This is a genomic window from Kitasatospora sp. NPDC058115, from assembly GCF_042884635.1.
Lineage (GTDB): Bacteria > Actinomycetota > Actinomycetes > Streptomycetales > Streptomycetaceae > Kitasatospora.
The window spans coordinates 1-55,473 of the sequence record NZ_JBHVTL010000010.1 but is presented as its reverse complement, the minus strand read 5'-3'; the positions used below and the strand labels follow the sequence as shown (position 1 = coordinate 55,473).

Below are 55,473 nucleotides of genomic sequence, written 5' to 3'. Positions count from 1 at the left end.
CCCCGCCTCGGCCCCGCCGACCTGCCGACCACCGGCACGGTCGGCCGCGAGCTGATCGGCTACCACCGCACCGGTGGCCTCGCCGAGGACAAGTTCCTCGCCACCTACCACAGCCCCACCGCCAACAACGGCAGCCCGGGCTGGATCTACCCGCCCGCCAACGGCTACGTCACCCTGCCCGACGGCACCCCGGTCGAGTTCGAGATCACCCTCTACCCGAACCAGCGGATCGACCGCTACGGCAGCGAGTACGGCTCCTTCCTCGCCCCCGAGGGCCTGCCCTACGCCAGCCGCTCGATCCCGCCGCAGAGCCTGGACAGCAACCCGGCCGCGACCTGCAACTACCACGACTACAAGGTGCTGAAGCCCCTCCGGGTGCACGCGGGCCCGATCGCGCCCTGGTTCGGCCAGCCCGGCTACGGCCTGCAGTACCAGCTGGACGCCGCCCTCGTCCCCAACGGCCCGGACCGGCTGAACGTGCTCTGGCTCGTGGACAACGGCTACCTCGCCCGGATCTGACGCCCCCGGTGCGGCGGCGGCCCCGGGCCCCGGCCACCCGGTGCCGCCGTCGCGCCGGGCCCGCGGCCGCACCGGTCCTCCGGCGACGACAAATCCGTTGCCGGTGAGGACAGCGGGAGGTAGGAAGATCGTATGAGCACCGCACCTGCCACCACCCCGGTCACCGCACCTGCCACCACCCCGGTCACTGCACCGGTCACCACACCGGTCACCGCCCCGGTCACCGAACCGCCCGCCGACAGCCGCGCCTTCGTCCCGGCCACGCTCGACCTGGGCGACTTCGTGCTGCGTCCGTGGGGGCCCGGACTGGAGGTGCGGGGCGGCGCGGTGGCACGGCTCACCGAGGCGGCCGCCGATCCGGAGATCGCCCTCTGGAACCCGCTGCGCGCCTCGGACCTGGTCCAGGCGCAGGCGTCCATCGACCGCTGGGCCGCGGGCTGGGAGAACGGCAGCCTCGGCTACTTCGCGATCCTGGACGCCGCCGACGCCGAACTGCTCGGCACCATCGCCCTGCGGTGGACCGACCGCGCCGACGGCCTCGCCATGGTCGGCTACTGGCTGCTCCCGTCCGCCCGCGGCCGCGGCATCGTCACCCGGGCCACCCGGGCGATCACCCGCTGGGGCTTCGACACCGCCGGTGCCCGCCGGATCGAACTCGCGCACGCGGTCGACAACCCCGCCTCCTGCCGCGTCGCCGAACGCTGCGGCTTCCCCCTCGAAGGCACCCTCCGGGCCTCCTTCCGCTTCGGTGACGGCCTCCACCACGACGAACACCTCCACGCCCGCCTCGCCACCGACCCCTGGCCCACCGGGCCCGACGCCTGAGCACACCGGTCCCGGCGGGCAGTTCCGGTGGCTGGGGCCGCGCGGTCCCGGCGTGTCCGCGCCCCCGCCCCGGGTGGGCAGGGGGCGGGGTGAGGGGTGCGGGCCTAACCTGGAAGGGCGCGCCCGGTGCGTGGTGCGGAACGGGAACGGTGGGCCATGACGGTCATCTCGGCGGCACTCTTCGGGGCCGATTGGCGTGGAACGTCACACGGTTCCGCCGAGTTGCCGCGCGAGTGCGCCGCCCGCGGGTGGACCGTGGTGCTGACCGCCCCCGGGCCGGCCGAGGCGCCCGCGCTCGTTGTGACCGATCCCGGCCACGACCCGGTCCGGGCCGCGCTCGACCTGGTGGACGGCGAGCCCGCGCACGCGGTGTTCGTCGCCGGGAGCGCGTCCGAGGTCCGGGCCGCGTGCCGGGCCGGGGTGGCCTGCGTCGCCGTGCTCGGCGCCGGTGCCACCGCACCCGAGCTGCGGGCGGCGGGCGCCGTCGAGGTGCACCGCGACGCCGCGGCCCTGTTGCGCGCGTTGGACGACAGCCTGCTCGCCCGGCCCCGGGCGTTCGGTGACCGCCGTCCGACCGCTTCGACCGCCTCCGCGGGCCGGAGCGGCTAGCCCGCACCCCGCCGGGCACTCGCCCGGACGGGAGGACGTCGTCACCGGAAGTGCCGGAGGTGACCGAGATGGACGGACCCGCGCTGAGCGGACGGGAGCGTCGGCTCCTGGCCGAGATCGAGGGTGAACTGCGTCGGGACACCCGGCTCGACCGGCGATTGAGCACCATGGGTGCGAAACGCCCGAGCCGGTTGGGGAGCGCGTTGTGCGGCCTCGGCCGCCGGGTGCCGGTCGGGGTGCTGATGACCGCACTGGTGATGTCGGCGATCTGCCTCAGCGTCGCGGTGCGCAAGCCCACCGCGACCATGGCGATCGCGGCCGCCGTGGTCTGGGTCGGCAGCGTCGCGCTGGCGGCCGGACTCTCGGCCCTGCTGCACCACCGTCGGCGCGGCGGCGCGGAGACGGCGGACGACCTGCTGGACGGCGGGTACCGGGAGCCGCGGAGCCGTGGGTGGCCGGGGGAGCCCGCGGACGGCGACGGCCGCCGGGACGAGCGCCGGGACCGTCCGGACCGCCGCGAGCGACGGCCGTGGGACCACCCGGAGATGTGACCACCCGGAGTTGTGATGACCACCGATCTGTGGGAGTACCGCCCGGGCTCCCACCATGCCGCCGACCTGACCCTGGTCGGCTACGACGTCGAGGCGACCGACGGCCCGCTGGGCCACGTCGACCAGGACGCCGGCGACCACCTGCTGGTGGACACCCGGCCGTGGGTGCCGGGCGCCCCGGTCCTGGTGCCGGTCGGGCTGGTCTCCCGGATCGACCACCTGGAGCTGGTCGTCCACCTCGACTGCCCGCGGGCCCGGGTGCGCTCGGCGCCGCCGCCCGCCGCCATCGACCGGGCGGGCCGCGAGCCGGCCGTCCACGGCCTGTCGCGGGAGGGCCGGGCCGTGCTGGACGCGCACTACGCGCGGGTGGCGGAGGCCGGACGGGGAGGACGGCGGCGGGGGTGAGCCGGGTGGAGTTCGTCGCCCTCACCGGCCGCACGGTCGCCTTCCTGGTCGCGCCCGAGGGCGTCGAGCAGGCCGAACTGACCTCCTCGTGGCAGGCCGTCGCCGAGGCGGGCGGCACGCCGCGGCTGGTGTCCACCCGGCCCGGACGCGTCCAGGCGTTCCGGCACCTGGACCGGGCGGACACCTTCCCGGTCGACGACGTGGTCGGCGTGGCGGAGCCGGCCGGCTACGACGCGCTGGTCCTGCCGGGCGGTGTGGCCAATCCCGACGCGCTGCGGCTGCACCGGGCGGCCGTCGCCTTCGTGCACGAGCTTGCCGCCACCGGCCGGCCGGTCGCGGTGATCTGCCACGGTGCGTGGACGCTCATCGAGGCGGACGCGGTGCGCGGCCGCACCCTCACCTCCTGGCCGAGCATCCGCACCGACCTGGTCAACGCCGGCGCCTTCTGGGTCGACGAACCGGTCCACGTCTGCCGGGACGGGCCAGGGGCGCTCGTCTCCGGCCGGAGGCCGGCCGACCTCCCGGCGTTCAACGAGGCACTGGTGACGGAGTTGGCCCACACCCACCCGCTCGGCGGCCCGCACCCGCCCTGGCCGGTCGCGCATGAGGCGGCCCCCTCCCGCCACGTGGCGGCGCCGGACGAGGCCGGCCGGGGAGGTGGTGGACCGGCAGCGTGACGCTCAGGCCGGTGGTGCGGCGGGGTCGAGGGGTCGATGGGGTCGGGGGAGGTCAAGTGGGGTCGGGGGAGGTCAGCCGAGGAAGCGGTGCACCGGTGCCAGGCTGACCGGCAGCTCGTCGCTCACGTCGATGGTGTGGACGTAGGTGACGGGGGCGCGTCGCTCGCCGTCCGGGTCGGAGAAGCGGATCATCACGTCCTGGCAGTCGGAGCCCGCCCGGCAGCGCGGGGTCCTGGCGACGGTGATCGCCTCCAGGGTGTAGAGGCGGGGCGGGGCGGGGCCCTCCTCGGGGCCGCCGGGCACCAGGGCGGCGGAGAGCGGGCCCTCGCCGAGCAGGCCGCCGCTCAGGAAGGACTCCGTCACGGCGTGGTTCAGGGCCCGCTCGGCGGCACTGCGGCCCGGGTTGCGGAGGTGGCGGTAGACCCTGTCGAGCAGCGCGCGGAGGTGCTCGGTCACCCGGTCGTGGTCGAGGTCGTGGTGGCGTTGCCGTTCCGCGGTGTGCACGGCGGCCACGGCGGCAGCGATGAGCGGGGTCTCCGTCCAGCGGGCCAGCCCGACCGAGCTCACCCGGACCACCGGCACGACCTCGCCCGAGAACAGCCGGGCGGAGCGGCCGGTGAGCCGCCCGGGCACGGTGAGCCGGGCGATGCGGCCCGGGTCCCCGGCCGGGAGCGACTGGCCGAGCAGGGTGTCGCGCAGTGCCCGGTGCACGGGGTGCACCGGCGGGGCGGCGGCGATCCGGCGCAGCAGCGCGAGCCGTTCCTCCTCGCTCCCGCCCGGTTCGGGGCCGGGGAGCGGGCCGGACCAGTCCATCGCCACGGCGGCTTCGGCCTCCAGGGCGTAGACCGGCGTGCTGTCGAGCGAGAGCGTCCAGGTCAGCCGGGACGCGGCCCACGGGTTGCGGACGAGGTGGTCGTACAGCTGCCGGACGTCCCCGGGGTCCGGGGGAGGCCCGTCGGGGTCCGCCTCGCCGAGCTGTCGGCGGAAGCCGTCGCGGCGGGCCTCGGAGCGGAAGTCGACGCCGATCCGGCCGACCACGTGGACGGGCGCGTCGTCGCGGACGGCCGCGCCGTCGTGGGGGTCGGTGGCTCCGGGGCTGGGGGTGGGCTCCATGGGTGGCGCTCCCTCGGTGTCGGGTCACGGTGGGTGGCTCCGGTGCGCTGCGCCGCTGCGCCGCTGCGCCGCTGCGCCGCTGCGCCGCTGCGGCGTGCGGCCCGGGCGTGGGCGGGGCTCAGTCGCCGCGCAGCCGGACGAAGAGCGCCGTCGGGGGCCGTCCGGTGACGGTGACCTCGGCGCGCAACGGGGTGCCGAGCGGGCGGACGGAGCCGTACTGCGGATCGTGGACGGGCGCGCCGAGCCGCCCGGCCGCCGCCTCCGCGACCTGCCGGGACTGGGGCGGCGACAGCGGGGGCGAGGAGAGCAGGACCCGGCCGTCGTCCAGCTCCAGGACCACCGCCCGCGGGCGGGCGGGCGGCCCGGTGACGGCGCGCACGGTCGCGTCCACGGTGTCGCCGCGCCGGTACTTCACCCAGACCCGCCCGGCGCCGCGGGCCCGGTACGTGGAGCCGGCGGCCTTGCAGACCAGCCCCTCGACCCCGGTGTCCGCCAGTCGTTCCATCCAGGTCAGCGCCTCGGCCCGGTCGGTGGTCGCCAGCACGGCCTGGACCGGGGGCGGGACGTCGGCCAGCGCCGCCAGCAGCAGGCGCCGCCGGTCGGCCAGCGGCAGCCCCCGGACGTCCCGGCCGGGCAGGGCCAGCACGTCGAAGGCGACCAGCCCGAGCGCCACGTCGTCGGCGGCCCGGGCCCGGCGGGTGCGCAGCAGTTCCTCGAAGGCGAACCGCCCGCCGCGCCAGGCGACCAGCTCCGCGTCCAGCACCAGCCCGGCCGGCAGCCGGGCGACGGCGGCGGCGATCGGCGGGAACTCGGCGGTGAGGTCCCGCCCGGAGCGGGACTGCAGGAACGGCGGGCGCTCCGGACCGCGGGCGAAGGCCACGCAGCGGAACCCGTCCAGCTTCAGCTCGTAGACCACTCCGGAGCCGCCGAGGCCGTCCGCCGGCGGGACGGCGGGCACCGCCGCCGGGCGCATCACCTCCACGGGGGGTTCCAGGACCACCGGGTCCCGGGCGGGGGCGTGGGCGGCGGCGTGGCGCGGCGCGGGCGGGGGAGCCTCGGCCCGGTCCGCCGCCGGGACCTCGCGGGCCGGACGGGACCGACGGACGGGGCGGTCCGGGCCGGCCGTGGTGGCGGCGGGCAGCGGACGGGCGCGTGCCGGGTCGAGGAGGGGCGCGAACAGGTCACCGTGCGCGGTCAGCCGCCCGGGGACGTCGGCGATCGTGAAGACCAGGTCCTCCGCCGAACCGGCCTCGTCCAGCTCCGCCCAGGAGAGCGGGGCCGACACCGTCGGCCGCTGCTGCGCCCGGACCGTGTACGGGGCGGCGGTGGTCTTCTTCGCCGCGTTCTGCGACCAGTCGACCAGCACCCGGCCGGTCCGGCGGGCCTTCGCCATGGTGTGCACCACCAGGTCGGGGTGGGCGGTCTCCAGCTCGGCGGCCAGATGCTTGGCGTAGGCGGAGACCTGCGCGCTCGGTGTCGGCTCCAACGGCACCAGCAGGTGCAGGCCCTTGCCCCCGGAGGTCTTCACCCAGGCCTCCAGGCCGTCCGCCGCGAGCCGCTCGCGCAGCATCCCGGCCACCGTGCGGCAGGTCAGGACGGTCGCTCCGGCCCCCGGGTCGAGGTCCAGCACCAGCCGGTCCGCCAGCCCGGGCGCGGCGGCGTGCCACTGCGGCACGTGCAGCTCCAGGCACCCCAGGTTCACCAGCGAGAGCAGGGCCGCGCCGCTCTCCAGCACCACCTGGTGCAGCTCGCCGCTGCTGCTCGGCACCTCGACCGTGCGCACCCAGCGGGGTGTCCCGGGCGGCGGGTTCTTGGCGATGAAGACCTCGGCCGCCACGCCGTCCGGGGTGCGGAGGAAGGAGACCGGGCGGTCGTGCAGATGGGGCAGCAACGCGGTGTGGACGGCGGCGTAGTAGCGCAGCACCTCGCCCTTGAGGGTGCCGGTCTGCGGGTAGTACACCTTGTCCAGGTGCGAGAGCGCGAGGGTGCGCCCGTCGACCACCATCTGCGGCATCGCCGCCTCCGAGGCTGCGCGCGTCCCGGCCGGGCCGGGTCCGTTGCGGCCAGTCTGCCCGCGGCGGGGGCGTGGCGCGAGCCGTTCCGGGCCGCGCGGGTCACGGCCCGATCAGGTCCAGCGCGGTGCGGAGCAGCGTCTCGTCGGTGTCCGGCGCGCGCTCGCCGGCCACCCCGGAGCGGAACAGCGAGGCGCCCTCGACCAGCATCACGAACACCCCGGCCCGGGCCCGCCGCTCGGCCTCCGGCATTCCGGGGCGGCGGCGGGCGAGGAACGCGGCCACCTGCTCGCGGTAGTCGTCGTAGAACCCCCGGACGGCACCGGCCACGGCCGCGTCCCGGGCGGCCAGCGCCCACAGCTCGGCGAACAGCCGCACCAGCCGGGCGTCCTCCTGCTCCGCCAGCAGTGCCCCCACCACCGCCGAGGCGGGGGCGTCGGTGCCGAGCAGCGGGGCCAACCGCTCCGCCGACCGCCGCAGCACCCGCTCCAGCACCGCCGCCACCAGGTCGGCGTGGGTGGGGAAGTAGTACTGGAGGTGGCCCAGCCGCACCCCGGCCGCCGCCGCCACGGCCCGCATCGTCAGCTCCGGCCCGCCCTCGGCGACGAGCACGCCCTCCGCCGCGTCGAGCAGCGCCTCCCGCCGCTCCGCCCCCTTCCGCCCGCGCGCCGGACCGGGGGAGGCGGGGGCGGGGGCCCGGTCGGGGTCAGGGGTGTCGGGTGGGGTGGTGTCCCGTATCCGTGCCGCCTTCGGGCCGCGGGCCCGGCCCCGGGGCGGGCCGGCGGTTCCGGCGGGGGCGGGCGAGGCGGGGTGGGCCGGGGTGCCGGCGCCGGGTGTGGGGCTCATGCGGCAGCATTCAAGCCCGTGGCGGCGCGGATGTCGACCGTGACGCCGAGGGCGGCGAGGGCGGGCAGGACCAGCGAGGGGCGGGGCGTCTGCTCCGGAAAGGAGACACCGGCCGGGGCCGGTGCCGAGCCGTCCGTGCCGAGCGCCCGGCGCAGGGCGAGCAGACCGCCGACGGCGGTGAGGTGGGCCTGGCCGGCGCGGTCCTCGACGACGGAGGCGAGGGTGCGGTCGCCGCGGGTGACGTCGATCCGCAGGAGCGCGGTGCCGCCGTCGCCGGGGGAGTACAGCAGGGCGCGGCGGGCGGACTGCCAGCGCTCGCCCCGGCCCCAGCGGAAGAAGCCGGTGTGCTTGGCGGCCAGCAGGGCACGGGTGCTGAGGCCGGAGCTGAAGCCGATCCGGGTGGTGGCGGTGCCGGCGCCGAGGGTGAGCGGCAGGGTGAACTGCTCGGGCGTGTCGATCCGGGCCACCCGGGTGGGGCGGGCGCCGATCCGGACGGTGCCCACGTCGCCGAGCGGGGCGACGGTGCGCCGGTGCCCCGCGCGGACGACCTCGAAGTCCAGCCCCAGCCGGTCCATGAACTCGACCGAGTCCGCACCGGCCCGGTCGGCGAGGTCCCAGCGGATGGCGGTCTCCACCCGGTCCGCGCCGCCGAGCCGCTCCGCCAGCGCGGCGGCGACCAGGCTGACGACGCCGCCCATCCAGGCGGAGGAGAGCAGCACCGGCGCGGTGGGGCGCAGCAGCGCGGCCACGGTGGCGGCGCGCTGGAGCCGGGTGGTCCAGCGGGTGACGTCGGCGTACGGCACGCCGCCGGCCGCCGCCGCCCGCAGCACCCGGTCGTCGGGGTCGTTGACCACGCCCACGACGGCCCGGACCGCGGCGTCGAACGGCTCCGGATCGGCGAGGTCCCAGCGGCGGGCCTCGGCGTGCGGGGCTCCGCCGAGGTCGCGGACGAGCGCCGCTCCCCGTTCCACGGAGCGGCCGGTGAGCAGGACGGGGTGCTCGTCGGCGGCCACCAGGCGGGCGAGTTCGGCGCCGACCGTCCCGTAGCCGCCGACCAGCAGCACCGGCCCCTGCGGGTCGTGGGTGAGCGTGTCGACGGTGGCGGGAGCGAGGACGCGGGCGTCCGGAGAAGAGGTCATGGAGTAAAAATAGGTCCCCCGACCTAAAAATATTGTCAAGGTGCTGGGCCGGTCACCAGGGCATGGGCGTCGGCGACCAGGTCCTCGATCCGCTCCCAGTCGAGCGGTGCCACGTCGAGGCGGACGCCGACTTAGCCCCGGTGGCCGACGTAGGGCGGCCGGAAGAACTGCTCCGGTTCCTCGGCGACCAGGAACTCCTGCGCTCCGGCGGCCGCCGGACACCAGAACGCGAGACGGTCGTCGTGGTGGTGATCGGCGAGCATCGCGAACACCCGTGCCCGGCGGCCGGCTCCGGCGAACCAGGTCGGTTCGCCGTGGCTGAGCCGCTCCTCCACCTCCGGCAGCGCCAGGCAGACGGCCCGCAGCCGCTCCACCGTCACCACCGGCCCGCCGGGCGGGGCGTCCGGCGGAGCGCCGCCGGGCCGGGTGCCCTGCGGCCGGATGTCCCGGGGCTGGGTGCCACGGGGCGGTGCGTCTTCGGGCGGCGCCTCCTCGGGTGTCGTGCGAGGGCCCACGACTCAGCCCGCCGGGTGTCGAGGGGCACCCGGGTAGGTGCCGAAGTACCAGTGGTTGCCCTCCGGGTCGGCGGCGGCGAAGTCGCGCGATCCGTAGTCGGTGTCGAACGGTGCGGTGGTGATCCGCGCCCCGGCGGCGACGGCCCTCGCGTGCAGCGCGTCCGGGTCCGCCGTGACCACGTACGCGGTGAACGTTCCCGGGCCGCCGGGCCAGGGCTCGCCGCCCTCCGGCGTCGGCCGGTCGGAGCCCAGCATCACCCCGCCGCCCTCCGGCCAGGCGAGTTCCGCGTGGGCCACGAACTCGCCCTCGCCGTAGGCGACGACCTGCTCGAATCCGAACGCCTCCGACAGGAAGCGGATCAGCGCGCGGGCGTCGCGGGCGCGCAGGCTCGGCCAGACCTGCGGCGCGGGCGCCGTTCCGCTCTCCGTGTTGTCCGTGCTGCTGGTGTCCATGGCGGGTGTCTCCTCGGGTCGTGCGGTGACCGGCTCCGGACGGGCACCGGGCCGGACCGCCGTCATGCCTCCCACTCTGGCGCGGGCCCGGTGGCCCCGCCTTGAACGTTTCGGAACTTCGCCGCGCCCGGCCCCTCCTCGGCCAGCCAGACGCTCGGTGCACACCCGGCCAGCGCGCGGAACTCGCGGGCCAGATGGGCCTGGTCGGCGTACCCGCAGCTCGCCGCCAGCTCCGCCAACCGGGGCGCCGGGCCGGGTGCGGCCAGCAGCCGGCGGGCCCGGTCGAACCGGATCACCCGGGCGGCGGCCTTGGGACTGAGGCCGGTCTCCCGGCGGAACCGGTCCAGCAGGTGCCGCCCGCTCCAGCCGGTCTCCCGGGCGAGCGCCGCCACCGGCAGCACCCCGCCGCTGCGCCGTAGCGCGTGCCACGCCTGGACGACCTCCGGCGGCACCTGGCCGGACGGTCGCGCGAGCCGCAGCAGCGCGCCGTCCAGCGCCGCGAACCGCTCCGCCCAGCCGCGGGCCTCCTGGACCGCCTCCTGGAGGTGCGCGACCGCCGCCCCGAGCACCGCCTCGGCCGGGACGTCCAGCCCGGACAGCTCCCCGGCCGGCAGCCCGAACAGGGCTCGGGCCGCCAGCGGGTGGACGGCGAGCTGGATGCCGGACTGCCGGCCGTCGTGGCTGATCAGGGCGGGAGCCGTGTGCAGGCCGCTGAGCAGGGTGGCGTACCGGCCGGGCGGCTGTCCCGGGTCCGGGTGGCCGGCCATGGTGATCGGCTCGTCCAGGGTCAGGATGAAGGTCAGGTACGGGGACGGCAGGCCGCGGTGCAGGGCGGGCGGCAGACCGCGCTGGCGGTAGCCCGAGTACCAGGCCACGTACGGGCGCAGTGCCGTGGCCGGCCGCACCCGGACCGCCTCGTCGACCAGGTCGTGGCCGGCCGTCCCCGTGCCGGGCGGCGCCCCGGCGGACTCCTCCGTCACGCCCCCAGTATCGGCCCGCCGCGCCGCCCCGGCACCGGCCCGGAGCCGGGGCGGGCGGTGACCGCGGGTAGCCCAGGGCCCGATGCGCTCGCGGACCGTCGGCGGCGTGCATAGCGTGGGAACACCGGAACACCCGGTGCTCGGGGGAAGACCCGGAGGAGGAGTCCCCGTGACCACTGCCCGAGACATCATGCATCCCGGCGCCCAGTGCATCGGCGCCGAACAGAGCCTCGCCGACGCCGCCCGGATGATGCGCGACATGGGTGTCGGCGCCCTCCCGATCTGTGGTGACGACCAGAAGCTGAAGGGCATCATCACCGACCGCGACATCATCGTCCGATGTATCGCGGAGGGAAAGGACCCGTCCACCACGAAGGCCGTGGAACTGGCCGGCCACCTGCACTGCGTCCGTGCCGAGGACGGCATCGACGCCGTGCTCCAGAAGATGGAGCAGCACCAGATCCGCCGCATCCCGGTGATCGACGGCGACCGGCTGGTCGGCATGATCAGCGAGGCGGACCTGGCGACGGGCCACCGCGAGGGCCAGCACCTGACGGACCAGCAGATCATCGACTTCATGGACAGCGTCTACATGAAGCGGTGACGCCGGCCGCCCCGGAGGACTCCCGCGTCGAGCCGCGCGGGAGTCCTCGCTGGTCCCGCCGCCTCCATCGCTGTCGCCGTGGTGGACGTCGGGGCGTACGTAGGGGCACTCGTTCTGGCGGAGCGTCGTCGATTCGTTCCTCATGGGTGGTCCCTCCTCGGTCGCCGAACCTGACACCCAAGACGCTAGAGGTCGGCCAAGGGGGCCAAGAAGTGCCGAATTGCACATGTTCGCGAGGGTCGGGCCAGGGCCGTCCATGACCTTCGGCCTGTCTTTCGGCCGGGGAGGGGAGGGGGCCGGGAATGCGGGTACAGTCCCCGGCGGTGGTCGGGACCGGCCCGGTCGGCACGCGGGGAGGGCGGATGGAACAGCGCGCAGTGCGGTGGATCCCGCCCGTGCTCTACACGGTGGTCCTGGCCGGTGGCTTCTCCCACGAGGCGCTCGCCGCAGGGGAGTTCGGCGGTGCGCGGCTCGCCGTCTTCGCCGCGGGCCTGCTGGCCCTGCTCGCCCTGGAGTCGCCGGGACCGGGCCGCGCGCCGGCCGCGGCGCTGCCCCCGGAAGTGCTGCTGGCGGTGCGGGTGGTGCTGTTCGCGGCGGTCGCGGTGGTGGACGGCTCCGGGGTGTCGTGGGTGCTGTTCGTGCTGGTGCCGTTCACCGCGTACCCGGCCTTCGGGCGGCGGGTGGCGTTCGGCTGCGCCGCCGGGTGCGTCGCGCTGCTGCCGGTCGCCCTGACCGTCCTGGAGCCGGGGTGGTGGGCGCGGCCGGCCCACGGGTCGGACGTGCTGATGTTCGGCCTCGCCCTGGCGCTGGCCCTGTCGACGGCCGGGGCGGCGGTCCGTGAGCAGGAGGTGCGGGCGCGGTTGGGCGAGTCGCACGAGCGGCTGGCACGCTGTGCGGAGCGGGTCGCCGAGCTGTCCGCGGCCGAGGAGCGCTACCGGCTCGCCCGGGAGGTCCACGACAGCCTCGGCCGCCATCTCGCGGCCCTCGGAACGCAGTTGGAGCAGGCCGAGACGTTGCGGACGCTGGATCCGGCGGCATCGGCGCGCGCTGTCGCGCAGGCGCGCCGCTCGGCCGGGCTGGCGCTCGCGGAGGTCCGCGGGTCGGCGGGCGCGCCGGACGAGGACCGCCCGTTCTCGCTGGTCCGCTCGCTCACCGGCCTCGCGCGGAATCTCGACGACGACCGGCTGACGGTGGAACTGACCGTCACCGGGGACGAGTCGGGACACGATGCCGGGACGCTCACCACCCTCTACCGGGCCGCCCGGGAGGCCGTGGCCGACGCCCGCCGGCACGGGCGGGCGACCCGGGTGGAGATCCGGCTCACCCTGGACGGTCCGGCCGCCCGGCTGACCGTCACCGACAACGGGGGGAGGTCCGCCCGGGGCGCCGAACCGGGCCGCGGTATAGGCGGGATGCGCCGGCGGTTGGCGCGGCTCGGCGGCCGCGCGGACGCCGGTGCGGAGGCCGGTGCGGACGCCGGCCTCGCGAGGCGACGGAACCGCGGCCATCGGTGACAACGGTCACGGTGCGCAGGTGCGCCCCGCGGGCCGGGGAGCCCTGACGTCACAGCAGGAAGCTCAGACGATCGTCCGCCACGCCCGGTGCGATCTCGATGATCTCCGGCGTGACGACGTCCTGGGCGACGAACGGGTCCTCGTCGACGCGCTTGTGCAGGTCCTCGGGCGAGGTGTTGTGGGCGAGGACCGCGCCGCCGAGCATGGCCAGTTCGTCGGCCTGCTCGGCGTGCCCGAGCCGCGTGAACCGTTCGCGACCGTCCCAGACCGTCAAGCTGTTGACACCACCGGGACCACGGCCCGGCGGCCCCGGCAGCCCGGCGGCCCGGCGGGCGGGGCAGGAAGGCAGGCGGGCGCGGCGCCGGGGACCGCCCGGCACCGCGCCCGCCCCGGCCGCCCGCAGCCGGCCGGCCGTTCAGCCGGTCAGCAGGTGAGCACCGGCGCCGCCCAGTCGGCGTGGTCGCTGTTGGTGCCGTCACCGCCGTCCGTCACCACCAGCCGCAGCTCGTTGGCCCCGGCCAGCGCCGCGGTGAGGTGCCCCACCCCGGAGGCGGCGGTCATCCGCCCGCTGTCGGCGACCTTGGTGTCGTCGGCGTAGATCTGGAAGGAGACCGAGCCCCGGCCCTGCGCCTCGGCGTCCACGCCCACATCGGTGCTGAGCGCGGAGCAGGAGCCGCCGAGGTAGTAGACGATCTCGCTGAACGCGTTCACGCCCAGGCCCTTGGCGTACGTGGTGGTCCCGATGGTGATCGCGGAACCGTCACGGGCCTGGTTGCCCCCGTTGCTCATGTCCCGCTCGACCGGGCCCCAGCTGTTCCCGGCGGCGGACCAGGCGAGGTCGGACAGCTGGTGCGTCCCTGCGGCCGGGCCGCTGCCGCAGGCGATCCGGACGTTCGCCCAGTCGGCGTGGTCCCAACTGGTGCCGTCACCGCCGTCGGTGACCACCAGGCGCAGCTCCTGGGCCCCGGTGAGGTCTGCGGTGAGCCGCTTCGCCGGGTCCCGGCCGGTGACCGGTCCGCTGTCGGCGGCCTTCACACCGTCGGCGTAGACCTGGAACGCCACCGAGCCGTTGCCGTACGCGTCGTCGTCGATCCCCACGTCGGTGACCAGGTTGCGGCAGGTGCCGCCCAGGTGGAAGCCGATCTCGCTGGGGGCGTGCACCCCCAGGCCGTAGGGGTACGCGACGCCGCGGACGGTGATGGTCGTCCCATCGCCGGCCAGGTGGTCGCCGTTGCTGCGGTCGCGCTCCACCGGGCCCCAGTAGTTGGAGACGGAGGTGAACGGAAGGTCGCTCAGCCGGGTCACCCCGGTGGGCGGGGCGACCGGCGAGCCCGGGGTGACCCGGAACATCGCCGTGCCGTGCCCCGGCACGACGGCGCTGATCGCCCCGCCGCTGGTCGTGCTCTGCTTGGTCCACAGGTCCTTGACCGTGTACGACGCGGCGCCGCCGATACCGACGGCCTGCGCGGTGGTGCTGATGGTGGCGTCGTAGGAGCCCTCGTTGGTGAGGGTCACCGAACGGCTGCCGTCCGCCAGCGGCTTGCTCATCACCACCAGCCCGTTCTCCCGGGAGACCACGGCGCCCTGCCGGCCCAGCGGGTCCTGGTCCACCGCGATGACGTCCTTGTTGGTCAGGATCTCCAGCGTCTCCGGCTCCGCGGTGCGCAGATCGGTGCCGATCATCAGCGGGGCGGCCATCTGCGCCCAGAGGCTGAAGTGGGTCCGGTACTCGGTGCCGGTCATGCCGCCGTTGCCGACCTCCAGCATGTCCGGGTCGTTGAAGGCACCGGGCTTGGCGTAGTTGGCCAGGCCCTGGTTGGCCTGCGCGATGGAGATCATGCTCTGCCAGTTGTCGCTGATGTCACCGGTGGTGCGCCAGGAGTTGCCCACCGGCTGCGCCCAGTTCCACGGCCCGGTGCTGCCCCACTCGCAGATGCTGTAGAGGATCGGCCGTCCGGTCCGCTTCAGTGCCTCGCCCATGGTCCGGTACCGGGTCTGCGCATCGGCGCCCTGGTTGTGGCAGTTGTCGTACTTCAGGTAGTCGACGCCCCAGGACGCCCACAGATCCGCGTCCTGCTGTTCGTGGCCGAGACCACCGGGGAAGCCCTTGACGTCGCAGGTGTGGTCGCCGGCGCTGGAGTAGATGCCGAACTTCAGCCCCTTGCCGTGCACGTAGTCGGCGAGCGCCTTGATGCCGTGCGGGAAACGGACCGGGTCGGGCACCAGGTTGCCGGCCCCGTCGCGCTGGGGCAGCGCCCAGCAGTCGTCGAGGTTGATGTACTGGTAGCCGGCGGCCTTGAGCCCCTTGTCGACGAAGAGGTCGGCGATGCCCTTGATCATCGCCTCGTTGAACTGGTCCCCGCAGTAGGTGGAGTTCCAGTTGTTGAAGCCCATCTGCGGGGTGAGGTTGAGCCCGTTGTCGAGGGCCGCGGCCGGTGGTGCGGTGGCGAGTTGGAGCCCCACGGTGAGGGCGCCGCCGCCGGTCGCCAGGGTGAGCGCGGTCAGTGCGGCCGCGAGGCGGCGGCCCGGCCGGGCGGGTGGGATGCGCAAGAGTCCTCCAGGTGAGGGAACCGAAAGGCGGGTGCGGGAACCGAAAGGGCGGGCCGGGGGAGTCGGCCCGGTTCGGAAGTCGGAAGTCGGAAGTCGGAAGTCGGGGGCCGGGGGCGGGGCCGGGGCCCCGGCCGGTCAGTTGAGCAGTGTCCAGGCCTGGCCCGCTGCGGCCGGGGCCGGTGTGCTCAGCACGACCGCCGAGGTCGGCGCGGCCTGCGGGGCGTCCAGGGCCAGCCCGGTGGCGACGTTGGTGATGGTCAGCGCGCCGGTGGCCGTGTTCTGCAGCACCCGCCACTTCTGGTGCGGGCTGTCGGGGTCCCAGCGGTTGAGCACCCAGGCGGCCGAGCCGGTCCCGTTGCCGCCGGTCAGCGTGCCGTGGACCTGGGTGGGCGTGTCGCAGTTGTCGGTGATGCGCACGGTGCCGTCGGGGTTGGGGGTGAACTTCCACTGCTCCGAGGTGTGCCAGTCCCACCAGGTGTTGATGTCGGTGGTCGAGCCGTCCGGCGCGGCGCACATGCCCCGCACCTCCAGCGCCTGCCCGCCGGTGCCGCCCGCGGCGATGCCGTGGTAGCGGCCGTCGCCGACGACCGCGGCCGGGACGGTGGTGGGCAGCGCCCTGAGGCGGTAGAACGCGACGCCGTGCGCCGGCACCCAGGAGCCGACGGCGCCGGTGAAGACGCCGGTGGCGCCCGTCCAGAGGTCCTTGACCGTGTAGCCGGGCTCCGTCAGCCCGAGGTCGGTGAGCGTCCTGGTGATGTACTGCCAGCCGGACGGGTCCTGGTTGACCAGCAGGACGGCGGTGTCGCCGTCGGCGAGTCGGCGCTTGAGCACGACCGGTGCGGTGGCGGCGGCGGGCGGGGCGCCGACCAGGGTGGCCGGCTTGCCGAGGCGGTCCTGGTTCACCGCGATGACGTCGGCGTTCTTGTACATCGCCAGGGCGGTGTCACTGACGCCGGTGCTCCAGGTGACGCCCCGGTCGGTGTGCCGGGAGTCGGCCGCGGTGCGCAGGTCGGCGCCGAGGATGAACGGGGAGGCCATCATCGCGACGATCGACAGCTCGCTGCGCGCCTCGTCGTCGGTCATCGGCTTGTGGCAGAGGCAGTTGTCGGTGGTGCCGTAGACGCCGTAGGGGGACAGCCAGCCCGCGAACAGCATGTCCATGTCGTTCCAGCTGCCCGGTCGGACGTTGCCCGGGTACGCCAGGGCGGTCCGCAGCTGACCGTTGTAGAGCACGCCGTCCAGGTCGGGGCCGCGGTCGCCGCCGATCCGGCACAGGTTGGCGACCTGGCCGCACCACTTCCCGGTCGGCGCGTAGCCGGGCGCCTCGCGCTCGGGGGTGCCGGCGGCGACGACGACCGGGTCGGTGCGGGCCGGGTCGTCGGCCGCCAGCAGGTACGGGACGCCGGTGTGCACGGGCTGGGCGGAGACGCTCAGGGTGACCCGGGGCCGGTTCTGCGCGGTGGAGGCGGCGTCCAGGGCCCGGCGGAAGTCCTGGGCGCGGGCGTAGAGGGAGCGGGTGAGCTCCCGGCCGGTGCCCTGGGTGTAGTAGTCGTGGCCGTCGGGGCCGATGATCCTCGGTCCGTAGGGGCAGTCGTCGTACTTGACGTAGTCGACGCCCCAGGCCACGAAGTCGGCGGCGTCGGTGCTCTCGTGGCCCAGGCTGCCGGGGCGCCCCTGGCAGGTGGTGTAGGTGGTGGTGGCGTAGAGGCCGAACCTCATGCCCTTGCTGTGCGCGTACCAGGACAGGTAGGCGATGCCGTTGAGCGTGCGGCCGTCGACGGTGCGGGAGGGGAAGCGTGCCGGGTCGGGCACCAGGTGCCCGCTGGTGGGGTCGAGGCCGGTGCCGTCGGTGCCGCTGACGGGGTTGCGGTCGGCGTCGTAGAGCTGCATGGCGCCTTCGGGCGTCTTGGCGAAGTCGGCGCTCTGGCCGTCGCGGTGGCCCAGTGACCAGCCGTCGTCGACGGTCACGGTGTCGTAGCCGGCCGCGACCAGGCCGCGGGCGACCATGAAGTCGATGGTCTGGACGACCTGCTCCTGGGTGACGGCGGTGCCGAGGGTGTTCCAGGAGTTCCAGCCCATGGGCGGGGTGAGGGCCTGTCCGTTCTCGACGGTGACGGCCGCGGGGGCGGGTGTCGGGGCGGCCGTGGGGGCGGCCGTGGCGGGAGCGGCCGCGGGGCCGAGGGCGAGCGTGCCGAGACCGGACGCGGCAAGGGTCAGTGCGAGCAGGGTGCGGGACGCGAAGCGGGGCGCGGTTCTGCGCATGGGCGCTCCAGGGGGCGCGGGTGGGGGCGCATGAGGTTCGCTGGTGAAGGGGAGTCGCGATGGTGCTTTCTGTCTCTTTTTCAAACAGAAAGCAACGCAGCATAGCCATGGCCGGAGTCGACACTCAAGAGGGCCTTTCACTGCCAAGGGGCTTGACGATCCGTCAGGGTGGAGTGTGATATTTCACATCGCGTTGAAATCTGTTCGGTTCTGCTTGATGAGGAGTGGTCCCCTCCATGACCAGAAGCACCAGCCGCCGCGCCGCGGCAGGCTCCCTCCTGCTGGCGCTCGGCCTGACCACGGCGTGCTCCGACGGGCAGGAGACGATCACCGGCAACGCCTCGGTGGCGCCCGTCGGCGGCAAGATCTCGATCACCTACCTGCAGAAGCAGGGGGACCAGGAGTACTTCATCGGCGAGGCCGCCGGCGCCCGGGCCAAGGCCGCCGAACTCGGGGTCGACCTCAAGGTGGTGAACCTCGGCAACGACGCCAACAAGACGGTCAGCGAGGTCCAGGCGGCGGTTGCCCGCAAGGCCGGCGGCGTGATCGTCGTCGTCCCCGACCCGGCCGTCGGACCACAGGTCGTGCGCACCCTGCGGGACGCCGGGATCGCCCTGCTCACCTCCGACGACCAGGTCTGCGCCACCGGACCCGACCCGGCCGCCTGCGCCAAGGCCGACCTGGTGCCGCGGATCGGCTTCAGCGGAGCCCAGATGGGTGCCGAGGTCGGCCGCCGCGCCGCCGAGGAGTACTCCAGGGCCGGCTGGACCGCGGCCGACACCCGGGTCCTGTCGGCCTGGAAGCAGGACGTCACCGTCTGCGGGGACCGCGTCAAGGCGGCCAAGGAGGCCTTCGACGCGGCCGCCCCCGGCGTCCGGACCATCGACGTCGCCACCGACAACACCCCGACCGGCGCACAGGACAAGGTCGCCGCGACCGTCACCGCCAACGCGGGCGTCAAGCACTGGGTGGTGTGGGGCTGCAACGACGAGAACGTGCACGGCGGCGTCACCGCGCTGCAGAACGCCGGCGTCGGCGCGGACGACGTGATCGGCGTCGGCCTCGGGGCCTACCTCGCCTGCAAGGACTGGGGCGCGGGCAAGCCGACCGGGATGAGGGCCGCGCTGTTCATCAACGGCAGGGAGGTCGGCGCGCTCGCCGTCCAGGCGATGTACGACAAGCTCAGGAGCGGCAAGGAGCTCCCGGCCGAGCTGTTCGCGCGCGCCACCATGGTCGACGCCGCCACCTGGCAGGGCGCGGGAGTCACCTGTGGCTGACCGGGCCGCCGAGGGGCCGTCCGCCGAGGGGCCGTCCGTCGAGGGGCCGTCCGTCGAGGGGCCGTCCGCCGAGGGACCGTCCGCCGAGGGACCGCCGGTCGGCACCGGCGTCCTGGCCGTCACCAAGTCCTTCGGCGCCGTCCGGGCCCTGAGCGGCGTCACCCTCGACTTCCCCCGCGGCACGGTCACCGCGCTGATGGGCGAGAACGGCGCCGGCAAGTCCACCCTGCTGAAGATCCTCACCGGTGACCACCGGCCCACCGAGGGCCGCGTCCTGCTCGACGGCCGCCCCGTCGACCTGCGCTCCCCGGCCCAGGCCCGCGCCCTCGGCATCCGCCTCGTCCCGCAGGAACCCGAGATCGTCCCGCACGTCCCGGTCGCCGAGAACGTCTACGCCGGCGCCCTCCCCACCCGCCGGGGCCGCCGGCTGGACCGCGCCGCCCTGCGCGCCCGGATCACCGCCGACCTGGACCGGCTCGGCTTCACCGGCCTGCTCGACCCCGACCTCCCCGGCTCCCGGCTCACCGCCGCCCAGCGCCAACTCGTCGAGATCATGCGGGCGCTGACCGGCGAGGCCAAGCTGATCGCCTTCGACGAGCCCACCTCCTCGCTGTCCGAGCACGAGGCCGACACCCTCTTCGCGCTCATCGGCCGGCTGCGCGCCCAGGGCATCGCGGTCGTCTACGTCTCGCACCGGATGCGGGAGATCCTCCGCCTCGCCGACCGGATCGCCGTCCTGCGCGACGGCGAGCTGGCCGGCGTCCAGGACGCGCGCGACACCACCGAGGGCGAGCTCGTCCGGCAGATGGTCGGCCGTGACCTCTCCGCCCTGGCGCTGCGCGCCGAGGCCGCCACCGACCGCGTCGTGCTGCGGGCCCGCGGCCTCACCACCGGCCACGTCCGCGACGTCGACCTCACCGTCCGGGCGGGGGAGGTGGTCGGTCTGGCCGGGCTGATCGGCGCCGGGCGCTCGGAGCTCGCCCTCGCGCTCGCCGGGGACCTGCCGGTCCGCTCCGGCACCGTCACCCTCGACGGGCAGCCGCTGCCCGCCGGCAGCCCCGGCCGGGTGATCCGGGCCGGCCTCGGCCTCGCCCCCGAGGAGCGGCGCACCCAGGCCCTCTTCCTGGAGCGCTCGATCCGCGACAACACCTCCATCGCCGTCCTGGAACGGCTGCGCCGCGGGCGCTTCGTGCGGCGCGCGGCCGAACGCGAGCTGGTCCGCGCCCACACCCGGCGGCTGCGGGTGCGCGCCCCGTCGATCGAGCACGAGGTCGGCAAGCTCTCCGGCGGCAACCAGCAGAAGGTGGTGCTCGCCCGCTGGCTGGCCCGCCGGCCCAAGCTGCTGATCCTCGACGAACCGACCCGCGGCATCGACGTCGGCGCCAAGGCCGAGATCCACCGGATCATCTCCGACCTGGCCGAGGAGGGGGTCGCCCTGCTGGTGATCTCCTCCGAACTGCCCGAGCTGCTGAGCCTGGCCGACCGGATCGTCGTGCTGCAGAACGGGCGGATCACCGGCGAGCTCGACCGCGCCGACGCCACCGAGGAGGCCGTCCTGCAGCTCGCCATGGCCGACGACATCACCGCGGCCGGTGCCACCGCCGGCCCGACCACCCCGGGAGCACCCTCATGAGCAGCGCCACCACCCCGCCCGCCGTCGGCCGGTCCGGTCCCGGCGGGGTCACCGGCGGGGGCGGCACCGGCCGCGCGCCGCGCGGGCGCGGCCGCCCGCTCGCCCTGCTCACCGGCATCGGCGGCCAGAACCTCAGCCTGCTCGGCGCCCTCGCGCTCGTCCTCACCGTCTTCGGCCTGCTCGACGACCACTACCTCGGCTGGACCAACATCCGGGTGATCGCCGAGGCCACGACCATCACCGGCCTGCTCGCCGTCGTCCAGACCGTGGTGATCATCTGCGGCGGCCTGGACATCTCGGTCGGCTCGCAGGCCGGTCTGGCCTCCGTGGTCAGCGCCATGGCCTTCACCTCGGCCGGGTCGAACGCCCTGCTCGGGACGGCCGCGGCGGTCGCCGTCGGCATCCTCGTCGGCACCGTCAACGGCCTGGTCATCGTCCGGGGCCGGGTCAACGCGACCATCGCCACCCTGGCCGGCCTCGCCGCCTACAAGGGCATCGCCCAACTCCTCTCGGACGGCCGGGCGCAGGGCTACGTCCTCGGCGACCCGGTGTTCGTCCTCCTCGGACGCGGCCGGATCGCCGGGCTGCCGGTGATGGTCTGGATCCTGGTCCTCGTCGCGCTCGCCGTGCACGTCCTGCTCACCTTCACCGACCTCGGCCGCAACCTCTACGCGATCGGCGGCAACGACACCGCCGCCCGGCTGGCCGGCATCGCGATCAACAAGTACCTGGTCGCCGTCTACGCCCTCGTCGGCGCGGTCGCCGCGATCGCCGGCATCCTGCTCACCGCCCGCACCGGCTCCGGCCAGCCGGTCTCCGGCAGCGAGGGCCTGGAGCTCAAGGCGATCACCGCCGCGGCCCTCGGCGGCTGCGCGCTCAAGGGCGGCCGGGGCGGCATCGGCGGCACCCTGCTGGCCGTCGCCCTGCTCGGTGCTCTGGAGAACGGGCTCACCGTCCAGGGGGTCAACGCCTTCTGGCAGAACGTCGCCCAGGGCTCGCTCCTGGTGGTCGCGGTGGTCGTCCAGCAGTCCCGCTCCGGCGACCGCGCGATCGGCCTGCCGGGCTGAGGCGTGCCGTGCGGCTCGGGCCGGACCGGTGGCTCGGGCCCGAGCCGGTGGATCGGCCCGGGGCCCGGAGACCGGCCGTCCGCGGTCCGCCCGTCAGGAGAGCGTCGCGGCGAGCAGGGCGACGTTGCCGCCGCCGTACTCGTGGGCCATGGTGAGCCGGATGTCGAGCAGCTGGGCCGCGTCGCCGGGGCGGTAGCCGAGGGTGTAGACGAGGTAGTAGTTCGCGTTGAGCCGGTTCGGCTCGATGTCGGCGTAGTCGGTGAAGGAGAGGAGGTCGCTGCCGCGGAAGGTGACGGTGCAGCGCAGGGCGGCCTGGTGGTACCCGGCGTACAGGCGCAGCGTCCGGACGCCCGTGCCGCCGGGCACCAGCAGCTGGAAGCCCGCGCCGGGCCCGCCCTCGTAGACGGCGGACCGGGCGCCGCGGGCGGAGGCGTACGGGCTCCCGTCGTGCCAGGCGAAGGAGACGGGCTGCTCGGCGTCGTGGATCCGGACGGCGGGGTCGGTGCCGAGGGTGGCGAAGTTCCCGATCAGGAAGGCGTCGCTGCGGCGCACGACGCAGTACGGGTTGAAGGTGCACCGGGCGACGGCGTTCTGCGGGAAGCGTTCGGTGGCGGTGTCGTCGGACGGCAGGTAGCCCCACTGCGCCCAGTCCAGGGTGCCCTCGGCGGAGAGGTCCACGTCGGCGGAGGTGATCGAGGTGCGCGAGCCGGACAGCGTGGCCACCAGCGCGGTGTCCGTGCCGCCCCCCGGGTCGTCCGGCAGTTGCAGGTAGACCGTGGTGGCGACGAGCGTCGCCGCCACCAGGGCCGCGAGCCACCCCAGCCGGGTACGGCGCCGTCGTGGCGGCACCGGGTCGGCGGGCGGCGCGGGCGGTGCGGGAGGTGCCGTCGCGGCGGCGTTGCGGGCGAAGACGAACTCGCCCGCGGACCCGCTCATGATGGCGGTCGGCGAGGGCTTCTCGTCGCGCAGCAGCCGCTCCCGCAGCAGCCGCAGGAGCAGGTCGACGGTCAGCACCTCCGGCCCGCCCGCGACCCCCTCCTCGACGATCTCGGCCAGGCAGCGGGTGAACACGGTGTGCGGGCGCCCGTCCTCGGAGCGCTCCTCGAACCGTGCGCTCTCGTAGGGCCCGGCGGCGCCGATCAGCGCGCCGCCCGGGGTGCGGGCGAGGCCGATGAGGTGGTCGCCGGGCGACAGCCGCCCGTCGGGGGAGACGGCGAGCCCGGCGTGGCAGCAGTCCAGCAGCACGATCGTGGTGGTGGCACGGCTCGCCCGGAGCGCGTGGCGGACGGCGGAGTACGGCAGGCTGGTGGTGGCCCGCCGGTCCGCGTCGTCCCGGGTGCCGGGCAGCGCCAGGCACAGTTCGTCCCGGTCGTCGGCCTGGCCGTGCCCGACGTAGTAGAACAGGGCGGTGTCGTCGGCCCCCTGGAACAACTCGACCAGCCGGTCGGGCAGGTTGACCCCCGGGGGCACGTCCGCCAGCACCGCCACCCGGTCCTCCGGCCAGCCGCACAGCTCGCCGGTGAGCAGCCGGCGCATCCGGTCGAGGCTGTGCGCGGCGGCCGGGACCGGCCGCAGGTGCTGGTAGGCGGCGGTGCCGACGAGGACGGCCATCGAGCGCGCGTGGTCACGGACCGGGCCTGCGCCCGGCTCGCCGCCCGGCTCGCCGCCCGGCTCGCCGACCGGGCCTCTGACCGGCTCGCCGGTCGGACGTTCACTCACCGAGCAGGCGCTCCAGCAGCGGCATGACCTCGTCGACGTTCTCCGCGTGCAGGGTGACGGTGCGCCCGTCGCGGACGATCTCCACCCGGAGGCCGGAGCGGCGCGAGCGGATGAAGTCGGGGAGCACCCGGATCGCCGCGACGATGCCCGAGGCCCCGCCCAGGACCGTCAGCACGTCCAGGACGCCCTGCTCGCCGGGCCCGGGGACGCCGGGCCGCCGGGCGACCTCGACCTCCGCCGGACCATGGGTCAACCACCTCTCCAGTGCGGAGAGCTGGGAAGGATCCGAGAGCACGATGTCGATGCTCCCGGGCACCGTCCCACCGTGCTCGGACGTCGCGGACGATTCGGAACTCATGGCACCCCCCACGGCCGGCGCCCCCGCCGGACAGCCGACAGTGTGGCAGAACCGCACCCCTCGGGGAGCGGTGTTCGCCGCGAAATCCCGGCCCGGACAAGGGTCGTGCCCGCCCGGCCTCAGCCCGTCGGGACCGGTGCGACGACCAACTCCCCGACGGTCTCCGCCAGGGTGGTGCGGGCCTGGGCGTCCAGGCCCGCGTCGGTGACGAAGACGTCGATCTCGTCGAGCGCGGCGAACCCGCTGAGCGCGACCACGCCCCACTTGGTGTGGTCGGCCACCACGGCGACCCGGCGCGCGGCGGCGATCAGCGCCCGGTTGGTCTGCGCCTCCGCGAGGTTGGGCGTGGTCAGACCGGCCTTCTCACCGACCCCGTGGGCCCCGAGGATCAGCAGGTCGACGTGGAGGGAGCGGATCGCCTGGTCGGCCAGCGGGCCGACCAGCGCCGCCGACGGGGTGGGCGAGCCACCGGTCAGCAGCAGCGTGGGCGCGCCCGCGGTGGTCTGCTCGCCGGTCGAACGGACCAGGTCCGCGACCGGCAGCGAGTTGGTGACGACGGTCAGGCGCGGGACGTGCAGCAGCCGGGCGGCGACCGCGTACGCCGTGGTGCCCGCCGCGACGGCGACCACGCTGCCGGGCTCGACCAGGGTGGCCGCGGCCTCCGCCACGGCGGCCTTGGCGGCCGACTCCAGCGCCGACTTCGCCTCGAACCCCGGTTCGTCGACGGCCGTGCCCGAGGCGGAGACGGCTCCGCCGTGCACCTTCTTCACCACGCCCGAGCGCTCCAGGGCGTCGAGGTCGCGGCGCACCGTCATGTCGGAGACGCCCAACTGCTCGACCAGTTCGGCGACGCGCACGGCCCCGCTGCGGCGCACCATCTCGGCGATCATCGCCTGTCGCTGATGGGCCAGCAGCCCGCTGTCGGCCAAGGCCCCACTCCCTCACACTGGTACGCCCCAGGACCGGGCGGTCCGCGAGTCCGTCAAGGATACTGTCCGGCCGTCCGCGGCCGTCCGCGGCTGTCCGCCGAGGCGCGGTGGCCGTCCCGGATGCTGGAAACCGATTTCCGGCCCGGCCGCCCGGAGGCACAATCACCCCATGGGAAAGACCTACGAGAAGATCGACGACCGCCTGCGCGCGTTCATCGAGGCCCAGCCCGTCTTCTTCGTCGCGACCGCACCGCTCGCCGCCGACGGGCACGTCAACGTCTCGCCCAAGGGCCGTTCCGGGACGCTCGCCGTGCTCGACGAACGCACCCTCGCCTACCTGGACTTCGGCGGCTCGGGGGCGGAGACGGTGGCCCACGTGCGGGAGAACGGGCGGATCACCCTGATGTGGTGCGCCTTCGAGGGCCCGCCGAAGATCCTGCGGGTGCACGGGCAGGGGGTGGCGGTGTTCCGTGACGACCCGCGCTTCCCCGGGCTGCTCGCCCGCTTCGACCCGGCCGTGGACGGGCCCTCGCTGCGGGCGATCGTCCTGGTGGAGGCCGAGCGGGTCGGCGACTCCTGCGGCTACGCGGTCCCGCTGATGGACTACCGCGAGGACCGGGGCCTGCACGCGGAGTACTTCGGGCGGAAGACGGAGGAGGAGTTCAGCAGCTACTGCGAGCGCAAGGAGCACGTGGCCACCAGCCTCGACGGCCTGCCGGCGATCCCGCTGCCGCTCCCCGCCCGCCCCGGACCCGCCGGCTGAGCGGACCGGACCCGCGTCCGTCCGCACCGGACGCGACATCCGCGCACGTCGCGTCCGCGCACATCGCACATCGCGTCCGCGCACATCGCGTCCGCGCACATCGCGCGCCCGCACAACGCACGACGCCGCTGGACTCCGACCGGCCCTTCGCGGGCCCGGCCGGGTGCAGCGGCGTCGTCGTGCTGCCCCCGGGGAGGGGGCGGAGCGGTCCTTACTTGGTCAGACCGGCCTTGACGGAGCAGACCGGCCAGGCGCCGGGGCCCTGAGCGGCGAGGACCTTCTCGCCGACGGCGATCTGCTGCGCCTTGGTGGCCTGGTGGGCCTGCGGGGCGTAGGCGGTGCCACCGAAGGCGGCCCAGGTGCTGGAGGTGAACTGCAGGCCGCCGTAGAAGCCGTTGCCCGAGTTGATGGCCCAGTTGCCGGTGGCCTCGCACGCGGCGACCTTGTCCCACACGGAGACCGGGGCGGCGGAGGCGCTGTTGGCCGCGACGAGGCCGGCCACCGGCAGGGCGGTGAGCGCCCCGGCCATCAGAGCCATCCGGACGCGGTTGCGACGCTTGGTGGCGGTGGTGGTGGCAGCGGTGGTCTCGTTACGGAAGGTCATGGGTTTCCTTTCGGAGAGGGTGTGCGAGCGCGCGGAACCAGGCCCTCGGAAGGCCGTCGGTTTCGGGGACACGTCGCTCGCGTGGTCGTGCACCGTGGTCGCTCCGGGGCGGTGAGGCCCTGGTGAGCGGCTTGCTCGGTGCAACGCATTCGAAGTTACGTGGGCTGGGGGGCCGTTTCAAGGAATCGCAGGTTTAGCCACGTCAGAGCGGGGTTACCGGTAGTAAGGATCAAGAAAATGGGTGGATTTGAAGGCAAATGTCCCGATTTTCAAGATCAAACCTCTGCGGAAAGTGGCCTGGACCACGTTCGGGGCCCTGTGAGGCCGCGCACACGGTCGACGGCGGGTGACGGCCGCTCGCCGCGCCGTGCACGAAACCGGCCGTCCGGCGGACCGGCGTCCGCGGTCCGGGTGGCCCCGGCCACAGGCCTCACCCGTCGTGCCCCCTGCGGTCACCCACCGTGTCCGGCATAGCCTCGGCGCATGAGCAACGAGAGCGATGCGGAGCGGGACGAGGCGGCCTTCGACGCCGGGGAGCCGGGTGCGGCGGTCGCCCCGGCCGGGTTCGAGCTGGGGACCGACGGCCCCAGGATGATCCTCGCGGGCCTGGACGGCTCGGACTCCTCCTGGCGTGCCACGGCCTTCGCGGCCGGGCTCGCCCGGCGGCAGAACGCCACCCTGGCGATCGCCTACATCCAGCCGGTGCTGGGCGCGGCCACCGCCCTGGCCGGCGCGGCCGTCGAGGAGACCACCCGGGAGATCGCCGAGGAGCTGCTCATCGCGCTCCGCGAGGCCGAGCACCGGCTGCGCGACGTGTGGCGGGTGGACTGGCGGTTCCTGACCGTGCGTGGCGACCCGTACACCGGGCTGGCGCGGCTGGCGGACGAGCTGCGGGCCGACGGCGTGGTGGTCGGCGCCTCCGAGCAGGCCGGACACCGGGTGATCGGCTCGGTCGCGGTGCGGCTGGTCAAGGCGGGCCGCTGGCCGGTCACGGTGGTCCCGTAGCGGCCGGGAGCGGAGCGGCGGGACGAGGAGAGGGCTGCGGCCCCGGGAGATTCCCGGGACCGCAGCCCTGATGCGGTGCGGAGGGGGTGCCGACGCACGGCGCCGGCACGCGGGCGGGCGTCGGTCAGAGGATCGAGAGGCCGTTGCCGCAGACGTTGATCGGGATGCTGATCGGGATCTGGATCTGGTTGCCGGACAGCACCCCCGGCGAGTTGGCCACCACGCCGCTCGCGTAGGCACCGCCCTCGTTGATACAGGTGGTGCCACCGCCCTGGAAGGACGTGGGGGACTGGTGCGCGGGGGCGTGGTGCCCGGGCTCGTCGCAGTCGCCCGCGAGGGCGGGGCCGGCGGACAGGACGGCCAGCGCGGCGCTGAGACCGGCGGCGAGCAGGTACTTCCTGGTGTTGGTCATGCCGAAGGAATAGCCAGCCGACACGCTGAGGACGACACAATCCGACCACAGGACCACCCGATCGCAGTCGCAGCCGCACCCCGATGCAGGAACGCCGCCACCCGCGCGGCGCACCCGCCTGGCGCAATCGCCCCGTCCGCCCCCGTCGACCCGGCCCCCGTCCACCCCCGTCCACCCCTCGTTCACCCGGCCCGCCGTCCCGGCCGGGATCCGGGGCAGGGGCGGGACCCCGGCCCCGTGCGCCCGGGACCGCCGCTCCCCGACGCTCGATGCACGGCGCACGGCGCACGGTCCGGACCGCGTCCCCCGGCCCCGGCCGCCCCGCCGCCACCACCGCGCGAACGGGAGACCCGCATGTACGCACACTGGGGCACCTTCACCAAGAACGACACCCTCTCCGACTGCCTCGGCCTGGCCCAGAGCGCGCTCCTGCGCCAGGGCTTCCAGATCTGGGACGGCGCGGCCGACGGCGACTACCAGGTGATCGGCGGCACCGCCGACGTCATCGCCACGGTCGTCTGCGTCCCGCAGTCCGGGAACATCTGGCTGAGCGTCAGCGCCTACTCCACCGACTCGGCGCTCGCCGAACGCACCCGCAACGACGTGCGGTCGTTCATCGTCGAATCGGTCCGCATCGACTGAGCGGGCGGCCGGTGGCGGCGCACGAACCGGAGGTCCCGGGCCGGCGGACCCGGCCCGGGGCCCCGTACGGACCCGGCGATAGGGTGCATGACCATGACGGACACCCCGGTCGATCCGCCCCGGACACCCCGGACACCCCGGACACCCCGCCGCCCCGCCGGGCCGGCGGACGGACCGGCCGGCGGGAGCGCCACCGCCGCCACCCGCTCCGGCGCGGACCCGTCCGGCACCGATCTGCACCTCGACCTGCCCGCCGCCGGCAGCCGCCGCTCCGCCCTGATGGCCGCCCTGCGCGAGGCGATCCGCAGCGGCCGGCTCGCCCCCGGCGCCCGGCTGCCGCCCTACCGCACCCTCGCCGCCGACCTCGGCATCGCCCGCAACACCGCGGCCGACGCCTACGCCGAACTGGTCGCCGAGGGCTGGCTCACCGCCCGCCAGGGCTCGGGCACCGCCGTCGCCGACCGGGCCGAACCCGCGCCCGCCGGCCGGGCCCGGCGCTCCTCCCGGCCGCCGAGCCCCGTCCACGACCTGCGGCAGGGCCGGCCCGACGCGGCCGCCTTCCCGCGCACCGCCTGGCTCGCCGCCGGGCGCCGGGCGCTCACCGCCGCGCCCGGCGAGGCGTTCGGGCCCGGTGACCCCCAGGGCCGGGGTGAACTGCGCCGGGCCCTCGCCGACTACCTCGCCCGGGCCCGCGGGGTGCGCACCGACCCGGAGCGGATCGTGATCTGCTCCGGCTTCGCCCACGCGCTGCGGCTGCTGTTCGACGGCCCGCGCGCGGTGCTCCCCGCCAGGACCGCCGGCCCGCTCGCCGTCGAGGGCTACGGGCTGGCCTTCCACCGCGGCCTGCTGGCCTCCGCCGGGGTCACCGGCGTCCCGCTGCCGCTCGACGAACACGGCGCCCGGGTCGGCGCGCTGGCGCAGCACCGGGAGGTTCGCACGGTGCTGCTCACCCCCGCCCACCAGTTCCCCACCGGGGGGCCGCTGCACGCGGGCCGCCGGGCGGCGGTGGTCGACTGGGCGCGCGGCCGCGGCGGGCTCGTGCTGGAGGACGACTACGACGGCGAGTTCCGCTACGACCGGCAGCCGGTCGGCGCGCTGCAGGGCCTGGACCCGGAGCGGGTGGTCTACCTCGGGACGGCCAGCAAGAGCCTCAGCCCGGCGCTGCGGCTCGGCTGGATGGTGCTGCCCGACCACCTGGTGGACCGGGTGCTCGCGGTCAAGGGGGAGCGCGAGGGCTGGGCGAGTGCGCTGGACCAGCTGACCCTGGCGGAGTTCATCGACTCGGGCGGCTACGACCGGCACGTGCGGCGGATGCGCCGCCGCTACCGCGACCGTCGCGACCGGCTGGTCGGCGCCCTGGCCGAGCGGGCCCCGCACGTCGAGGTCACCGGGATCGCGGCCGGACTGCACGCGGTGCTCCGCCTCGCGCCCGGCACCGAGCGCTCGGCGCTCGCGGCGGCCGCCCACCGGGGGCTGGCCGTGGACGGCCTGGCGGACTTCCGGCACCCGCAGCTGGCGCCGGAGGCGATGCCGGTGACGGACGGCCTGGTGGTCGGCTACGCGACCCCGCCCGACCACGCCTACCCGGCGGCGCTGGAGGCGCTCTGCGCGGTCCTGCGGCCGCCGCTCTGACGGTCCGCCGTCCCCCGGCCGCGATGCGGGCGGAAGCGGGACGGGCGGCGTGGAGGGTAGGGCTCCGGTCGCCCGGCGGCGGGGGAACCGGAAGGTAATGGCCCCGGCGTCCGCTCGCCGGTCATCCGCCGGTACGGACCGGTGCGGAGGCCGCCACCGGCGCCGGGACGGTCCCCCTACGCTCCCTGGTCATGCGCACATCACTGCTGAGCCGCTCCGGCCTCTCCGCCGTCCTCGCCCTCCTCGTCGCCCTGCTGCTGTCGGCCACGCCCGCCCACGCGGGCACGCCGGTGCTCGCCGTCTCCGTCGACCGGGCGACCGCCACCCCGGGCTCCGACGTCACCCTGACGCTCACCCTGACCAACCCGCACGACACCGCCGCCCAGTTCGTCTACGAGTCCATCCAGCCGACCTACACCACCACCCTGAACACCGGCCTGAAGTACGCCTTCTCCGCCTGCGGCGGCAACGTCACCAGCTGTGACACGGGGGCCACCAGCGGTCTGGTCCACCACTCCGTGCCGGTCGCGGCCGGCGCCACCACCACGGTCACCCTGACCTACTCCATCGGCGCCGACTCGGTCTGCGGCAACGGCGCGCGGATCGACTTCTACACCTACCTCTACTACGAGTACGCGAACGGCACGGCCAGCGACTCCGGCATCTTCCAGGTCCCCGGCAACGAGGTCGTCTGCTCCTGACGCCCGACGCCCCCTCCCGCCCATGACCCCCCGTCAGGTGCCGGTCGCCCCCGTAGCGGCACCTGACGGGGCCCTCGCCGTTCCCGGTGCCGTCGCGGCGGCTGCCGCGGCCGGGCGTTGTCGGACCCTCGTGTCAGGCTTGGCGCATGGCCGAACTCGTGACCACCGACACTCGTGCGACCGCCCCCGGTGAGGACGTGCCGCCGATACCCGGCGAGGTCGCGGAGCTGATCCGCGCCCGGGCCGGCGAGCAGCTGGCGCCCCTGGTGCACGGGCTGTTCCGCTCCTCCCTGGTCCTCGCCCCCGTGCCCGGCGGGGACGGCGCGGACCGTGGGGGCGGCACGGAGGGCGCGGACGGCCGGGCCGCAGGGAGCGCCGGACGGCTCGGCGGGCTGCCCGCACTGCCCGGGGGCACGGACTGGCCGGAGTTCTCCGGCCGCCCGATGCAGCTGCTCGCCCAGCTGGACTGCGCCGCACTCGCCGAGGCCCACGGGACCACCGGAGCGGACAGCGGGCCGGACAGCGGCGGCTGGCCGCTGCCCGCCGACGGACTGCTGCTCTTCTTCCACGACGAATGGCTCGCCGACTTCACCGGACGCGGCTGCCGCGTCCTGCACGTGCCCGCCGGTGCGCCGCCGCGCCCCGCGCCGGCCGTCGAGCGGGGCACGCCCGCCGTCCCGGCCGTGCCGGTCCGGGCCGCCCGGGCGCTGTCCGCGCCGTCCTACCAGGACCGCGAGCTGGAGCGGCTGTTCCCCGACGACTTCCTGGTCGCCCTCGACCTCGCCCAGGACCTCGCCGAGCACCTGCCCCGCCCCGCGGTCCGGCTGCTCGGCTGGTGCGACACCGACACCGGCCGCCCCGAGGGCCACCGCCCGCTGCTGCAGATCGACAGCGGCGTGCTGGCCGCCGACTGGGGCGAGTGCGTCAACGTCTCCTTCTGGATCACCGACGAGGACCTCGCGGCCGGCCGCTTCGACGAGGTCCGGCACGGCTTCGAGATCGCCTGACAGGCGGGGGCCCGGACCGGGGACCTACTGTGGAGACAGGCCCGGGCGCGGCCGGAGCGCACGGCGGAGCGGTGGGACGGACGTGGCCCCGACGACAGAGCCGGACCCCGGGGGCCGGGCGGAGCCCGCGCCGAACGGGGCGGGTGACGGCGCCCCGCTGGCCGAGCTGATGCGCTCGATGCGCGACCACCCGGCGCGGATGCCGGAGCTGCTCGCCGTCTTCGGCGTCCGTCACCGCGGGCCGCGCGCCGCCCGCCGGGTGGCGGCGCTGCGGGAGGCCCACCCGGAGGCCCCGGAGAACGAGCTCGCCCGGCGGGTCGTCGACCACGCGCGGCGGGTCAGCCGGAGCGAGGGCGCGTTCGTCGCCGGCCCCTTCCTCTGGATGGCCCCGTTCGCCTTCTGCACCGCGCTGCTGGCCCAGGGGCAGATGCTGCTGGAGGTCGCTGCCCTCACCGGCAAGGACCCCACCGCCCGGGAGCGCGCCCCCGAGCTGCTCGTCCTCCAGGGGGCCCATCCGGACCTCGCCGCCGCCGACCGGGCCCTCGCCGCCGGGCCGCCGCCCCGGAGCGGGCGGACCGGCCGGCTGCGGGGGTTCGGCACGCTGGTCTGGCGGATGGCCCGGCTGCTCGGCCTGACCAGCGAGGACGTCGTGCCGCCGCCGTCCCGCTGGCGGAGCGCGGGGGAGTGGGCGCTGCTCGCCCTGGTGCTCCTGATGGGCACCGTCGCCCCGCTGATCTGGCTCCCCTACATGGCGTTCTCCTACAACCGGGCCACCGACCGGCTGGCCGCCCGTGCACTGGCCTTCCACTTCGGCGGGGAGCCGGCGGACTGGCCCGGCCCCGGCCGGGGCCGGACCGACGCCGGGATGGCGGCCGCCGCCGGCCGGGTCCTGCTGGCGCTGCTGGTCCCGGTCGCGGCGGTGGGGGTCCTGCTGATCGCCGACATCCGGCTCGCCGACAGCCGCTGGCCCGTCCTGGCCCTGGTGCTGATCGGCCTCGCGGTCGTGGTGAGCGGGCTGTGGTGGATCGCCCACCGGCACGAACTGCACCCGTCCGGGGACCGCCCCGAGAGCGGCCGGACGGGCCCGCCAGGCCCGCCGCCGACTCCCCCCGACTGGCCGTCAGGGAACGGAAGTTAGGCTTCCCGGAGGGCCGCGGGAGGCGGCCGGGAGAAGGGTGAAACGGGTGCGAACCGTACAAGACGAGGGCGTGAACGACGACCCCGCGGGCGGCCGGCGGCCGAAGCTGCGCGCGGTCCCCGGCCACCGGCTGGCCGGCCTGCCGCAGCTCGCCGGGGCGGGCGAACGGCTGCGGCACGAGATCGCGGTGGTCGCGGCCGTCCTGCCGTTCAAGGTGAACAACCACGTCCTGGAGGAGCTGATCGACTGGGGCCGCGTCCCCGACGACCCGATGTACCGGCTGACCTTCCCGCACCGGGACATGCTCCCGCCGGAGGTGTTCGACCGGATCTCCGCGCTGCTGACCACCGGTGCCCCGCGCGAACGGCTGGCGGAGGCGGTCGCCGCCGCCCGGCGGGCGCTCAACCCGCACCCGGGCGGGCAGCTGGAGGAGAACATCCCCCGGCTCGACGGCCGCCCGGTCCCGGGCCTCCAGCACAAGTACCGGGAGACGGTGCTGCTGTTCCCCGCGCAGGGCCAGAGCTGCCACGCCTACTGCGGCTACTGCTTCCGCTGGGCGCAGTTCGTCGGCGAGCCGGACCTGCGGCAGAGCCTGCCGGGCCCGGCGACGGCGCTGGAGTACCTGCGCGCCCACCGCGAGGTCTCCGACGTGCTGATCACCGGGGGTGATCCGCTGATCATGTCCACCGCCCGGCTGGCCGGCTACGTCGAGCCGCTGCTCGGCCCCGGCACCGACCACCTGCGCACGATCCGGCTGGGCACCAAGGCGCTGGCCTGGTGGCCGCACCGCTTCACCACCGATCCGGACGCCGACGACCTGCTGCGCCTGTTCGAACGCGTGGTCGCCGCCGGCCGGCAGGTGGCGGTGATGGCGCACCTCAGCCATCCGCGCGAGCTGGCCGGGCGGGCGGTGCGGGAGGCCGTGGCGCGGATCCGGTCGACGGGGGCGGTGATCCGCGCCCAGGCGCCGCTGATCCGGCACGTCAACGACGATCCGGCGGTGTGGGCGGCGCTCTGGCGGGACATGGTGGGCCTGGGCATCGTGCCGTACTACCTGTTCGTCGAACGGGACACCGGGGCCAGTTCCTACTTCGAGGTGCCGCTGGCGCGGGCGGTGGGGATCCACCGGGACGCCGTGCGGCAGGTGTCCGGGCTGGAGCGGACGGCGCGCGGGCCGGTGATGTCGGCCGGACCGGGGAAGGTCTGCCTGGACGGGGTGGCCGAGATCGGCGGCGAGCGGGTCTTCGTCTGCCGCTTCCTGCAGGCCCGCGAGCCGGACCGGGTGGGCCTGCCCTTCTTCGCCCGGTACGACGAACGTGCCACCTGGTTCGACCAGTTGAGGCCCGCGTCGTTCGAGCGACGGCCCTGGTTCACCGCCGAGCCGTGGTTCGCGGAGGAGCCCGCGCTGGTCTGATCCGGACCCCTGACCCAGGCCTCACCGGCGTTCTGTTCGAATCCTGGACACATGTTCGACTGGCCTGCGCCCCACCGGTCGGGGGGCGGGCCCGCGCGCTCCTCCGTTCGAGTGGGGTGGATCGTTCCCGCGTCCGGGCGATTCGCATGCGCAGGAACATCCGGCCCTGGGGACTCGTGCCGCTCGGATTCAAACCTTCCGGTCGGAGAGATTCACCCTATCGGGGGGCGCTCGGCTGCGGTGCGGGGTTGCCGGGCCCTTGGTGATCTAGGGTTCCGGATGGATCGCCCGAGCGCGGCGCACCGCATCGCGAAGGCCGCCAAACCTCCCACCGATACGCGTATCTGATGATCCGTCCGAATCGATCACCGGCTGCCTCCGGCTGCCGCCGCTCGTCCGACGGGTCGGCGTGACCCGATCACACGAAGGAGAGACCTGCCGATGTCCGTGGAGACGACCACCCCGGAGACACCGCAGGTGGCCCAGCAGTCCAGCCTGACGACGGCCGCTGCCCGCAATCTTGCGACGACCACCAAGTCCGCACCGCAGATGCAGGAGATCACCTCCCGCTGGCTGCTCAAGGTGCTGCCCTGGGTGCAGGCCGCCGGTGGCGCCTACCGGGTCAACCGCCGCCTGACCTACACCGTCGGCGACGGCCGGGTCGAGTTCATCAAGACCGGTTCCGAGGTCCGGGTCATCCCGCAGGAGCTCGGCGAACTCGCCCTGCTGCGCGGCTTCGAGGACGAGGAGGTGCTCACCGCACTGGCCGACCGCTGCGAGCAGCGCGACTTCGGCCCGGGCGAGGTGCTCGCCGAGCGCGGCGAGGCCGCCGACCGCATCTACCTGATCGCCCACGGCAAGATCAACCAGATCGGCACCGGCAAGTACGGTGACGAGACGGTGGTCAGCGTGCTCGGCGACGGCGACCGCTTCGGCGAGCACGCGGTGCTCGACCCGTCCGCCGTCTGGGAGTTCACCGCCAAGACGGTGACCGCCGGCACCGTGCTGTCGCTGCCCCGCCGGGACTTCGAGCAGATCCGCGCCAACTCGCCCGCGCTGCAGGAGCACATCGAGGCCTTCCTCGCGCTGCCGCTCCAGGCCCAGAACGAGCGCGGCGAGGCCGAGATCGCCATGTCGGCCGGCCACCACGGCGAGTACCAGCTCCCCGGCGCCTTCGTGGACTACGAGCTCAAGCCGCGCGAGTACGAGCTGAGCGTCGCCCAGACGATCCTCAAGGTGCACACCAGGGTCGCCGACCTCTACAACCAGCCGATGAACCAGGTCGAGCACCAGCTGCGGCTGACCATCGAGGCCCTGCGCGAGCGCCAGGAGCACGAGCTGGTCAACAACCCGGAGTTCGGCCTGCTCAACAACGCCGACTTCGACCAGCGGATCCAGACCCACTCCGGCCCGCCCACCCCGGACGACCTGGACGAGCTGCTCAACCGCCGCCGCGACCCCGACTACCTGCTCGCCCACCCGCGGACCATCGCCGCGATCGGCCGCGAGCTGAACGCGCGCGGGCTCTACCCGCACCACGTCGACCTCGGCGGGCAGCAGGTGCCGGCGTGGCGCGGCGTCCCCATCCTGCCGTGCAACAAGATCCCGATCAGCAAGGAGAACACCAGCTCGATCCTGGTGATCCGTACCGGCGAGGACAACCAGGGCGTCATCGGCCTGCACCAGACCGGTATTCCGGACGAGTACCAGCCGAGCCTGTCGGTCCGCTTCATGGGCATCGACGAGAAGGCGATCATCTCCTACCTTGTGAGTGCCTACTACTCCGCCGCGATCCTGGTTCCGGACGCGGTGGGTGTGCTGGAGAACGTCGAGATCGCGCACGGGCGCCGCTGAGGCGCAGCCCGGGCGGGCCGTCCCCGGAGGGCCCGCCCGGGGCCGGGCGTAACCCGGTCCACCGCATGATCGTTTCACCGGATACCGGACGGCCCGCCCCTGCGGCGGGCCGTCCCGGTGTCGGCCCCCTTCCCGGCGCGGCCGACTCCCGCCGACACGAGAGGTGCACGGAGCCCATGCCGCAGCCCCAGCCGCCCCGCCGGATACCGATGGACGGGTCGTCGTGACCACGGACCCGCGCCCGGCGCCCGTCGCCGCCGGACGCGGTGCTCCCGGCGGCCCCCGCGCGCGGCGGATCCGGCTGGCCGGCGCGGCCGCCGGGGTGGCCGCGCTCTGCGCGCTGGTGAGCGGCTCGGCCGCGGCCCGGCCCACGGCGGCCCAGCACGGGGGCGGGGGGCCGCACGGCCCGGTGGTCGGGACCTGCGTCCGGGCCGGGGCGGACGTCGCGGTGGGGGCCGGCCGGGGCGGCGTGGACGTCGGGGTGGACGTGGAGGTGGAGGTCGGCGTGGACGTCGACCTCTCCGGGATCCTGCACCACCCGCACCATCCACATCACCCGCATCATCACCACCCCTGCCCGTCACCGTCGCCGACCCCCAAGCCGACCCCCACGCCCACGCCCACCCCGACACCCACTCCCACTCCCACCCCGACGCCCCGGCCGACGCCCAGTCCCACCCCGACGCCCACCGTCACGCCGACGCCGACGCCGACGCCCACTCCGACGCCGACCGTCACGCCCACCCCCACGCCGGTGCCGACCCCGCCGCCGAGCCCGACCCCGGTGCCTCCGGCTCCGCCCGCGCCGCCCGCGCCTGCTTCGCCCGCTCCGCCGCCGCGGCCCACCCCGCCGCCCGCGTCGCCCAGGCCACCGGCGCCCACCCCGACCCCGACGCCGACGCCGAGACCGGCGACTCCGCCGCCCGCGCCGGTGGTCCCGCCGCCCCCGCCTCCGGAGCCCGCGCCCGAACCGCCCGCGCCGACCCCGCCCCCGCCGCCCGCCCCCACGCCCCCGGCGCCCAGCCCGGTGCGGTCGGCCCCGACGGTGCGCGCCGTCCCGCAGGCCCCGCCCGTCCAGGCGCCGGAGCGCCACCACGGCGGTGCGACGACCCGGACCATGCTGGTCGTCACCGTGCCCGCGGTGCTCGCGGCAGCGGCCCTGCGGCCGCGCGGCCGGTCCGGTCGCGGCGGTGGTGGCGGCTCCCGCGGTTCCGGCGGTTCCGGCGGCAGCGGCGGATCCGGTGCCTCCAGCGGCTCCTGACGACGCCTCCCCTCCCGCTCCCCTCCCGCTTCCCGTTCGTCGGACCGCACCCGGCCCGACGAACGGTCCCGACTGTTTCCGATCGACCCCGTCGATCCCCGACCGAGAAAGGAGTTCCCATGTCCGAGTGGTTGGCGCTGGCCATCGCCATGCTGGCGGCCGGTGCCGTCGTGGTGGCGGTGGTGCTGCTGAGGCACCGCCGCGCCGGTGAGGACGAGGACACCGACGAGACGCCCGACGTCATCGAGTACATGACGATGATGATCGGCGTGGTCTACGCGATCGTGCTCGGCCTCGCCATCGCCGGCGTCTGGGAGGCGCGCGGCGTGGCGCAGGACGACGTCTTCCGCGAGGCGCAGTCGCTGCACGAGGTGAGCGAGCGGGCGCAGGTCTACCCGGTGGAGTTCCGGGACAAGATCCGCGCCGACGTCGACGCCTACGTCTCCTACGTGGTGGACGTGGAGTGGACGTACATGCGCGAGAACGGCGAACTCTCCGACCGGGGCACCGAACTGCTGGAGAAGCTGCGCACCGACGTCGCGACCCGTACGCCGGCCTCGGACCTGGAGGCCCAGGCCTACCAGCCGATCATGGACCGGATCAGCGTCGCCGACGACGCCCGCAACGCGCGGGGGCAGAACGCCGGCCCGACCATGCCGGGCGTGGTCTGGTTCGGCCTGATCGTGGGTGCCGTGGTGACGGTCGGCATGGTGTTCGCGCTGCAGATCCGGCGTTCCCGCCGGGAGCTGCTGCTGGCCGGGGCGTTCAGCGCGCTGATCGCCTTCCTGCTGTTCCTCATCTGGGACTTCGACGACCCGTTCGGCCGCAGCGTCTCGGTCACCACCGAGACGTTCACCGATCTGTTCCCGCACCTGGGCGGCGGCGACTGAGCGCCTGAACGGTGGTTCCAGGGGGCCGGCCCCGCGGTCTTCGATAGTCTGATCGGGCCGCTGGGGGTCGGCCCCGGCGTGCGTGCGCCGAGAGGAACCGCCAGCGTTGTCCCATCAAGAGCCCGCCCAGGGCGATCAGTTCCCGACGACCCAGGACCCTGGACGCGCCTGGTGGTGGCTGCCGGCCGAGGAGCGGCGCCGGCGCAAGCGCCGGCAGCAGGAGTGGAAGGCCTACCTGCGCCGGCACGGGCAGAAGAAGAAGGACAGCGACCTGGAGGACTACCTCCCGCCCGGCTGCAGCGGAGGCGGCGGTACGGGCGGGGGCTGCCGGGGCGGGGGAAGGAACGGTGACGGCTGCGGCGGTGGCGGTGGCGGCGGGTGCGACGGCCCCTGCCTGATCGGCCTCTTCCCGGTGATGATGGCAGCCGGTCTCCGGTTCGCCCTCGCCGGCGGCCGGACGCGGCGCGCGGCGCACCGTACGGACCCGGCCGCGCCGCCGCCGAGGGGCCTGGTCGCGGGGGTGCTGTACGGCGCGGTGCGCCACTACCGCACCGAGATCAGCCCCGGGCGAGCGGCCTGCTGCCCGTACACCCCGACCTGTTCGACGTACGCCGTCCAGGCGCTGCACCGGCACGGCGCGCTGCGCGGTGCGCGGCTGACGGCGGGCCGGCTGCTGCGCTGCCGCCCGGGCGTGGCCCGGCGCGGGGGCGGCGTCGACCCGGTGCCGGAGCGCTGATCCGGCGCCCCCGGACAACGGAGCGCTGATCCGGAGCCCCCGGACGGCGGGACGCCGCGAGGCCCCGGGGGACCGGCCGGTGCACCACCACCGACCGGCCGCCCGGGGCCGCTGCAGGGAGCGTCAGTTCAGGCTGCTGCTCATCGCGTTGAGCATGGTGCCGGAGGCGTCGTCGTTCTCCAGGGAGAAGGCGAACATCCCGGCCAGGCCCTTGCTCTTGGCGTACGCGCCGCGGGCCTGGACGGCCTGCGGGGTGTCACCGGTCCAGAAGTTGGTGCCGTCGTAGACCCAGGAGGACTCGGTCACCGGGTCCCAGTGGGTGGTGGCGGGGGTCGGGTTGAGCTCCTTCCAGGCGGCCAGGCCGGCCTCCGCGCTCAGCGGCTTGGCCGGGGTCGGGCCGGTCGCGCTCTGGTAGAGGCCGAAGTTGTTGCCGGCCGGCACGCCGGTCCAGCCGCGCCAGTAGAACGGCACGCCCAGCACGATCTTGTTCGCCGGGAAGCCGCCCGCGATGCCGTACTCCGGCAGGCCGGTGGTGTAGGCGGTCAGAGTGGTGTCGACGTTGTACTTCCGGTTGCCCGGGGTGATCGGCGTGGTCGGGTCGGCCGGGCTGTCGTGCAGCGGGTCCTGGTGGTTGGTCGGACCCTTGGCGTCCCACGAGCCGTGCATGTCGTAGGTCATGATGTCGGCGTAGTCGAGGTACGCGCCGATCTTCTCGGTCTCCAGCTGCGCGATCTTGTCCTGGCCGCTGGGCAGCGCCGCGGTCAGCAGGAACCGCTTGCCCTGGGCGTTGCCGAGGGTGTCCAGCTGGGTGCGGAACTCCTTGAGCAGCAGGGTGAAGTTCTGCTTGTCGGCGGGGGAGTAGTGGTTGCCGGTGTGGCCGCCGGCCGAGCCCGGGTACTCCCAGTCGATGTCGACGCCGTCGAAGAGACCGGCCGCCGCGGCCGCGCCGCCCGCCGGGTCACCGGCGACGTTGGTCGGCAGGTTCCCCTTGAGGAACATGTCGAGGCAGGAGGAGACGAACTTCTTGCGCGAGGCGTCGGTGGCGGCCGCGTCCGAGAAGTACTTGGAGTACGTCCAGCCGCCGAGCGAGATGGTGAACCGCAGGTTCGGGTACTTGGCCTTCAGCTGGCGCAGCTGATTGAAGTTGCCCTTGACCGGCTGCTCCCAGGTGTCGGCGGTGCCGTCCACGCTGGTGGCGCCGTTGTAGTCGGCCTGGTAGTCGGCGTAGGCGTCACCGGCGCCGTCACCGGCGTTGGGGTTGTTCTCGTTCGCCGAGTCCGAGGCCTTGACCGCCTGGAAGCAGGTCAGGTTGGTCGGGTGGATGTTGGCGAACGCGTAGTTGATGACGTCCAGCTTGCCGGCCGCGCCGCTGGTGTCGACGTTCTTCGCGTGGTACGCGTTCTCGTAGACGCCCCACTGGTCGAAGTAGGCCGCGCGGAACGGGCTGTTCGCGGGCGCCGCGGCGGTGGTGGTGTTCACCGGGGCGGACTGGGCGGAGGCGTGGGTGCCGGAGTAGCCCTGGACGGTGAAGGTGTAGCCGCGGGTCGGCAGCAGCGAGCTGACCGCCACCGAGGTGCCCATCGAGGTGGCCACCAGCTGGTCGCCCGCGTAGACCTTGTAGGCGACCGGGAGATCGCCGGCGCTCACCGTGGACGGCTGCCACTTGAGGACCACGGCGTTGTGGGTGACCTTGGTGACGGTGACGCCGGTCGGCGTGGTGACCTTGCCGTCCCCGGTGGGGCCGGTGCCGGTCGAGGTGGCGGTGGGCGTCACGGTCGGGCTGTTGGTCGCCGTCGGGCTGTTGGTGGCCGTCGGGCTGTTGGTCGCCGTGGGGCTGTTGGTGGCGGTGGGGCTGTTGGTCGCGGTCGGGCTGCTCGTGGTGGTGGGGGTGGTGGTCACCGTCGGGCTGGCCGTCGTGGTCGGGCCGCCCGGGCCGGTCAGGCTGAGGTCGTCGGCCTGGTAGGCGCCGGTCCCGTACCAGCCGTGGGTGAAGACCGTCACCGAGGTGGTGTTGGCGCCCGTGGTGAAGGTGGTGCTCAGCTGGGTCCAGCCGGTGGCGTTGGGGGCCCAGGTCTGGGCGTTGACGCCGGTGCCGGTCGCACCCAGGTAGACGTAGCTGCCGCGCACCCAGCCGGCCAGGGTGTAGCTGGTGTTCGGCTGGACGGTGACCGTCTGCTGGCACTGTGCGGTGTCGGAGGCCGAGGCGGCGCCGTTCAGCGCGTAACTGCCGCCGTGCACCGGGGTGGTGACGACCGATCCGTTGGCGCAGGTCCAGCCGGCCAGGGTGCCGGTTTCGAGGTCGGCGTTGGTGAGCAGGTTGACGGCGGCGGCCGAGGCGGTGTTGAGGGAGAGCGCGAGGGCGGCGCTGCCGGTGCTGAGCGTGGCGGCCAGGGCGAGCGCGAGCGCCCGGCGGCGCGGAGCGACGGTCCGGCGCTCAGCGGGGCGCGCGGACATGACACGGTCGTGCATGCGGTGGTCCTCCGGAGGAGTGGGGGTTCCGGCGGTGCGATGGCCCGGGATGGGCCGGGGGAGCCGGACCGGGCGCCGTGGGGGGTGCGCGGTCGGGTGTACACGTGCGGCAGGGCAGGATGCGGCAGGGCGTGCGGATGCGTGGCGCGGACCGGCCCGGAGGCCGTCGCGGTCACGACATCACAGATTGGACTGGACCAATATTCGCCGTCAAGGGTGTCCGCTGGACGGACCGTCGGCGGCCGCACGACCGGTGCGAGGAGCGCGGGCCCGGTACGGTGGCCTCCCGAGAGGTCCCGCGTCGAACGGAGAACGGGTCATGGACAGCCGCGCCTGGGACGACCGCTACACCGCGAGCGAGCTGGTCTGGGGCACCGAACCCAACCGCTGGGTGGTCCGCGAGCTGGCCGGGCTCGCCCCCGGGCGGGCCCTGGACCTGGCCGCCGGGGAGGGCCGCAACAGCATGTGGCTCGCCGGCCTCGGCTGGGAGGTCACCGGGCTGGACTTCTCCACGGTCGCCCTCGGCCGCGCCGAACGGCTCACCGCCGCGCTTCCGGACGCGGTCGCCGACCGCCTCACCTGGCGGCACGGCGACGCCCGCACCTTCGAGGCCCCGCCCGAGGGCTACGACCTGGTCCTCGTCGCCTACCTCCAGCTCCCCGCCGAGGACCGCCGGGCCGCCCTGCGCGCGGCCGCCGGGGCCCTCGCCCCGGGCGGCACCCTCCTGGTGGTCGGCCACGACTCCGGCAACCTCGCCGAGGGGGCCGGCGGTCCCCAGGACCCGGCGGTGCTCTTCACCGCGGATGACGTCCTCGCCGACCTGGCCGGTGCCGGGCTGCGCACCGTCCGCGCCGAACGGGTGCGCCGCCCGGTGGGCGACGCCGAGGCGATCGACGCCCTGGTCCGCCTGGAGCGGGCGTAGGGCGGGTCGCGCGGATCATCGCGCCCGCGGGGCGTTCCGTGGCCGGTGACGGCGGGGGATCCGCTTCCGCGGCGCGTCCGCGGGGTATGCAGGTGTCCCGGGACGAGGGCGTACGCGGGGCACCGAAAAGATCTACAGTGCTGTAGATTCGAGGCGCGCAGGCGAGCAACGAGGAGGGCGCGATGAGCGTTTCGCTGGCGAAGGGTCAGAAGCTGAGCCTGGAGAAGCCGGGTGGAGGCCGACTGGGCGTGGTGCGGATGGGCCTGGGCTGGCGCGCCGTGCAGAAGAAGGGCTTCCTCGCGAAGCTGTTCGCCGGCCAGGACATCGACCTGGACGCCTCGGCGGTGCTGTTCGCCGGGGGCAAGCCGGTCGACGTGGTCTTCTTCCAGCACCTCACCAGCAACGACGGCTCGGTGCGGCACAGCGGGGACAACCTGACCGGCGGTGCCGGGGACGCGACCGACGACGAGACCATCACCGTCGACCTCACCGCCGTCCCGGCGGAGGTGGACCAGATCCTCTTCACCGTCAACTCGTTCACCGGCCAGACCTTCCAGGAGGTCGAGAACGCCTTCTGCCGGCTGGTCGACACCCAGACCGGCGCCGAGCTGGCCCGGTACACGCTCACCGGCGGCGGTGCGTACACCGCGCAGATCATGGCCAAGGTCCAGCGCGCCGCGGGCGGCTGGCAGATGACCGCGATCGGTCAGCCGGCCACCGGGCGCACCTTCCAGGACCTCATGCCGGAGCTGGTCAAGCACCTCTGACCGGCCTTCCGGACCGCCCTCCGGACCCGGCCGGCCGTGGTGCCGGCCGGTCCGGGAGCCGGGTCTGCCCGGGACGACCTCGGCCACACCTTCCCGGTCCTGGGCCCCGGCCGGACCCGGGACGCGCTTCGCGGCCCCCCCGGACCCTCACCGACGCGGAGCGCGCCGCCTGCACCGAGGCCTGCGAGCGGCCGGAGTGGGAGGCGCTCGACGAGATCTCGGTGGCCGGCCGGGACTACCGCGTCCTCCGCGCCGAACAGGTGCTGCGCCCGGGCCCGGACGGCATCGAACCTCCCCGGCCCACCGACCCGGACCCGGCCGCCGCCGGGGAGGGGTACCGGCTGCCGTCGCGGGTGGAGGGTTTCGTGATCGACCCGGCGGCCGGCGTCACGCCGGTCGACGGGATCCTGCGGCTGGACATGACGGCACTCGTGCCGGCCGGCCGGTTCGTCCCGGAGGACGTCCGGGCCGGGGCGCGGCTCGCCTCGCACCTCCACCCCGAGGTGGTGGTGCTGCCGGCCCACTGCGCGGTCGCGGAGTTCCGGGACGGCCGCGGGGGGCCGATAACGGGCGCCTGCGAGACCCCGCAGGGCGCCCGGGACTGCCTGGCCGCCTGTCTGCGGGAGTTCGCACCCCGGCTGGACCCGCACTTCGGTGAGGAGGAGCCGGCCCGGTACGCGGAGGCCGCCGACCGGCTGGACACCGGACGGGCCGACGAGGTCCGGGTGGCCGGCCGCCGGTTCCGGCCGGTCCGGGTCGAACCGGGGGTCCGCCTCGGGCCGGACGGACCGGAGCTGCCCCGCACCTCGGACCGGGACCCGGACGAGCCGCTGCGGGTGCAGGAGCAGCACGACCGTGCGGCCGGCATCGTCCACGGCGAGGACGGGGACGAGGGCGAGAACGCCGATGGCGCCGACGAGGGCGCCGACGACATCGGCGGGAACAGCTGGACGGGGGCCGGACGCGCGGAGGGCGGCTGAGGGACGCCCGCCGTGCACGCCACCGCGCACCTCGCCGCGCGCCCCGGCCCGGCCCCCGGGCGAACGGGAGCCGGGCCGGGGTCGTCGTGCGGGAGCGCCGGGCGGGTCAGTGCGCCGAGGGAGCGGCGGCCGACGGGGAGAGCGAGGCGCTCGGGGTGGCGGCGGCGGACGGGGCCGCCGAGGGCGCGCCCGTCGTGGCCGTCGCGGTCGGCGTGGGGCAGCCGGGGCCGGTCGCGGTGGCCGTCGCGCTCGGCGTGGCCGACGGGCTCGCGCTCGCGGACGGGCCGGCGCTCGGGGTGCCGGTGGGGGTGCCGGTCGGCGTGGCGCAGTCGGTGGGCGTGTCCGTGGGCGTCGCGGTCGGGGTGGCGCTCGGAGTGCCGGGCGTCGTCGACGGGGTCCCGGAGGGGGTGGTGGTCGCCGTCGGGGTGGGCGTCGCCGTCGCGGTGGCGGTCGGCTCCGGGCTCGCGCTGCCGGACGGCGTGGTGCCGGGCGTGCCGGACGGGGTGGCGCTCGGCGACGGCGAGGCCGAGGAGGACGGCGAGGGCGAGGGCGAGCCGGAGGGCGTCGCGCTCGGCGACGGGGCGCCGGTCGGGGTGCCGGTGGGCTCCGCGGACGGGGTCCCGGACGGCGTGGTGGCCGGGCCGGTGGTCGCCCCCGGCGCGGGCTGCGCACCGGCGCCCTGGCCCGGCGTCACCGGCGGCGCGGGCGTCACCGGGGCGAGCGGGCTCGGCGGCGCGGCCGGGAGCAGCGGCGCGAGCGGGCTCGGGGTGCCCGGGCGGTCCGGGGTGGTGACCGGGCTGCCGCTGCCGAAGTGCGCCATCCAGTTGCGGACGGTGCGCAGGTACTCGGAGGAGTGGTTGTAGCCGAGCACCGCGCGGTCCAGCTGGGCCTGGTCGGACAGGTCGCGGCCGCCCGCGCACAGGTACCGGCCGGCCGCCTCGGCGGCGTCGAAGATGTTGTTCGGGTCGGCCTTGCCGTCGCCGTTGGCGTCCACGCCCCAGGAGGCCCAGGTCGAGGGGATGAACTGCATCGGGCCGACGGCGCGGTCCCAGGCGGCGTCGCCGTCGTAGCGGCCGCCGTCGGTGTCGGCGATCGCCGCGAAGCCGGCGCCGTTCAGCACCGGGCCGAGGATCGGGCGGAAGGTCGTGCCGGCGGCGTCGACGGCGCCCCGGCCGGCCTGGCCGGACTCGACCTCGCCGATCGCGGCGAGCAGTTGCCAGGGCAGGTGGCAGCCGGGCGAGCGCACCGCGAGCGCCGCCTCGGCCTTGCGGTAGGCGGCGAAGACCGTCTGCGGCAGGGCGGGCCCGGTGCGCTGCGGGTCGGTGAAGGGCGAGGTGAACGGGGCGAGCGGCGGCTGGAGCAGCGGCAGGGTGCCACCGCCGTCGACCGGCGCGGTGCCGAGGACACCGGGCGTGCCGGGGATCCCGGGGACGCCGGTGGTGGCGTCGCCGAACGGCGAGGCGGTGGTGCCGTCGGGGCCGGTGGCCGTGCCGGGCAGGCCCTGCGCGGCACCCGCCGCGGCGACCGGGGAGAAGCCGAGGCCGGTCTGCGAACCGGTCAGCGCGGCGAGGGCGGTGAACACCGCCAGCATCCCGGTCACCCGCTTGCCGAGCCGCAGCCGGCGGCCGGCCGTCCGGCTCCTGCGCGCCTCCCCGTTCCCGGCCGGTTTCGCGCCGTCCCGTGCGGCCTCGCCGTTCCTGCTCACCATGCCGTGCCCCTCCCGTCACCGTCCGGTCCCCCGGGGAACGGACGGGCTGTCACCATCGTGCCTGCCGGTGCATGACAGTTCACTTCACCGGAATGATTAGTATCACGACGATCCGACAGGTCCCCGGTGGCGTGGACCGGTACCGGGCGCCACCGTTCGGTGAACGGACGGTGGAGCGGTTCGGCCGGACACGGTCAGGGCGGCCCGGGTCGGGCACGGGAGCACCCCCGGGGGCGGGGTCACAGGTCGAGCAACGTCCCGTCCTCGGCGACGGCGGCGCCCGCCGCCGCCAGGGCCGGCGCCAGGGCGGCGGCCTGCGGCGAACCCCGGTGGGCGAGCGGGTTGGTGTTGTTGAGGTGGGTGTAGAGGTAGCGCGGTCCCGGGCGGCGGGCCAGCAGGGGGAGCGAGTCGGCGACCGCCAGGTGGCCCATGCCGCGTGAGGTGCGGGCGCCGCCGGTGCGTTCGGCGAGTTCGTCGTCGGTGGCGAAGGTGCCGTCCAGGATCACCACGTCGGCGTCGGCCACCGCGCGGTCGAGGGCGGGCGTCCAGGCGGCGAGGCCGGGCGCGTAGACCGCGCGGGCCGCTCCGCCCGCCTCGGTGAAGCGGTAGCCGATCACCCAGTCGGTGCGCTCGCCGGCCGGGTCGCCCGCGGGCAGTCCGGCCGGGTCGGCGGCGTACCGGGGGCGCTTGCCGCCGAGCGCCAGCGGCTCGGCGACCAGCCCGCCGGCCAGCTCGACGGGCCGGCCCGCGGTGACGGTGTGCCAGCGCACCTTGGTGTAGGGGGCCAGCAACGGCCCGGCCGGGAACGCCTCGTGCAGCGCCGTGCGGACCGGCGCGGTGGCGTGCACGGACAGCTCGGCGGCCTCCCGCAGGGTCACCAGGCCCAGGGTGTGGTCGAGTTCGCCGCTGGTGAGCAGGACGCCGCGCAGCGGGGTGGCCCGGGTGCCCGGCGGGGGTGCCAGTTCGGGCGCGGCGAGCAGCTGGGAGCGCAGGTCGGGGGAGGCGTTGACCAGGTACCAGGCGGCGCCGTCGGCGCTGATGGCCAGGCAGTCCTGGCTGCGGACGGCGCCGGTGCGGCGGGCGGTGGCGCAGCCCTCGCACCCGCAGTTCCACTGGGGCAGGCCGCCGCCGGCGGCGGTGCCGAGGATCCGGATCTTCAGCGGGTGCTCCTCAGGGCGGGGGCGGGTTCACGCCGGGCCGGAGCCGGGCGGGACGGCATCGGGCGGGACGGCGCCGGGTCGGACGGCGCCGGACGGGACGGCGCCGGACGGGCCGGAGCCGGGTTGGACGGAGGCCGTGAACCGGCGGGGGACCGGGGCCGGGGCGGGGGCCGGGCCCGGGGCCTCCCGCACCAGGTGGTGGTGCGGGGAGAGGCGGCAGGCCGGGTCGGTGACGCCCGGGTCGCCGGTGAACTGGAAGGCCTGGCAGCGGCAGCCGCCGAAGTCCTGTTCGCGCAGCTCGCAGCCGCGGCACGGCTCGGGCATCCAGTCGGTGCCGCGGTAGCGGTTGAAGGCGGGCGAGTCGTGCCAGCTGGCGGCCAGCCCGTCGGTGACCGCGTTCGGCAGCGGCAGGTCCGGCAGCTGGGCGGCGGCCAGGCAGGGCAGCACGGCGCCGTCCGGTGCGACGACGAGCTGCTCCTTCCCCCAGCCGTTCATGCAGGGCTTGGCGGTGCCGGAGTGGAGGTCGGCGGTCACATGGGTGATCTCGATCCGGTCGCCGTGCCGGGCCCGGGCCTCGGCGACGTCGCGCTCGGCCTGCCGGACCTGCTCGTCGTCGGGCGCCAGGTGGGCCCGGTTGACCCAGGCCCAGCCGTAGAACTGGGTGTGGGCGAGCTCGACCCGGTCGGCGCCCAGGTCGACGGCGAGGTCGGCGATGGCGCCCAGCCGGGCGAGGTTGCCGCGGTGCAGCACGGCGTTGACGGTGAGCGGCAGTCCGGCGGCGGTGAGCAGGGCGGCGGCGGCGAGCTTGCGCTCGTGCCCGCCGGGACCGGACAGCCGGGTCAGCCCGGCCACGGTGTCAGCCTGCGACGGATCGGCGTCCTGCACGGAGAGCTGGACGTGGTCCAGGCCCGCCGCGGCGAGTTCGGCGGCGCGCGCGGCGTCCAGCGGCAGCCCGCTGGTGATCAGGTTGGTGTAGAGGCCCAGCCGGCGGGCGTGCGCGACGATGACGGCCAGGTCGCGGCGCAGCAGCGGTTCTCCGCCGGTGAGGTGGACCTGCAGCACGCCCAGGCCGCGGGCCTGGTCGAGCACGCGCAGCCACTGGTCGGTACCCAGCTCGTCGCGCTGCTTGGTGAGTTCCACCGGGTTCGCGCAGTAGGAGCACTGCAGCGGGCAGCGGTGGGTGAGTTCGGCGACCAGGCCGAGCGGGGCGGGCGCCCGCTTCCCGGTGGCGGCACCGGGAAGTCCGGCCGCCGGGTACGGCTCGGCCGGTGCGCCGGTGCCGTCGAGGGTGAGCAGCCGGCGGGCGGCGAGGTCGGCGAGCAGCGTCAGCACCTGGCCGGTGTCCACGCCCTCGAACTCCTCGGCGAGCCGGGCGGCGATCCGCCCGGCGTCGCGCCGCCCGTCGCAGTGCCGCAGCACGGCGGCGGCGGTCGCGTTCAGCAGCAGCACGCCCTCGGGGTAGAGCAGGGCGGCCTGCCGGCGCACCGGGTCGTGCACCAGCCGCACCCCGCGCCGCAGCCCGGGGGCCACGACGGCGGGTGCGGCGTTCACCGGGCGGTCCCGGCGATCCCGGCGGTCCCGGCGGGCACCGCGGTCTGCGCCGGTGCGTAGTCGACGGCGTCGAGCATCGCGCGCAGCACCTCGCACTTGAAGGCGAGCGCGTCCACGGCGGCGTGTTGCTGCTCGGCGGTCACGCAGTGGTCGAGCACCAGGTCGAGGGTCCGCTCGCTGTCCCGGCGGGCGTCGGGGATCCGGTGCTCGAAGTAGGCGTAGCCGGCCGGGTCGATCCACGCGTAGTGCGTGCGCCAGGCGACGACGCGCTCGGCCATGTGGTCGGGCGAGAACATCTCGGTCAGGGCCGCCGCGACGCCCTCGGTCCACGGCCGGGTCTGGCAGAAGTGCAGGTAGGCGTCGACGGCGAAGCGCACGCCGCGCGCCACGTGCCGTTCGTCCAGCACCTCGGCGCGGTCGAGGCCGACGGCCTCGGCGAGCACCAGCCAGTCGGCCAGGCCGCCCTCGCCCTCCTGCGGGCCGTCCTGGTAGCCGAGCCGCCGGGTCCACTCCCGGCGGACGTCCGGCAGCGGGCAGTTGGCGATGATCGCGGCGTTCTTGCGGGTCAGGACCAGCTGGTAGTACCAGCGGTTGGCGACCCAGCGCCGCAGCTCCGGCGGCGTGCAGCCGCCGGAGTGCAGGCGCAGGTGGAACGGGTGGGTGTCCCAGTACCGTTCCCGCAGGCCGTAGAGCCTGGCCGCGAACCGCTCGCGGCTCGGCGCGGTGGTGGGGGTGTGGGTCACCGAGTGGTCCGCGCGGCGTACGCGGTGACCTCGGCGCCGGTGCGGTGGCACTCCACCGCGGGTGCGGACCAGACGGGCTTGGCGGGGGCCGCCGGAGCGGACGGCGCGGCGCCGGTCGTGGTGGCGGGGAGTTGCACGGTGATCGTGGGCTTCATGGGAGTTGCCCTCCTCGGTGAAGTGGGGCGTTCGGGGACCGGGCGGCCCCCGGAACAGGACGCTACGAGCTGCCGGGCCCGCCCGCGGGTCCAACTCGCGCGGTCGCGTGACAATCGCGCTCGAACGGGTGACGGGAGGGGCCCACCGCTTGAGAACCGGTGCGGGTGTGCCGTCCGCCGCCGCCGCGATCCGGTCGAACGGGCGTGGCGGCGGCGGGCGTTGCGGGTGGCCGGTGGGGCCGTTCGGATGCGCTGCGCTGGCCGCCGGGGCGGAGGTGCCGGAGATTGCACTCAATGGGACAAAAGTCCCCGATCGAAAGGCAGTTGCCGTGAAGTATCGATACCCCGCGCTCGCCGCGGTCTCCGCACTGGCCCTGGGCGTCACCCTGGCCACGAGCGTCCCGGCGACGGCGGGCGGTCCGACCGGTCCCTCCGGGGCCGTGTCCAGCCCGGAGTTCGAGAGGAGCGTGCTCACCACCGGCCTCGGCGACCCCTACGAGTTGCTGTGGGGCCCCGACGGACACCTGTGGTCCACCGAGAAGAGCGGCCTGAAGGTCACCCGCATCGACCCGGCGACCGGTGAGAAGACGACCGCGCTGGACCTGACGGGCGTGGCGCACCACACCGACGGCGGCCAGGACGGCGTGCTGGGCCTGGCCTTCCAGCAGGAGGACAGCGGCTGGGGCGACGGCGGCCACGGCGGCAGGGGCGGACACGACGAGGGCGAGACCTACGTCTACGTGTCGTACACCTACATGACCGACACCCCCGCGGAGGTCACCGGCGAGACCAGACGGCTGAAGATCGTCCGCTACACGCTCGACTGCGACGACCACACCCTCCGCAGCCCCCAGGAGGTCCTGACCGGCCTGCCCTCCGGCACCGACCACCAGTCGGCCCGCCTGCGGATCGGCCAGGACGGCAAGCTGTACTACACCGTCGGCGACCAGGGCGCCAACCAGCTCGCGCACTTCTGCAACCCGAACTGGGCCCAGCGGCTCCCCACCCAGACCGAGGTGGACCAGCACGCCTGGTTCGGCCCGTACCAGGGCAAGATCCTGCGGATCAACCCCGACGGGTCCGTCCCCGACGACAACCCGACCTTCGACGGCGTGCGCAGCCACGTCATCACCTACGGCCACCGCAACAGCCAGGGCCTGGACTTCGCCCCGAACGGCAGGCTGTACCAGACCGACCAGGGCCCGAAGACCGACGACGAGGTCAACCTCATCCGCCCGGGCAACAACTACGGCTGGCCGTACGTGGCCGGCTGGCGCGACGACAAGGCGTACACGTACGCGAACTGGGCGGCGTCCTCGCCGACGCCCTGCACGGACCTCACCTACGACGACATCGACGTCCCGCCGTCGGTGCCGCAGCAGAAGGAGAGCGCCTTCACGGGCGCGTTCGTCCCGCCGATCAGCACCCTCGGCACCACGGTCGACAACGGCTTCGAGTTCCGTGACCCGAAGTGCGCCGAGGGCGGCCTGTACTTCATCTGCTACCCGACGGTGGCGCCCTCCAGCCTCACCTACTACGCCAAGAACGGCGTACCCGGCTGGGAGAACTCCTTGCTCATCACCACGCTCAAGGACGGCAGCGTCTACCGGCTGAAGGTGGGACGCGACGGCAACGCCGTGGGCGACGCCGAGCGCCTCTGGACCACCCAGAACCGCTACCGCGCCACCGCGCTGTCCCCCGACGGCAGGACCGTCTTCGTGGCGACCGACAGCGCCGGCCTGGTCCGCGACGTGAACACGGGAGCCCCGACCGCGGAACTGGAGAACCCGGGCGCCGTCCTGGTGTTCAGGCTCCAGCGGTAACCCGCGCACGCCCGCGCACGCCCGCCCCCACCGGACGGGCGTGCGCCTCGGCCCGGCCCCGGGGGCCTGCGCGGGTCGCGCGCCGGGGCCGCGCCGGTGCCGGACGGGGTCAGGCGGAGCGGCCGAACGCCAGCAGGTGCCCGTCCTTGGTGCCGACGAACACCCGCCCGCCGTCCGTCGCGGGCACCGAGAACCTGCTCACCGTGCCGAGCGGGAAACTGCGCCGCAGCCTGAGCGCGCCGTTGACCGGAAGCGCGTCGTAGACCCGCAGTTCGCCGTTCTGGCCGCCCGGGCCGGTGCCCGAGTAGACCACCCACACCAGGGCCGAGCCGGTGGCCGTGCCGTCGGAGGTGACGACGGGGGAGCCGGAGGCGTAGCCGAAGCCCTCGGCGCTCGTCGCGGCGCTGGTCAACTGCGGGTTCCCGGCGCCGTTCACCCCGTACTTGAGGGCGCGCAGCGAGCCGAAGTTCTCGACCAGGTAGACGTAGCCGCCGTCGCCGCCCCAGACGCCCGGGTGGCCCCAGATGCCCTTGAACGGGCCGGTGGTGCCGACCACGGCGTCGGTGCCGCCGGGGCCCTGGCCCATGCCGCCGAGGCGGTCGCGGTCGAGCAGGAAGATCCGGCCGTCCTTGCCGGCCTGCACCATGAGGTGCGGGTGCGCGGCGGTGCCGAAGCCGGGCGGCAGGGCGGCCGGGCCGCCGGAGCCGAGGTCGACGTCGCCGTGGTCCATCTCCCGGTTGTCGGTGGGGCTGAAGAAGTCCTTCGGGGCGAGGGTGCCGTCGGCGCCGACGCCGAGCCGGACGACCGACTCGGCGAAGTGGCCGCCGGGCCGCTCGCCCGGGCCCTTCAGCGGGGAGGAGCCGTCACCGGCGCCGTTCCCGGTGGCCACGAAGATCCGCCCGGAGCCGTCCGAGACCAGGCCGCCGCCGCTCATCCAGACGCCCGCGTTCTGCGAGGCGGACCCGGACTCGGTGGACCAGAGGGTGAGTTTGCGGGTCGTGGTGTTGACGCCGGCGACCGTGCCGACGTAGGTGCCGATCCCGCAGTCCGAGGCGAATCCGAAGTAGACCGCGCCGTCCAGCAGCAGCAGTCCGGCCCGCTGGGCCGAGGTGACCGGGTCGAACGGCACGCCGGGGCTGTTCACCGGCGAGCCCTGGACGGCGACCGGCCAGCCGCTGCGCTCGGCGCCCGAGCTCACGTCGAGGGCGTGCACCGAGAAGTGCGCGCCCCCGTCGCCGGACTTGGAGACCAGGTAGACCGTTCTGCTCGCCCGGTCGTAGACCGGCGTCGAGATGACGCCGGTGCCGGGGGAGAGGCAGGCGCTGTCGGAGGGGACCGGGGTGCCGAGCGCACGGTGCCACAGGATCCGGCCGCCGGCCGCGTCGACGCCGTAGACGTGGTTGGTCGCGGTGGCGACCACCACGGTCGAGCCGGCGACCAGCGGCTGGGCGTAGACCGCGCCGTCCACGGCGGTGGACCAGCGGCGGCCGAAACCGGCTGCGGAGACCTCGGCCGGGGCGAGGCCGGGTTCGGCGGCGTCCCAGGCGGTGCGCAGGGTGTTGCCGGAGACGGTCGGATTGTCGGCCCGGGCGGGCGTCGAGCCGCCGAGCGTTCCGGCAGCGACGGCGGGGGCGAGCAGCGCCAGCCCGGAGAGCAGGGCCGCCGCGGACCGGGAGGTCCGTCCGCGCCGGGCGGGCCGGCGGGGTGGGGCGAGTGGAGCGGGGTCCGGTGCGGGGTCCGGAGCGGGAGTCGGAGCGGCCGGGGCCGGTCCGGTGGGGCGCGCGGGTGGGTGAGGTCGGCTCATGCGATCCGCCTTGGCTGTCGGGGGAGCGGGGGCAACGGCGCCGTGGCGTCCTTGTGCGAATGACCGTGCCGCACCCGCATCCGCCCGGCACCATCGTGCCCGTCCCGTTCACGCCCCGGGGGGAACCGGCTGCGCCGGGCGGCGGCGCGGCCGGTTCCGGGGTGCGGCTACACGCCCTTGGAGAGCAGCAGCGCCAGCCCGGTGGCGGCGACCGCCTCGGCCTCGGCGTTCACGTCGTCGTCCGGGCCGCGGTCCTTGACCACCTCGACGGTGTAGGCGCGGCCGTCCTCGCCGATGAAGTTCACCTCGGGCCTCGTGCCGTCCTTGCGGCGGAGCAGGTAGGCGTCCTTGCCGGTGCCGGGGAGCGGGGTGGCCGTGTAGTCGGGGTGGGACCGCAGCGAGGCGTACAGGGCCGGGTCCATCTCCCGGATGTGGGCGTAGGACTGCCGGGAGCCCCAGGTGCAGCCCCAGACCGGCTTGCCGTTGTCCGGGTCGGGGTGGGTGCCCCTGAACGGGCCGCCGGTGCCGACGGCGGCGACGACCTGGGGGGAGGTCAGCAGGGTGCAGGCGTCCGCGGGCCGCTTGCCGGCGCCGGCGGGGGTGGCGGTGGCGGTGCCGGTGCCGGTGCCGGTGGCGCCCGGGCTCGTGGCCGTGCTCGTGGTGGGGGTCGTGCTCGTCGTGGCGGTCGGGGTCGGCGCCGGGGCGGTGGTGGTGGGTGCGGGAGCGGCGGTGGTGGCCGGCGCGGGGGCGGTCGTCGACGAGCCGCCGCCCGAGGACGAGCAGCCGGCCACCGCGACGGCCGTGAGGGCCAGCGCGGGCAGCCAGCCGTACCGGCGGCCGGGCGTGAGCGGTGACCTGCGGTCCATGGATTCCCCCTCCGATGGCGCCCGACGGTGCGGCGGGCGGCGACCTGGCAGGATCCTACGGGGCCCGTCGATCCGTTATGTGCCGTTCCTGCTGCAGGAGTTGGACGGATCCGTCACGGCCGGGAACGTGCGGCGGACCGGTCGCGGAGCGGGCGCGCCCGGGCGCCCGGGACGGCGGTCCGGGGCACGGGGGTGGTACGCGCACGTGCGGCCGGGCTCCCGGCGGCGCCGGTGCCGGGCCGAGCTGACCTGCCCGGATGCGAGGACCCCCTCATATCAGTGCGGGCGGGCCGGTGTCGAGCACGGGACGGCGTCTTCCCCGGACGGGTGACGTTCTGGTGAAAGTGGTCATGCCAGGAACGGCGGCCCGGCATCCTGACCTCGTGATCATGCGGATCCCGGGACGGGGCGGGGCGCGCGACCAAGGGGATGCCCAAGGGACGGAGGCCCTGAGAATGAGCACCAACCTGCCGGAGACCGTGGCGGAGGCCCCGGCCGTCCTGCCCGCGCCGCCCCGGGTGGTCGACGACCTCGCCCGCGATCTGACCCGGGCGGCGGCCGCGGTCCGCTCCGCCTCCCGGGACGGCCGGAGCGGCGGCGACCTCGCGGTGGCCGCCTACACCGCCGTGGTCTGCACGGGGCGCTCGGCGGCCCGCGCCCTGGAGGAGGCCGCCGCGTGGTGCCGGCAGGCGCCCGAGGCCGAAGTGCACTCCCTGGCCTGGGCACGGGTCCCCGGCCACCGCGACGACGTCTTCGAGTACCGGGTCACCCTCGCCGTCAGCTTCCCCGACCAGGAGACCGGCGAACACGTCGGCGACACCCACCACGCCCGGCGCTGACGGCCGCGCCCGGAGCGGCCGATCGGCGGGGTCCGCCCGGACGGGCGCCGGCTGCACTCGCGCCATGGACGCCCGGGGGACGAACGGTCCGGCGGCCGGGGAACGCGAACCGCCCGGCGGCGCGGCCGTGGTGGTGACGGTGCCGGCCGGGCTCTGCGGGGGCGGCCGGCCCGGCGGCCGCCGTCACCTGGCTCCGGGCCCGCCGCACCGGGCGGGGCCGGAACGCGTCCGGGGACGGCGGCCGGTCCGGCTCAGGACTGCGCGGCCGCGCACTCCACGTGGCCCCAGCTGCCGCCGACCTTGGTGATCCTGTCGCCCTTGGCGTACGGGCGGGAGCACGGACAGGTCCCGGGGAAGCGCGCGGCGAGCGTCGGTGCCTTGCCCGACCCGGCCGACCCGCCGGCGGTCCGCCGCTTGGCGGCAGAAGCGGCAGAAACGGCGGACCCGCCGGAAGCGTCGGCCGGGGCGCGCCGCGCCCGCGCCGGGGCGCTCGCGGCCGGGTCCGGGACCGGCAGGTCGGCGGCGGTCCCGCCGGCCGCCTCCTGGGTGCGGGCGGCGTCACTGGCGGCCTTGTCGGCGACGGCGTTCAGCGGATCGCCGTCCACCTGGTGGGCGGGCACGTAGACGAAGGTGACGTCCCGCCCCTCCAGGAGCCCGTCGATCCGCTGGATCAGCTCCTGGTTGGCCACCGGCTTGCCCGCGGCGGTCTTCCAGCCGTTGCGCTTCCAGCCCTTCAGCCACTTCGTCACCGCGTCGCGGGTGTACGTGCTGTCCAGCCGGACCTCCAGCGGTACGGCGGGATCCGTGGCGGCCAGCAGCCGCTCCAGGGCCGTGAGCTCGCCCACGTTGTTGGTGCTGTGCCCGAGCGGGCCGGACTGCCAGCGCTGCGGTGCGCCCGTGCCGTCGGCCACCACGTAGGCCCAGGCGGCCGGGCCCGGGTTCCCCTTGGCCGCCCCGTCGCAGGCGGCGATGATTCGGTCGTTCATCCTGCGATCATGCCAGGCCACGGCGGCCGCGCGGACCGCCCGCCGGACCGCCCGTCGTGCCGCCCGCCGGGCCGGCCGCCGTGC

The 55,473-nt window shown here is 75.3% G+C and carries 51 protein-coding genes and 2 pseudogenes (1 of these 53 only partly in view); 27 read left to right on the top strand and 26 right to left on the bottom strand.

Features of this window, described 5'->3' with window-relative positions; genetic code table 11:
• The 6 genes and pseudogenes from ACFVVL_RS12955 to ACFVVL_RS12930 form a co-directional block, all read left to right on the top strand.
• Positions 1-519, top strand: partial view of a TNT domain-containing protein gene (locus tag ACFVVL_RS12955; RefSeq protein WP_387674146.1) — the 3' portion only. The gene continues 132 nt to the left of window position 1, outside the view; 519 of the gene's 651 nt are visible here — the last part of the coding sequence; the start codon falls outside the window, past its left edge; the stop codon is at positions 517-519.
• 132 nt (positions 520-651) lie between these two features.
• Entirely contained in the window at positions 652-1,344 is a 693-nt protein-coding gene (locus ACFVVL_RS12950) for a GNAT family N-acetyltransferase (RefSeq protein ID WP_387674143.1), read from the top strand.
• Positions 1,345-1,566: 222 nt separating this feature from the next.
• Positions 1,567-1,953, top strand: coding sequence for an HAD family hydrolase (locus ACFVVL_RS12945; protein WP_387674140.1), 387 nt, complete (start codon positions 1,567-1,569; stop codon positions 1,951-1,953).
• Between the two features lie 68 nt (positions 1,954-2,021).
• Positions 2,022-2,504, top strand: a complete 483-nt coding sequence (locus tag ACFVVL_RS12940; protein WP_380291803.1) for a DUF3040 domain-containing protein — start codon at positions 2,022-2,024, stop codon at positions 2,502-2,504.
• Between the two features lie 15 nt (positions 2,505-2,519).
• Positions 2,520-2,909 carry a hypothetical protein gene (locus ACFVVL_RS12935; RefSeq protein WP_387674137.1) on the top strand — a complete coding sequence of 130 codons (390 nt, stop codon included), beginning with the start codon at positions 2,520-2,522 and terminating at the stop codon, positions 2,907-2,909.
• Positions 2,906-3,466, top strand: a pseudogene (locus ACFVVL_RS12930) (type 1 glutamine amidotransferase domain-containing protein); the annotation flags it as partial. The gene ACFVVL_RS12935 and the pseudogene ACFVVL_RS12930, both read left to right, overlap by 4 nt.
• A gap of 192 nt (positions 3,467-3,658) precedes the next feature.
• Here ACFVVL_RS12930 and ACFVVL_RS12925 read toward each other — a convergent pair.
• From ACFVVL_RS12925 to ACFVVL_RS12890, 8 genes and pseudogenes are all read right to left on the bottom strand, one after another.
• Complete coding sequence (locus tag ACFVVL_RS12925) at positions 3,659-4,699, bottom strand: hypothetical protein (RefSeq protein WP_387674134.1); 1,041 nt, start codon at positions 4,697-4,699, stop codon at positions 3,659-3,661.
• Positions 4,700-4,817: 118 nt separating this feature from the next.
• Positions 4,818-5,672, bottom strand: a complete 855-nt coding sequence (locus tag ACFVVL_RS12920; RefSeq protein WP_387674512.1) for a hypothetical protein — start codon at positions 5,670-5,672, stop codon at positions 4,818-4,820.
• A 159-nt stretch (positions 5,673-5,831) separates the two neighbouring features.
• Positions 5,832-6,713 (bottom strand): annotated as a pseudogene (gene ligD / locus ACFVVL_RS12915) (non-homologous end-joining DNA ligase); the annotation flags it as partial.
• Between the two features lie 100 nt (positions 6,714-6,813).
• Positions 6,814-7,557, bottom strand: coding sequence for a TetR/AcrR family transcriptional regulator (locus ACFVVL_RS12910; protein WP_387674131.1), 744 nt, complete (start codon positions 7,555-7,557; stop codon positions 6,814-6,816).
• Positions 7,554-8,696 (bottom strand): saccharopine dehydrogenase, encoded by a 1,143-nt coding sequence (locus tag ACFVVL_RS12905; protein WP_387674129.1) that lies wholly within the window; start codon positions 8,694-8,696, stop codon positions 7,554-7,556. Before ACFVVL_RS12905 ends, ACFVVL_RS12910 begins: the two co-directional genes overlap by 4 nt.
• A 131-nt stretch (positions 8,697-8,827) precedes the next feature.
• Positions 8,828-9,211, bottom strand: coding sequence for a hypothetical protein (locus tag ACFVVL_RS12900; RefSeq protein WP_387674126.1), 384 nt, complete (start codon positions 9,209-9,211; stop codon positions 8,828-8,830).
• 3 nt (positions 9,212-9,214) lie between these two features.
• Positions 9,215-9,664, bottom strand: a complete 450-nt coding sequence (locus tag ACFVVL_RS12895; RefSeq protein WP_380291792.1) for a VOC family protein — start codon at positions 9,662-9,664, stop codon at positions 9,215-9,217.
• A 62-nt stretch (positions 9,665-9,726) separates the two neighbouring features.
• Positions 9,727-10,644, bottom strand: a complete 918-nt coding sequence (locus ACFVVL_RS12890; protein WP_387674122.1) for a helix-turn-helix domain-containing protein — start codon at positions 10,642-10,644, stop codon at positions 9,727-9,729.
• A gap of 169 nt (positions 10,645-10,813) precedes the next feature.
• Here ACFVVL_RS12890 and ACFVVL_RS12885 point away from each other — a divergent pair, with 169 nt between their 5' ends.
• A complete protein-coding gene (locus tag ACFVVL_RS12885) occupies positions 10,814-11,248 on the top strand; it encodes a CBS domain-containing protein (protein WP_380291788.1) in 435 nt (144 codons plus the stop codon).
• Between the two features lie 362 nt (positions 11,249-11,610).
• Entirely contained in the window at positions 11,611-12,762 is a 1,152-nt protein-coding gene (locus ACFVVL_RS12880; RefSeq protein ID WP_387674119.1) for a sensor histidine kinase, read from the top strand.
• Positions 12,763-12,811: 49 nt separating this feature from the next.
• On the opposite strand, the gene ACFVVL_RS12875 is transcribed toward ACFVVL_RS12880, so the two are convergent.
• The 3 genes from ACFVVL_RS12875 to ACFVVL_RS12865 all read right to left on the bottom strand — a co-directional run bounded on the left by ACFVVL_RS12875 (position 12,812) and on the right by ACFVVL_RS12865 (position 17,574).
• Positions 12,812-13,036: a hypothetical protein gene (locus ACFVVL_RS12875; protein WP_387674116.1), complete on the bottom strand. Its 225-nt coding sequence runs from the start codon at positions 13,034-13,036 to the stop codon at positions 12,812-12,814.
• Between the two features lie 149 nt (positions 13,037-13,185).
• A complete protein-coding gene (locus tag ACFVVL_RS12870) occupies positions 13,186-15,312 on the bottom strand; it encodes an NPCBM/NEW2 domain-containing protein (protein WP_387674113.1) in 2,127 nt (708 codons plus the stop codon).
• Between the two features lie 135 nt (positions 15,313-15,447).
• Positions 15,448-17,574, bottom strand: coding sequence for an RICIN domain-containing protein (locus ACFVVL_RS12865; RefSeq protein WP_387674110.1), 2,127 nt, complete (start codon positions 17,572-17,574; stop codon positions 15,448-15,450).
• A 236-nt stretch (positions 17,575-17,810) separates the two neighbouring features.
• Here ACFVVL_RS12865 and ACFVVL_RS12860 point away from each other — a divergent pair, with 236 nt between their 5' ends.
• From ACFVVL_RS12860 to ACFVVL_RS12850, 3 genes are read left to right on the top strand one after another with little or no spacing between them, the layout of a single operon-like run.
• The gene (locus tag ACFVVL_RS12860) at positions 17,811-18,851 is read left to right on the top strand and encodes a substrate-binding domain-containing protein (RefSeq protein WP_387674107.1); all 1,041 of its coding nucleotides are present in this window, start codon (positions 17,811-17,813) and stop codon (positions 18,849-18,851) included.
• A complete protein-coding gene (locus ACFVVL_RS12855; RefSeq protein WP_387674104.1) occupies positions 18,844-20,484 on the top strand; it encodes a sugar ABC transporter ATP-binding protein in 1,641 nt (546 codons plus the stop codon). Before ACFVVL_RS12860 ends, ACFVVL_RS12855 begins: the two co-directional genes overlap by 8 nt.
• The gene (locus ACFVVL_RS12850; protein WP_387674101.1) at positions 20,481-21,551 is read left to right on the top strand and encodes an ABC transporter permease; all 1,071 of its coding nucleotides are present in this window, start codon (positions 20,481-20,483) and stop codon (positions 21,549-21,551) included. Before ACFVVL_RS12855 ends, ACFVVL_RS12850 begins: the two co-directional genes overlap by 4 nt.
• Positions 21,552-21,644: 93 nt before the next feature.
• Here the strand turns inward: ACFVVL_RS12850 and ACFVVL_RS12845 are convergent, their stop codons facing one another.
• The 3 genes from ACFVVL_RS12845 to ACFVVL_RS12835 all read right to left on the bottom strand — a co-directional run bounded on the left by ACFVVL_RS12845 (position 21,645) and on the right by ACFVVL_RS12835 (position 24,518).
• Positions 21,645-23,270, bottom strand: a complete 1,626-nt coding sequence (locus ACFVVL_RS12845; protein WP_387674098.1) for a caspase domain-containing protein — start codon at positions 23,268-23,270, stop codon at positions 21,645-21,647.
• A complete protein-coding gene (locus tag ACFVVL_RS12840; RefSeq protein WP_380291768.1) occupies positions 23,263-23,628 on the bottom strand; it encodes a hypothetical protein in 366 nt (121 codons plus the stop codon). The genes ACFVVL_RS12845 and ACFVVL_RS12840 overlap by 8 nt, the downstream gene beginning before the upstream one ends.
• Positions 23,629-23,747: 119 nt before the next feature.
• Positions 23,748-24,518, bottom strand: coding sequence for a DeoR/GlpR family DNA-binding transcription regulator (locus tag ACFVVL_RS12835; RefSeq protein WP_387674509.1), 771 nt, complete (start codon positions 24,516-24,518; stop codon positions 23,748-23,750).
• A gap of 208 nt (positions 24,519-24,726) precedes the next feature.
• Between ACFVVL_RS12835 and ACFVVL_RS12830 the strand changes: the two genes are divergently transcribed.
• Positions 24,727-25,320 carry a pyridoxamine 5'-phosphate oxidase family protein gene (locus tag ACFVVL_RS12830; protein ID WP_387674094.1) on the top strand — a complete coding sequence of 198 codons (594 nt, stop codon included), beginning with the start codon at positions 24,727-24,729 and terminating at the stop codon, positions 25,318-25,320.
• A gap of 211 nt (positions 25,321-25,531) precedes the next feature.
• On the opposite strand, the gene ACFVVL_RS12825 is transcribed toward ACFVVL_RS12830, so the two are convergent.
• Complete coding sequence (locus ACFVVL_RS12825; protein ID WP_380291764.1) at positions 25,532-25,924, bottom strand: transglycosylase family protein; 393 nt, start codon at positions 25,922-25,924, stop codon at positions 25,532-25,534.
• Between the two features lie 591 nt (positions 25,925-26,515).
• On the opposite strand from ACFVVL_RS12825, the gene ACFVVL_RS12820 reads away from it, so the two are divergent.
• Positions 26,516-26,929 (top strand): universal stress protein, encoded by a 414-nt coding sequence (locus ACFVVL_RS12820; RefSeq protein ID WP_387674506.1) that lies wholly within the window; start codon positions 26,516-26,518, stop codon positions 26,927-26,929.
• A gap of 124 nt (positions 26,930-27,053) precedes the next feature.
• Here ACFVVL_RS12820 and ACFVVL_RS12815 read toward each other — a convergent pair whose 3' ends face one another.
• Positions 27,054-27,341 (bottom strand): chaplin family protein, encoded by a 288-nt coding sequence (locus tag ACFVVL_RS12815; protein WP_380291762.1) that lies wholly within the window; start codon positions 27,339-27,341, stop codon positions 27,054-27,056.
• A gap of 354 nt (positions 27,342-27,695) precedes the next feature.
• Between ACFVVL_RS12815 and ACFVVL_RS12810 the strand changes: the two genes are divergently transcribed.
• The 7 genes from ACFVVL_RS12810 (at position 27,696) to ACFVVL_RS12780 (ending at position 35,729) form a co-directional block, all read left to right on the top strand.
• Positions 27,696-27,983 (top strand): hypothetical protein, encoded by a 288-nt coding sequence (locus ACFVVL_RS12810; protein ID WP_387674089.1) that lies wholly within the window; start codon positions 27,696-27,698, stop codon positions 27,981-27,983.
• A gap of 279 nt (positions 27,984-28,262) precedes the next feature.
• Positions 28,263-29,615, top strand: a complete 1,353-nt coding sequence (locus ACFVVL_RS12805) for a PLP-dependent aminotransferase family protein (protein WP_387674503.1) — start codon at positions 28,263-28,265, stop codon at positions 29,613-29,615.
• A 191-nt stretch (positions 29,616-29,806) separates the two neighbouring features.
• Positions 29,807-30,316, top strand: a complete 510-nt coding sequence (locus tag ACFVVL_RS12800) for a hypothetical protein (RefSeq protein ID WP_380291758.1) — start codon at positions 29,807-29,809, stop codon at positions 30,314-30,316.
• A 146-nt stretch (positions 30,317-30,462) separates the two neighbouring features.
• The gene (locus ACFVVL_RS12795; RefSeq protein WP_387674086.1) at positions 30,463-31,323 is read left to right on the top strand and encodes a DUF1963 domain-containing protein; all 861 of its coding nucleotides are present in this window, start codon (positions 30,463-30,465) and stop codon (positions 31,321-31,323) included.
• A gap of 82 nt (positions 31,324-31,405) precedes the next feature.
• The gene (locus tag ACFVVL_RS12790) at positions 31,406-32,461 is read left to right on the top strand and encodes a hypothetical protein (protein ID WP_387674083.1); all 1,056 of its coding nucleotides are present in this window, start codon (positions 31,406-31,408) and stop codon (positions 32,459-32,461) included.
• Between the two features lie 70 nt (positions 32,462-32,531).
• Positions 32,532-33,875 (top strand): KamA family radical SAM protein, encoded by a 1,344-nt coding sequence (locus ACFVVL_RS12785; RefSeq protein ID WP_387674080.1) that lies wholly within the window; start codon positions 32,532-32,534, stop codon positions 33,873-33,875.
• A 441-nt stretch (positions 33,876-34,316) separates the two neighbouring features.
• Positions 34,317-35,729, top strand: coding sequence for a family 2B encapsulin nanocompartment shell protein (locus tag ACFVVL_RS12780; RefSeq protein WP_380291750.1), 1,413 nt, complete (start codon positions 34,317-34,319; stop codon positions 35,727-35,729).
• A gap of 564 nt (positions 35,730-36,293) precedes the next feature.
• Here ACFVVL_RS12780 and ACFVVL_RS12775 read toward each other — a convergent pair.
• Positions 36,294-36,860, bottom strand: a complete 567-nt coding sequence (locus tag ACFVVL_RS12775; protein ID WP_387674077.1) for a hypothetical protein — start codon at positions 36,858-36,860, stop codon at positions 36,294-36,296.
• A 249-nt stretch (positions 36,861-37,109) separates the two neighbouring features.
• On the opposite strand from ACFVVL_RS12775, the gene ACFVVL_RS12770 reads away from it, so the two are divergent.
• Together ACFVVL_RS12770 and yidD are read left to right on the top strand one after the other, a co-directional pair.
• On the top strand, positions 37,110-37,880 hold the full coding sequence (locus ACFVVL_RS12770) for a hypothetical protein (RefSeq protein ID WP_380293978.1): 771 nt from the start codon (positions 37,110-37,112) through the stop codon (positions 37,878-37,880).
• Between the two features lie 106 nt (positions 37,881-37,986).
• A complete protein-coding gene (yidD, locus tag ACFVVL_RS12765) occupies positions 37,987-38,616 on the top strand; it encodes a membrane protein insertion efficiency factor YidD (protein WP_380293976.1) in 630 nt (209 codons plus the stop codon).
• Positions 38,617-38,739: 123 nt separating this feature from the next.
• On the opposite strand, the gene ACFVVL_RS12760 is transcribed toward yidD, so the two are convergent.
• Entirely contained in the window at positions 38,740-41,085 is a 2,346-nt protein-coding gene (locus tag ACFVVL_RS12760; RefSeq protein ID WP_380293974.1) for a glycosyl hydrolase family 18 protein, read from the bottom strand.
• A gap of 319 nt (positions 41,086-41,404) precedes the next feature.
• On the opposite strand from ACFVVL_RS12760, the gene ACFVVL_RS12755 reads away from it, so the two are divergent.
• The 3 genes from ACFVVL_RS12755 (at position 41,405) to ACFVVL_RS12745 (ending at position 43,754) form a co-directional block, all read left to right on the top strand.
• Positions 41,405-42,007: a class I SAM-dependent methyltransferase gene (locus ACFVVL_RS12755; RefSeq protein ID WP_387674072.1), complete on the top strand. Its 603-nt coding sequence runs from the start codon at positions 41,405-41,407 to the stop codon at positions 42,005-42,007.
• A gap of 182 nt (positions 42,008-42,189) precedes the next feature.
• Positions 42,190-42,774, top strand: coding sequence for a TerD family protein (locus tag ACFVVL_RS12750; RefSeq protein ID WP_380293986.1), 585 nt, complete (start codon positions 42,190-42,192; stop codon positions 42,772-42,774).
• Complete coding sequence (locus ACFVVL_RS12745) at positions 42,693-43,754, top strand: DUF5954 family protein (RefSeq protein WP_387674500.1); 1,062 nt, start codon at positions 42,693-42,695, stop codon at positions 43,752-43,754. Before ACFVVL_RS12750 ends, ACFVVL_RS12745 begins: the two co-directional genes overlap by 82 nt.
• Before the next feature lie 106 nt (positions 43,755-43,860).
• Here the strand turns inward: ACFVVL_RS12745 and ACFVVL_RS12740 are convergent, their stop codons facing one another.
• From ACFVVL_RS12740 to pqqA, 5 genes are all read right to left on the bottom strand, one after another.
• Positions 43,861-45,462: a lytic transglycosylase domain-containing protein gene (locus ACFVVL_RS12740; RefSeq protein WP_387674068.1), complete on the bottom strand. Its 1,602-nt coding sequence runs from the start codon at positions 45,460-45,462 to the stop codon at positions 43,861-43,863.
• A 239-nt stretch (positions 45,463-45,701) separates the two neighbouring features.
• Positions 45,702-46,610 (bottom strand): pyrroloquinoline quinone biosynthesis protein PqqB, encoded by a 909-nt coding sequence (gene pqqB / locus ACFVVL_RS12735; protein WP_387674497.1) that lies wholly within the window; start codon positions 46,608-46,610, stop codon positions 45,702-45,704.
• Positions 46,611-46,649: 39 nt separating this feature from the next.
• Positions 46,650-48,173, bottom strand: a complete 1,524-nt coding sequence (pqqE, locus tag ACFVVL_RS12730) for a pyrroloquinoline quinone biosynthesis protein PqqE (protein WP_387674065.1) — start codon at positions 48,171-48,173, stop codon at positions 46,650-46,652.
• Entirely contained in the window at positions 48,170-48,916 is a 747-nt protein-coding gene (gene pqqC / locus ACFVVL_RS12725; protein ID WP_387674062.1) for a pyrroloquinoline-quinone synthase PqqC, read from the bottom strand. Before pqqC ends, pqqE begins: the two co-directional genes overlap by 4 nt.
• Positions 48,913-49,071, bottom strand: coding sequence for a pyrroloquinoline quinone precursor peptide PqqA (gene pqqA, locus ACFVVL_RS12720; protein WP_380293964.1), 159 nt, complete (start codon positions 49,069-49,071; stop codon positions 48,913-48,915). The genes pqqC and pqqA overlap by 4 nt, the downstream gene beginning before the upstream one ends.
• 329 nt (positions 49,072-49,400) lie before the next feature.
• Between pqqA and ACFVVL_RS12715 the strand changes: the two genes are divergently transcribed.
• Positions 49,401-50,894 carry a glucose/sorbosone family PQQ-dependent dehydrogenase gene (locus ACFVVL_RS12715; protein WP_380293962.1) on the top strand — a complete coding sequence of 498 codons (1,494 nt, stop codon included), beginning with the start codon at positions 49,401-49,403 and terminating at the stop codon, positions 50,892-50,894.
• Between the two features lie 109 nt (positions 50,895-51,003).
• Here the strand turns inward: ACFVVL_RS12715 and ACFVVL_RS12710 are convergent, their stop codons facing one another.
• Entirely contained in the window at positions 51,004-52,698 is a 1,695-nt protein-coding gene (locus ACFVVL_RS12710; protein ID WP_387674057.1) for a PQQ-binding-like beta-propeller repeat protein, read from the bottom strand.
• Between the two features lie 167 nt (positions 52,699-52,865).
• A complete protein-coding gene (locus tag ACFVVL_RS12705) occupies positions 52,866-53,564 on the bottom strand; it encodes a hypothetical protein (RefSeq protein WP_387674054.1) in 699 nt (232 codons plus the stop codon).
• A gap of 455 nt (positions 53,565-54,019) precedes the next feature.
• On the opposite strand from ACFVVL_RS12705, the gene ACFVVL_RS12700 reads away from it, so the two are divergent.
• The gene (locus ACFVVL_RS12700) at positions 54,020-54,403 is read left to right on the top strand and encodes a hypothetical protein (protein WP_380293956.1); all 384 of its coding nucleotides are present in this window, start codon (positions 54,020-54,022) and stop codon (positions 54,401-54,403) included.
• A 251-nt stretch (positions 54,404-54,654) separates the two neighbouring features.
• On the opposite strand, the gene ACFVVL_RS12695 is transcribed toward ACFVVL_RS12700, so the two are convergent.
• Positions 54,655-55,389 (bottom strand): ribonuclease H, encoded by a 735-nt coding sequence (locus ACFVVL_RS12695; RefSeq protein WP_387674051.1) that lies wholly within the window; start codon positions 55,387-55,389, stop codon positions 54,655-54,657.
• Positions 55,390-55,473: the final 84 nt, after the last annotated feature.

What these genes read in the sequence shown, in the direction of transcription:
- ACFVVL_RS12950 (WP_387674143.1), top strand. Translation starts at nt 652, where the DNA reads ATGAGCACCGCACCTGCCACCACCCCGGTCACCGCACCTGCCACCACC.
- ACFVVL_RS12940 (WP_380291803.1), top strand. Translation starts at nt 2,022, where the DNA reads ATGGACGGACCCGCGCTGAGCGGACGGGAGCGTCGGCTCCTGGCCGAG.
- ACFVVL_RS12935 (WP_387674137.1), top strand. Translation starts at nt 2,520, where the DNA reads ATGACCACCGATCTGTGGGAGTACCGCCCGGGCTCCCACCATGCCGCC.
- ACFVVL_RS12925 (WP_387674134.1), bottom strand. Translation starts at nt 4,699, where the DNA reads ATGGAGCCCACCCCCAGCCCCGGAGCCACCGACCCCCACGACGGCGCG.
- ACFVVL_RS12920 (WP_387674512.1), bottom strand. Translation starts at nt 5,672, where the DNA reads ATGCGCCCGGCGGCGGTGCCCGCCGTCCCGCCGGCGGACGGCCTCGGC.
- ACFVVL_RS12910 (WP_387674131.1), bottom strand. Translation starts at nt 7,557, where the DNA reads ATGAGCCCCACACCCGGCGCCGGCACCCCGGCCCACCCCGCCTCGCCC.
- ACFVVL_RS12905 (WP_387674129.1), bottom strand. Translation starts at nt 8,696, where the DNA reads ATGACCTCTTCTCCGGACGCCCGCGTCCTCGCTCCCGCCACCGTCGAC.
- ACFVVL_RS12895 (WP_380291792.1), bottom strand. Translation starts at nt 9,664, where the DNA reads ATGGACACCAGCAGCACGGACAACACGGAGAGCGGAACGGCGCCCGCG.
- ACFVVL_RS12880 (WP_387674119.1), top strand. Translation starts at nt 11,611, where the DNA reads ATGGAACAGCGCGCAGTGCGGTGGATCCCGCCCGTGCTCTACACGGTG.
- ACFVVL_RS12865 (WP_387674110.1), bottom strand. Translation starts at nt 17,574, where the DNA reads ATGCGCAGAACCGCGCCCCGCTTCGCGTCCCGCACCCTGCTCGCACTG.
- ACFVVL_RS12860 (WP_387674107.1), top strand. Translation starts at nt 17,811, where the DNA reads ATGACCAGAAGCACCAGCCGCCGCGCCGCGGCAGGCTCCCTCCTGCTG.
- ACFVVL_RS12850 (WP_387674101.1), top strand. Translation starts at nt 20,481, where the DNA reads ATGAGCAGCGCCACCACCCCGCCCGCCGTCGGCCGGTCCGGTCCCGGC.
- ACFVVL_RS12840 (WP_380291768.1), bottom strand. Translation starts at nt 23,628, where the DNA reads ATGAGTTCCGAATCGTCCGCGACGTCCGAGCACGGTGGGACGGTGCCC.
- ACFVVL_RS12835 (WP_387674509.1), bottom strand. Translation starts at nt 24,518, where the DNA reads ATGATCGCCGAGATGGTGCGCCGCAGCGGGGCCGTGCGCGTCGCCGAA.
- ACFVVL_RS12830 (WP_387674094.1), top strand. Translation starts at nt 24,727, where the DNA reads ATGGGAAAGACCTACGAGAAGATCGACGACCGCCTGCGCGCGTTCATC.
- ACFVVL_RS12825 (WP_380291764.1), bottom strand. Translation starts at nt 25,924, where the DNA reads ATGACCTTCCGTAACGAGACCACCGCTGCCACCACCACCGCCACCAAG.
- ACFVVL_RS12820 (WP_387674506.1), top strand. Translation starts at nt 26,516, where the DNA reads ATGATCCTCGCGGGCCTGGACGGCTCGGACTCCTCCTGGCGTGCCACG.
- ACFVVL_RS12815 (WP_380291762.1), bottom strand. Translation starts at nt 27,341, where the DNA reads ATGACCAACACCAGGAAGTACCTGCTCGCCGCCGGTCTCAGCGCCGCG.
- ACFVVL_RS12810 (WP_387674089.1), top strand. Translation starts at nt 27,696, where the DNA reads ATGTACGCACACTGGGGCACCTTCACCAAGAACGACACCCTCTCCGAC.
- ACFVVL_RS12805 (WP_387674503.1), top strand. Translation starts at nt 28,263, where the DNA reads ATGGCCGCCCTGCGCGAGGCGATCCGCAGCGGCCGGCTCGCCCCCGGC.
- ACFVVL_RS12800 (WP_380291758.1), top strand. Translation starts at nt 29,807, where the DNA reads ATGCGCACATCACTGCTGAGCCGCTCCGGCCTCTCCGCCGTCCTCGCC.
- ACFVVL_RS12795 (WP_387674086.1), top strand. Translation starts at nt 30,463, where the DNA reads ATGGCCGAACTCGTGACCACCGACACTCGTGCGACCGCCCCCGGTGAG.
- ACFVVL_RS12780 (WP_380291750.1), top strand. Translation starts at nt 34,317, where the DNA reads ATGTCCGTGGAGACGACCACCCCGGAGACACCGCAGGTGGCCCAGCAG.
- ACFVVL_RS12770 (WP_380293978.1), top strand. Translation starts at nt 37,110, where the DNA reads ATGTCCGAGTGGTTGGCGCTGGCCATCGCCATGCTGGCGGCCGGTGCC.
- ACFVVL_RS12760 (WP_380293974.1), bottom strand. Translation starts at nt 41,085, where the DNA reads ATGCACGACCGTGTCATGTCCGCGCGCCCCGCTGAGCGCCGGACCGTC.
- ACFVVL_RS12755 (WP_387674072.1), top strand. Translation starts at nt 41,405, where the DNA reads ATGGACAGCCGCGCCTGGGACGACCGCTACACCGCGAGCGAGCTGGTC.
- ACFVVL_RS12750 (WP_380293986.1), top strand. Translation starts at nt 42,190, where the DNA reads ATGAGCGTTTCGCTGGCGAAGGGTCAGAAGCTGAGCCTGGAGAAGCCG.
- ACFVVL_RS12740 (WP_387674068.1), bottom strand. Translation starts at nt 45,462, where the DNA reads ATGGTGAGCAGGAACGGCGAGGCCGCACGGGACGGCGCGAAACCGGCC.
- pqqA (WP_380293964.1), bottom strand. Translation starts at nt 49,071, where the DNA reads ATGAAGCCCACGATCACCGTGCAACTCCCCGCCACCACGACCGGCGCC.
- ACFVVL_RS12710 (WP_387674057.1), bottom strand. Translation starts at nt 52,698, where the DNA reads ATGAGCCGACCTCACCCACCCGCGCGCCCCACCGGACCGGCCCCGGCC.
- ACFVVL_RS12705 (WP_387674054.1), bottom strand. Translation starts at nt 53,564, where the DNA reads ATGGACCGCAGGTCACCGCTCACGCCCGGCCGCCGGTACGGCTGGCTG.
- ACFVVL_RS12700 (WP_380293956.1), top strand. Translation starts at nt 54,020, where the DNA reads ATGAGCACCAACCTGCCGGAGACCGTGGCGGAGGCCCCGGCCGTCCTG.
- ACFVVL_RS12695 (WP_387674051.1), bottom strand. Translation starts at nt 55,389, where the DNA reads ATGAACGACCGAATCATCGCCGCCTGCGACGGGGCGGCCAAGGGGAAC.